The following is a 57,671-nucleotide window of genomic DNA, read 5'->3' as shown; positions in this document are numbered from 1 at the left end:
ATAGAACGTGCTTTTATGATAAATATAGGGGTTAAGGACATGCAGGGACGCGACAGGGATATGGAAAAATTCCTCTCTCCCGAATACTATCCTTTGCACACCCTGAAAGAAAACCTAAGCCTTTCCTCAACCATTTTCAGGCTTTCACTACGTCTTACCATTACCATAGCTATAGGTTTCATTATCGGCGCGCTATTTCCTCTTCAAAATGTATATTGGATATTGCTGACTATTGTGGTTATTATGCGCCCCGGCTATGGGCTTACCAAACAACGCTCGTACCAGCGTATTGCCGGCACGGTAATAGGCTGTGTTATTGCCTTTGGTTTACTGGCTGTTATACATCAGCCCGTTGCTATTGCGATTTTAGCTATAGCTTTTATGCTGCTGGGCTTTGCCTTTACGGCTATTAACTACCGTATAGGGGCTACTTTTGTTACTATTTTTGTAGTGTTTGTATATAGCATGCTCAACCCCGACATCAGTCAGGTAATACAGTACCGTATAGTAGATACCGCCATAGGTGCAGGGCTTGCCTTTATTGCCAATTACTTTTTTTGGCCCTCATGGGAGTTTATTCAACTGCCTGTATTCATTAAAAAATCAATTGAAGCGAACAGGAACTATCTCGAAGAAATATCGTTACTGTACAACAAAAAAGGTAGTGTGCCTACCTCCTACCGTGTGGCGCGTAAAAACGCTTTTATTGAAGTGGGTAACTTAACGGCATCCTACCAAAGGATGACGCAAGAGCCAAAATCGAAACAAAAGCAACAACTGCAAGTGTATAAACTGGCGGTGCTTAACCATACATTGCTTTCGTCGTTAGCATCATTAGGTACATACATACAGTCGCATCATACCACAAAAGCCTCTGATGCCTTTAATGTGGTAGTACAGGCGGTTGCCCGAAACCTGAATTATACCATAGCGCTACTGAATATGGATGAGCAGGCTAAAGAAATACAGTTGGCACAAAAAGAAGAACTGGCGGCGCGATTTACCGAACTGAAAAACATTCGCATACGTGAACTACAGGAAAGCCAATTAACGGATGAGGAAACTTTTAAACTGAAAATGCAGGAAGCCCAGCTTATTATAGAGCAACTGGTTTGGCTTAACAATCTTTCGGAAAAAATTGTAAAAGCCACTAAGCAATTAGAATTAGGGAAATAAATTTTCTTCTTATTTGAAAACGTTAATTTTTATCTGCATCTTTTTTTTTCAAACTTTTTAAATGTTCATCTACATCCTGCCCCCACCATAAGTCTTGTTTAAAAGCTAAATCACAAAACCAATATTCATGTTTCGTTAAATTCTTATTATTATTCTCGGTTTCTATTACAGGTCTGAGAATTTCTTTCCATGCTTTGGAAGCCATTAGGATGATAATTGCATTGCGAAGTGGGTCTCGCTTCTCATATTTATCTAACTTACTTGTCGATGGATACCCATAACGTTTAATTATGTTATATAAAGTAGCGGCATTAGTATTATAGACCTTCATTGTAAACTCTCCTGCCGAGGGCGGAGCCTGATTAGGCTGATAATCTAAATAAGACGATATATTTGTGGATGGTACAGGGTTTCGCGCTACTATGGAGTCATTATAATACGCATAAAACGGCATTCGTAACGTATCGCCTGCTTTTTTAATATGCCATTTTAGTTTCATGGTAGCATCATTAAGATAATCCATAAATTGTAAACGCTCTATAACCATAGCATGGTCGCGTTCTAAAAGCAAATCTTTTTGATTTTGACTAAAAGCCTGTAAGGATAATAGCAAAAAATAAATTAAGAAAAGTTTTTTCATAATTGTTTCGTTAGTTCGATTACTAAAAAATAAAAAGTAGCCTTGTCTAAGGCTACTTTTTACTTATCATCAATAGGAGTATATATCCATTTTATCATAGTCCATTCGCCATTTTCTTTAAAGAAAATGGCAGTGTAGCTTTCCAAGAAAGATGGCTGTATTACTCTATAAAAATAATTAAAATAAACTACTGCATATTTACCATCAGTTGAATATACAGGTCTTGAAATTTTAATAAAACTTTTTAAAACTTCATTTTCATCCAAACCTAAAGTTTTAGCCGTTTCATAATTATCAACTATTTTAAGTTTGTCGAGTATACTTTGGTTACTAAAATGTTTATACTCCCATTTGGCATTACGATCACTTTTAAAATCAAATTTATAATTCCTTAAATCTAAAGTATCAACCATAAAACCATTTAAATACTTATCAATATTATAATTGTCAGGTTCAGAAATCAATCCGTACTCTTTCCAATCATCGAAATGCACTAATATCAATAGTTTCTCAGCTATTTCATAATCTGATTTCACAAATTTATCTTTAGGCTTTGTGCTTGAACAAGCCATTAGCAAAGAGGATAAAAGTAAAATTAATAACTTTTTCATTTTTATATTTATTTTAATTACAAGAACCCGGTCTGTATGACGGAGTAACTCCATTGAATTCTTCGTTTATACGTTCTGCTTGTAAAGTATTCAAAATATTTGCTCTTGTACTTAAATTTACACATACATACAAAAAAGCAGCCTTAATTAAAGCTGCTCGTTATTTTAAGTTAAATAGGGTACAAATTTTAAATGTAACTTCCATTTACCACTTATTTTTTCATATACATAACCATCTCCTCCTCCGCCCCACAAAATATTATCAGAAAGCATATTAACTATTACTACTGCATATTTTCCGTCTTCTGAATATATGGGTCGGGACATTGACATATAAATTTTATTTTTTTCTCTTTCAGATGTAACAGGGATACTCTCATAATCTTTTATAACACGTAACTTCTTCTTAACTTCTGGATCATTAAAAAAACGCTTCTTCCATTTTTCTTTATTAGAGCCTTTATAATGAAACTTTTGAGGAAACTCAATCAATTCCATTGTTGCAAAACCTTCCAAATAATCATCGGTTGTAGAAGTGCTGGGTTCTTGCATCAATCGGTACTCGTCCCATTTGGTAAAATTACCCAAAGTAAGCTGTGCTATTTCATAATCGCTATCCACAACTTTACTTTCAGGTACAGTAGCACAGCTTTGAAGAATAATTATTAGCGTTAGCAGTATACAATATTTCATCTTCATGTCACAAGTTTCTTTATACTTGTTTCTATTTTAACTAATAGAAGTAAGAACACAACTAATCAAAGTCCATTCATTATTCTCCCTAAAAAAAATTAAAGTATAACCCTCTAATTGGGATGACGTTAACAAATTAAAAAAAGAACTAATATGCACGGCTGCATATTTGTTATCGTTTGAATACAAGGGTCTTGACATCTTAATAAATCTCTTAGCATCTTTATAATCATTCAAATATACAGTCTTTACCTTTGAATAATCATCAATTATTTTAAGTTTAGCGAGTATACTTGGATTACTAAAATTTTTGTATTCCCATTTGGCGTCACGATTGCTTTTAAAATCAAACTTATAATTCCTTAAATCTAAGGTGTCAATCATAAAACCATCTAAATAATTATCAACTATATAATTATCGGGTTCAGAAATTAATCTATAATTATTCCATTTATCGAAACATACTAACGTTTTTTCCGCTATTTCATAATCTGATTTAACAAATTCATCTTCAGATTTTACAGTAGCACAACTTTGGAAAATGATTATCAGTAAACTATAGGAAAATATTTTCATAATAATTTTTGTTGTTGTTTACTAAAAAATAAAAAGTAGCCTTGTCTAAGGCTACTTTTTACTTATCATCAATAGGAGTATAAATCCACTTAATCATAGTCCATTCATTATTCTCTTCAAAGAAAATTGCGGTATAACTATCCCAAAGGGATGCATTTTTTACATTATAAAAATAATTAAAATAAACTACTGCATATTTACCATCAGTTGAATATACGGGTCTTGAAATTTTAATATACTTCTGCGGATTTCCATTTTCGATTGAGTCAATTATCTCTATTTCTGAATAATCATCAATTATTTTAAGTTTGTCGAGTATACTTTGATTACTAAAATGTTTATACTCCCACTTGGCATTGTGGTCACTTTTAAAATCAAATTTATAGTCCCTTAAATCTAAAGTATCAACCATAAAACCATTTAAATACTTATCAATATTATAATTATCAGGTTCAGAAATCAATCCGTACTCTTTCCAATCATTTATATCCGCAAATGCTAATACTTTCTCGGCTATATCATAATCTGATTTAACAAATTTATCTTTAGGCTTTGTGCTTGAACAAGCCATTAGCAAAGAGGATAAAAGTAAAATTAATAACTTTTTCATGTTTATACATTTATTTTAATTACAAGAACCCGGTCTGTATGAGGGAATAACTCCATTAAATTCTTCGTTTATACGCTCCGCTTGCAATGTGTTCAAAATATTTGCTCTTGTGCCGGCATTAGGAACTAAACTTATGAAATCAGGATTTATCACTTTTTGATTATTAAGACCATTAATATGAGTTAGTCCCTGCCATGCCATTGCATAATAGAAACTATCCGGCTTCTGATAGCCTTTGCTCAGACCAAAAGCTTTTATTGACTCAGCGATATTATCTACCAAATAAGACATAAACTCATGATGTGCATTTCCACCTGATAAAAATGGTGCGTTACCCAGTTCTATTAGTTTGTTTGTATAAGCATCTATTAATTCTACATAGGTAGGATTATAAGTAAGATTACTGCTATTAATATTAGTTAGACCAATAGTCCTGAAATACAATAATATAGCATGCAAGTTTTCATGAATTACAGTAGTTGCGATAGATATATCAGTAGCAGTGTTAACATAATTATTATTCAAGTAAATAACAAAACTGTATATTTGCTGACCTGAACTGTTGGTTGTTTTGCTTAGGAGATCTGTTCGTCCAGCAACATCTGGTTCCAATATGGCAGACCTTTTATAAACAACATTATAAGTATCACTTCCCTCATATATATCCAAAAAAATAGTATTTAAACCGGAACATACACTGTAAGCATCGGTTACAATATTAGCCTGGCATTCGCCTGTTACAGCATTTATTATATTATCAGGTATATCTCCATTCTCAATATCTTCTATGGCATTTTCGGCAGCCTCTATACTCTCCTGTGAGTACTCTTCTTCATCCAAAAACTCCAATAACTGCTTGGCAAGTTCTTTATTATTTTCATTTTGCATGGCAAAGTCCAATATCCGGTGGGCAAGAGCTTCCCTGTCAGCGTTAGGGTTAAGAGGATATGTCTTGCCCAAAAGTTTCAATATACCGTCAGTTATTTCTTTATTATAAAAACGCATCAGCCATCGGTACTCCTCCGGGGTAATATCTTGTTTAAATACCACCAGCGTAAAATTAACCGCAGGCTTGGTTACCACAGGCTCTGGCACTACCCCGCCCGGCCATGAAATTACACCACCGGGGTGTATTACAGGTCCTTGGTCGCCCGGTTGTGTGGGTATGGTAATGTTTATATTAATGATACCAGTATCAATACCACTTCCATTGCCGCTACCATCTTGGCTTAATGAGAAAGAGCTAGGACATTCTACATACAGTCTATAATATATACCCTCGTCCCCTGTATATTCACCCGTGTCAGGATTACGAGATGTTAAAATATAACACCTGCCTTCCCCATCCTGATAAATGTAATTGTGAGGTTCTCCTTTGCCACTTTTTACTTTATATTTATCTTGTAAATTTATTATTTGTTTATCCTCATGCAGGTTGGTTACATCCGTCAGGTCAAAATGGTACTCAAATATATACGATGTCGATTTTTCTGTATCATCTGTATGTATCACAAGGTTTTCGTAGTAGGCTATCGAAGCATCTTCCCTAAAAATCTGAAAGGTATAAGTCGTACTTTTTAGGTAATCTATCCTTGTAACATTCGAATCGTCATAATAAAACCCGTTTATGGTGTCATTAACCAAAGCTTTGGCAGTGTTTCCCTTTACCGCTTTTTGCAAAGCGGCATAGGCGTTTGCATCGCGCTTAAACTCATCAAAAGAAATAGTGCTTACTTTAACCCCTGTAGTAACATCAGATGATTGTGTGGCAGTAGTGGCTTCATCATCTTTTTGGCAGTTGGTAAAAAGCAGTAATACGCCTGCCGAGACAGAAAAGGCTAAAAGCCTCAGTTTGTTTTTCATACTATTTAATAATTTATCGGTTGGTTATACATAGAATAAAACATACATGGCTTTATCCGTTACAATAATAAACATTAAATATTGAAAAATAGTATTTACAATTTAAATTTGTATCGTTAAGAAAATGTTAATCATCATTAGTGGGTATGAAAAGGGACTGTCTCAAAAGTGTTTAAACATGCTTTTTGTCATTCTGACGAAGGAAGAATCTCATTCTATATCAAATAATCGAGATTCTTCACTCCATTACATTCCGCTCAGAATGACACTTTTAAGACAGCCGCTTTTAATTAACAAAGTTTATATAATTTTTTTTCGTGATAAATAATCCTGCAATATAATAGTTGCCGAAATTTCATCAATCAAAGCTTTGTTTTGACGTTGCTTTTTCTTCAACCCGCTATCAATCATGGTTTGAAATGCCATTTTACTGGTAAAACGTTCATCTACCCCCTCCAAAGGCATATCAGGAAACGTACTTTTAAATTGTTCGGTAAAAGCAGCTATAAGCGGTGCGCTCTGCGAAGGCTCATTATTCATTTGCCTGGGTTCGCCTATCAAAACCTTTGTTACACGCTCTTTTGCAAAATAGGCTTTAAGCCAGTCAATAGCCGTTTCTGTCGGTATGGTAGTAAGCCCCGACGCTATCATCTGCATTTCATCAGTTACCGCTATTCCTGTACGTTTCAGTCCGTAATCTATAGCCAGAATACGCCCTTTACCATTACTCCCAAAAAAATCATTTGCCATACGTTATCTCTTTTCAAGTCTTCCCATTCGCAAAAATAGCGGAAATGTTACCTGCTTATCGCTTTTTTTCCAGCTTTCTTTTAAATCATCTTTTATAAGATTGAGCGGGTTACTGCCTTTTTGCCTGATGTAATGCTGCACGGCAGACCAGGTTTCCAAATAACCCACAAGCTGCTCAAACGTCCACAAAACAGCATTTGTAAAGGACTTATCAGTATAAATTTCATCAAAAGGGAAAGGTATTGTTTTATATTCCTCTTCTACATACTTGCGCTCAGCATCCCAATACTCTCCGATTATAGTATTGTAAAAACGATTTATTATCTTATCTGTATTTACATCCGTGCGAAAAAGCCCATATCCCATTACCGCTATAATGCCCGAAGGTTTCAGTATGCGATATACCTCTTTATAAAAAGCATCAAAATCAAACCAATGTATTGCCTGTGCCACCGTGATAAGGTCAAATTCATTTGTATTAAAACCTGTCTCTTCGGCTTTTGCCTCTTTATAAATAATATTTTCCCGCTGCACAGCGTTATCCAATTGTGTCGCACTGATATCGATACCGTAAACGGTAGTAAAAAAAGGAGCTAATGCTGCTGCAACCTGCCCGTTGCCGGTTGCAACATCCAGCGCTTTACCTTTATTGTTTATAAAAGAGAGTATATGATTAATCATATCTGGCGGGTAATGCGGACGATATATCGAATATCCTTTTGCCTGAACGGAAAAATTGTCTTTCATTATCAGTTAGTTTTTAGTAAATTTAAGCAATATTGATGTTTTCAATAAATTCTTTTAAAAGAAATATGCTGCGAACAGGCTTTTTGATAGTGATAATTTAACCAGATTACTATCTTTGCCCAAAAAGAAGTTGCGCTATGAATACCTTAAAAACCATAATAGAACAAGCTTGGAATAACAGAGAATTGCTCCAAGAGGCTTCTACTATCAATGCTATACGCGAGGTTATTGAAATGCTTGATACCGGAAAATTACGCGTTGCAGAACCTCTTGAAGGAGGCTGGCAAGTAAATGAATGGGTGAAAAAAGCGGTGGTAATGTACTTCCCGATACAAAAAATGAAAACGATGGAAGCAGGTATTTTTGAGTATCATGATAAAATGCCGCTAAAACATAATTATGCCGAAAAAGGGATACGTGTTGTACCCAATGCTGTGGCAAGGCATGGGGCATATATAGCATCGGGCGTTATTTTAATGCCAAGCTATGTAAACATTGGCGCTTATGTTGACGAAGGTACTATGGTAGATACCTGGGCTACCGTGGGCAGTTGTGCACAGATAGGTAAAAACGTTCACCTTAGCGGTGGTGTAGGTATTGGCGGAGTATTAGAACCTTTACAAGCTGCACCTGTAATTATAGAAGACGGAGCATTTATAGGTTCGAGGTGCATAGTAGTAGAAGGCGTGAGAGTAGAAACCGAAGCGGTGCTTGGCGCAAATGTGTGCCTTACTGCATCGACAAAAATTATAGATGTTACAGGTGATACTCCTATAGAAACAAAAGGGGTTGTACCGGCACGGTCTGTAGTAATACCGGGCAGTTATACTAAAAAATTTGCAGCAGGCGAGTACCAAGTACCATGTGCATTAATCATAGGTAAACGTAAACCTTCAACTGACTTAAAGACCTCGCTCAATAATGCCTTAAGGGAATATGACGTAGCGGTTTAAAAACTGATAATGAGCGGAAAACATACCAAAATATCTGCGCTCGCCATTGTATATAATGAAGAGCACAACATTAGGGAGTATCTTGACAACATGTCGTTTGCTGACGAGATTGTTATAGTAGATTCCTATAGTTCTGATAATACAACTGCCATAATAAAGGACGAATATCCTCATGTAAGGTTTTATCAGCGAAAGTTCGATGATTTTTCTTCGCAGCGTAACTATACACTCGACCTTGCCACTTACGATTGGGTTGCTTTTTTTGATGCCGATGAAAGGATAACCGAAAAAGGTATTAAAGAAATTCTGGAGGTTGTAAACAGCAATCCCGAAGAAGTAGCCCTTTGGGTAAAACGAGTATTTTACTACCAAGGCAAGCCTCTTGTAAATAATAACTTTAATGAAGACAGAACGGCAAGGGTATTTCGTAAATCCAAATGCCGCTATTCTGATAAACTGGTACACGAAAAACTTGTTATAAACGGCAAGAGCCGTGTACTTAAATATGCCATTGAACACTACTCTTTTATAAATAAAGAAGACTTTCTGCAAAAACGGCTTCACTATTCAAAACTAAAAGCCAGAGAGTTTTATAACGAGGGTATAAGCACCAATATTTTTCACTTTACCATACGGCCGGGATTCCGGTTTTTTAAATATTACATTCTGAAATTCGGGTTTATTAATGGCAGAAGAGGTTACGAAATTGCCCGAATACTCGGCTACCATGTATATATGCGCTACGTTTATCTGAAAGAGATGAATGCCGCGCGTAAAAAAATACTGGTAATACAACAAAAAATGATAGGCGATGTACTTGCCAGCAGCAGTATTTGCAACATGCTGAAAGCTGAATATCCATGCTCACGCATAGACTATCTGGTAAATACTTTTACCACTCCGGTAATAGAAAATAACCCCAATATTGATAACATCATTCCGTTTGAAGACGGGTACAGAGAAAGTAAGCTCAAGTTTTTTCAATTCCTCAAAAGAATTAGAAAAACTAACTATGATGTAGTAATTGATGCTTATGCAAAATGGGAAAGCGGTATTATAACATCATTTTCCGGAGCTAAAACTAAAATAGGCTATAAAAAATGGTACACTTCATTTTTTTACAATAAAACCGTAGCCCCTGATAAAAAAGCCTCAGGATCGGCTTTATATCACCGCATGCAGCTTGTTGAGGCAGTAACAGGAAAAAAACACCCTATTGTTTACCCAAAAATATACATTACTGAACAGGAAAGAGCACATGCGGAAAAACAAATGAGTGAAAAACTGGATATGCACCTGCCTGTAATTATGATAAGTGTGCTGGGAAGCGATAATATAAAAAGCCTGCCTGCAAAGGAAATGGCAAAAGTGATAGATAAAATAAGCGATAGCTGCAATGCGCAACTACTGTTTAACTACCTGCCATCGCAAACAGAGAAAGCAAAAGAGATTTATAATTTATGCCGTCCTGAAACACAGACTAAAATATTTTTTGACTTTTACTTTAAAGACCTCAGAGCCTTTTTGGCAATATTGGAGCAGTGCAATGCACTGATAGGTAACGAAGGAGGAGCTGTAAACATGGCAAAGGCTTTGGATGTACCTACATTTACTATTTTCTCGCCATGGATAAACAAAAATTCGTGGAATATGCTTACCGATGGTAAGCAGCACATGGCATTGCACCTGAAAGATTATTTCCCTGAAATATATGGCTCTAAACACCCAAAAGAGTTCAAACAAGAGTCTTTGGAACTATATGAGAAACTTACACTGAACCTGTTTGAAAGTGACCTTACAAGTTTTTTAAACTATATTATGAAACAGGCGGAAGACCGGGCTCTTTTACTATCCCGTAAGGAGTCCATTTAATTTTATTTTCTTTAACCTCTTTACGTATAGCCAAATTAGCAGCCAGTGATTCGGGGGTTTTATACCCCCTGCTGTGGTCAAGGTGCAGGCATATAGCCTTGTGCCTTATCTGCTTTCCTTTTACACCATAATTTTCCAAACGCTCCCCAAATTCGCGGTCAGGACCTCCATATTTCATACGTTCGTCATATCCGTTTATCGCTATCATATCTGCTTTAAACCCTGATGAGTTACAGTTATTGAAAGAAGGGGTTGTAGTGGTAACAATATCCAGTACTGTAGCCAATACAGGGCTTGACGAAAGTTTTAACTTTTGCGAAAAGCCAAGTTTATCAATACTTGTCAGCCAGTTTACATCAAAACAACGCTGGGTTTCTATATCCTCTTTGGTTATTGCCTCGCTGGTACTCATAGGGAGCTTACAATAGCCTCCTGAAAGAAATCTTCCCTTTTCGGCAAATTTTGCATGTACTGCTACAAAATCCTCGCGTGGTATGCAGTCACCGTCCGTCATTATAATATACTCATTGGCAGCCTCAACTATGGCTATATTAAGTATCTCTTGCCTACGGTAGCCTTTATCTTCATGCCACAGGTGTCGTAACGGCACCGGGTAATCGGCTGCATAACGGTCTATCAGTGCTTTAGTACTTTCTCGCGAACCATCATCAGCAATAATAACTTCAAAATCTTTATAGGTTTGGTTGCTATATCCTATAAGTACTTTTTCGAGCCATTTTTCTGCATTATAAGTACTTACTATTACCGAAATTTTCATAGGTGGTGCTTTTTTATTGAATTACCGCAAAACGGATATGCAAAGGTATTATTTTTTTAATTTTTTCGTAACCCCAGTTTTCTCTTAATGGCACGTTTACGGTGAAACCTGTTGGCAAAATACTGGGTATGTTTTATCATAGGTTGTAATACGGCATCATAACTGCATCCGTATAATTTTGCATATTCATCGCTCATTACAGTTATCAACCGTTCCTCGGGGGTAAGTTTTGCCATATTGACAACCCTTTCCTCCAAACTCATTTGAGTGTGAAATCGCATCCTGTTTAAATCAACCAAAAAAAATTCGTACTGCTCGTGCCCTGTCTTCTTTATAAGGGTATTACCGGGAGTATGGTCTAAAAAGGCAATTCCTTTTTCGTGTAGTCTAAAGGTAAATTGTGTAAACTGGCGTAATATAATTTCATGCTCGGGATAATCAGGAATTTCTATAAGCTGCCTGAAGGTAAGGTCGGCTTCCATCTGTTCACTCATATAATAACTATCCTGTAATGATAAAGCTGCTTTATTTTCAAAATAAGCAATGGGCTGTGGCGTACCGATACCTTTTTCTAATAATATGTTGGCAAACTCATAAGAACGCTGGGCTTTCGACTTACGGAAGAAACGATAAACCAACTTATTAATAACATTAGGCACTTTAAACGACTTTACATTTACCGTAATTGCCCCCAAAGGAAAAGTTTTGATTTTGTTGCGCTTACCGTTAATAAATAAAGTTCCTTTTGTAGTAAAACTTTCAATAATATCAACAATTTGTTCTTCGCGATCCTGAAAATCTGGATGGATTACTTTATTCATCAACAGCTACAATTTTAGACAAAAGTAACCATTTGCATTTTACGCTTCAAATAATTGCTTTATTTTTACCAAATAATCGATAAACCAATATATGTTCAGCCATTACCTAATTACCCGTTTTAACCTTAAAAACCCTAAGTGGGATGTTACCAAAAACAACGAAAGCCTGCTTACGGATGAATGGTTGGAACACCGACTTTGGCTGTTCGAAAATTTTTGCTTACCGTCAGTAGTAGCCCAAACCAATAAGAATTTTACATGGCTCATTTATTTTGATGTAACCACACCCAATGCTTACAGGCAAAAAATTGAAGCCCTTATTGCGGGTAACAGCAATATAAAACTGTTTTATATAGAGGGAATGCCCGCTTTTTATCCGGAAATTAAAAAGTTGATTACTGCCGAAACAAAGGGTGTTCCTTACCTGATTACATCCCGCATTGATAATGATGATTGCATTCGTAACAGCTTTATAAACGAAGTTCAAAATAAGTTTAAGAAGCAGGATTACATGGCTATAGATGTGATTAAAGGCTATTCGTTACAAATAAAACCCGTTATTATGCTGGGCAAAAAGGAGCATATTTTTAACCCTTTTATCAGCCTGATTGAGAAAAATGACAACCCAAAAACGGTATGGCTTAATGACCATAATCACTGGAAAAAGGAAACCCGTATTATGCAGATAACCGATAAACGATTATGGATGTCTATCATACACGAAAAGAATAAAGTAAACGAGTTTGATGGCTATGGCAATGTAAAATGGGACGATGTGAAGAGCGATTTTATCCTTTCGACCGCTATGGAGGCTAACATCAGTAAAAATATACTGCCACACAGCAAATGGGCTTGGACGAGCTTTAAAAACGGACTGTATGTAAACTGGGTGCTGTTTAACAAAATGCTGAAAAAAGCCTTAGGGATATACAGACTAAAAAAATAGTTTCATGACACAAAACAAAGTAATTGTAGTAATACCCATATATACTACCGCCCTAAGTGATAACGACCTTATGTCGTTACATCGCAGCATAGCTATTTTAGGCAATCACACCTTTGCTGTGGTATGCCCCCAAAGCCTGGATCTTTCTCCGTTAGATAGCGTTATAAATAAGGTAACACATACTGTTATACGTTTTAATGATGAGTTTTTTAAAGGCGTAAGCGGTTATAACAAGCTGATGCTATCCGGTATATTCTATGAAAAGTTTAGGGACTATGAATATATGCTGATATGCCAAACGGATGTATATGTTTTTAAAGACGAGCTGCTAAAATGGTGCGATAAAGGTTATGATTACATAGGCGCTCCATGGCTTGCATCCGAAAGGAATTTTATCAATAAAGGGCTTTTCGTTTTACGAAATTTCTTTAAAAAGAAAAAAAAGAGTACGGCACACTTTTTTAAAGTGGGTAACGGAGGTTTCTCGTTACGAAAAGTGGCAAAAATGTATGAAATAACGACTGAGCAAACAGAAAGCATACAACACGCGCAGGAAAACAAAAACCCACACAGCCACCATATAGAAGACATCTACTTTAGCCTTGTTGCTCCTACCCTTACCGATATGAAAATTCCGGATTATAAAGAAGCTGTAGGCTTTAGTATAGACCGTAAGCCCCATATTGGTGTAAAAATTAATGGAGGTAAACTGCCGTTTGCCTGCCATGGGTTTAACAAACCCAAAGTACGTGCCTTTTGGGAGCCGCTTATCGCGAAAGCGGAAAAAGAGGCATTATAATAAAACAGCTTTCCATCGTTCTGCTATTTTATTTACATAAAACTGTCGGGCTCGGTTTATGGCTTGTTGCCTCATTTCCGACGAATAATTTTCAGGGGTTAGTGTGTTAAGTAAAACAGTCATTTCTCCTTCAGCCACAAGATAACCATCCCACCCGTCTGTAATAATTTCTTCGGGACCTGTATGGTTTGTAGCTATAGGAATAGCGCCACAACCCATAGCCTCTATTAATACCATCCCGAAAAGCTCTTCCCACTTTTCAGTTTTATAGGAATTCAATACCACATATTGGTGCTCCCTGTAATAATCTGCCAGCCTGTTTCTGTCCTTTATATAACCTGCAAAATTAATATTACTGTATTGTTTTGCGTAGTCTTCTACAGTACCCTTTAGTTCTCCTTCACCAGCAATAGTAAATACTTTGTCCGGATGGGCTGAAAAATACGCTAACAGTTCTTCCAGTCCTTTTTGCTTTACTAATCTACCCGCATAAAAGAATTTCAGATTCTCCCCAACAGGCTTTGCCTGATGTGAGTAAAAAACAGTACTATCTAAAGAGTGATAAACATTACTCACTTTCTCCTCAGGAATAGCATAATTTGCAATAAGCTGCTTTTTGGTTTCGCCCGATACGGCAAAAATGTGTTTTATATCTTTCTCAATAAATTGCTTCCATCGCTCTATCAGCTTTGGTGTTACACGCTTTTTCTTCGGATAATAAGTCCCGTCCCAAACCGTCCATGAAGTATGGTAATATACCTGATGATTCTTTAATAAAGAACATAATTTGGTTAGCTTATAATCATAAGGTGCAATACCCAGTACCACTTTTTTGTTTTTCGAGAGCATCAAGCTCAACATAAAACCGGCGTTTACAAATTGCTTGCTCACCAAACCAAATTGTAATTTAAATAAACTCCTGAAAAACTTACCCACGACAGAAAATTCCCTGTACACAACCTTACCGTTGTTTTGCTCCATCAGTTTTTCAAGACCTATGTAATGATTATTATTTCCTGATTTGTGAAATACGTATAGGGTAGTAGGTTTTGCCATGCTTTATAATTTATATCAAGCAAAAGTATGTTATTTTTTACATGAAGGAAATTAAAAGTAAATTTGCCATATAATAAATCCATTTTATGATAAAGTTTCTCGACCTCCAAAAAATTAACCTGTTGCATCAGCAGGAAATTGAACACCGCCTGCTCAAAACTTTCAGGAGCGGTTGGTATATTTTTGGGGAAGAAGTGAAACAGTTTGAGCAAAATCTTGCCCACTATATCGGAACAAAGCATGCCATAGGTGTTGCTAACGGGCTGGATGCGCTGCGACTTATTTTTAAAGCCTATACACAGCTTGGCATAATGCAGCATGGCGACGAGGTTATTGTTCCTGCCAACACCTATATAGCCTCTGTGCTTGCCGTTACCGATAACAACCTTATTCCCGTATTAGTAGAACCTGATATTGATAATTATAATATTGACATCAGTAAAATAGAAGAAAAAATTACCGCAAAAACAAAAGCCATACTGATAGTGCACCTGTACGGGCAAGCTGTATTTTCTGAGGAGTTGAAACAACTCGCCGTGAAACATAACCTGAAAATTATTGAAGATAATGCACAGGCTATAGGAGCAATGTGGAATGGCATAAAAACAGGTAACTTGGGCGATGCTGCGGGCTTTAGCTTTTATCCCGGTAAAAATTTAGGCGCGCTGGGCGATGCCGGAGCCGTAACTACTACTGATGAAGCGTTGGCAAACACCATCAAAGCTATTGCCAACTATGGTTCGGAAGAAAAATATGTAAATAAATATCAGGGGCTTAATTCCCGATTAGACGAAATACAGGCTGCGGTACTCAATGCAAAATTGCCTTATTTGGACGAAGAAAACCAAAAACGAAGGGAAATTGCGGAGTATTATAGCCGGAACATAACCAACCCTGCTATTATACTACCTGAATTGCCTACTGATGAAAACCAACACGTTTGGCACTTATATGTCATTCGTACCAAAAACAGGGCAAAACTACAGCAGTATGTAACCGAAAGCGGAATACAAACCCTTATCCACTATCCTATACCGCCACACAAACAAGAGGCTTATAAAGAATGGAACAGTTTATCATTCCCTATAACCGAACAAATACATAATGAAGTATTGAGCTTACCCATAAGCCCGGTACTAACCGATGAGGAAATTAAAACGATTGTAGAAACCATAAACAATTTTGAAATTTAATTAGCTATGAGCGATCAAAATATAAACGACGAAGTACACAACGCTTTTGAAGTAATAAAAAACGGAGGGATTATCCTTTATCCTACCGATACCGTTTGGGGTATTGGCTGTGATGCTACGAACGCCGAAGCCGTAAAAAAAATTTATGAGCTGAAACAACGTGAGGAAAGCAAAAGCATGATTGTGCTTATGAACAGCGACCGCATGATGTATAATGTGTTTAAAGAAATACCCGAAGTGGCATGGGAAATAATAGAACTTAGCGATAAACCTACTACCTTGATACTTGATAATCCGCGTAATGTAGCTGCCAACGTTATAGCTAATGATAACACGCTTGGCGTGCGCCTGGTAAAAGAACCTTTTTGTTATAAACTTATGGAGCGTATGAAAAAACCGTTGGTATCTACGTCGGCAAATATAGGCGGAATGCCAACACCAAATTCTTTTAAAGAAATAGACCATCATATTTTGGATGGCGTGGACTATGTCGTAAATTTGCATCACGATAAAATTGCCGCCAAACCATCAACTATTATCAAACTCGGCAATGATTTACAGGTAAAAGTTATTCGCCCTTAATGAAAGAGACTATTTCATACGAACAAGCATTAAATAACAACATATTTAATATAACCTCGCAAGCTGCTGCCCAACTAAACGTGAAAAGTTACGTTATCGGCGGTTTTGTAAGAGATTTTTTATTACAACGAAATTTCAAAAAAGATATTGATATTGTTGCCGTAGGCAGCGGTATCGATTTGGCACAACAGGTAGCAAAACTGCTCCCCAATAAACCAAAAGTACAGGTATTTAAAAACTATGGCACCGCAATGTTGCACTATGAAAACGAACCTAACGATTTTATAGATGTTGAGTTTGTAGGCGCACGCAAAGAATCATACGAATGGGAGAGCCGTAAACCACTGGTAGCCACCGGCACGTTGGAAGACGACCAAAACCGTCGTGATTTTACCATAAATGCACTGGCACTTTCATTGGATAAAGAAGATTTCGGTACACTTATAGATCCTTTTAACGGTGTTGAGGATTTACATAACAAAGTTATCCGTACACCTTTAGATCCGGATATTACCTATTCGGATGACCCCTTGCGAATGATGCGTGCCATACGCTTCGCTGCCCAACTGGGCTTTACGATAGAAGAGGAATCGCTTAACGCGATAACACGAAATAAAGAGCGTATCAACATTATATCGGGTGAGCGTATAGTAGATGAGCTGAACAAGATATTAATGACCGATGTGCCCTCTATAGGTTTTAAACTGTTGCATCAAACCGGGTTATTGCACATTATACTACCCGAACTCACTGCGCTGCAAGGTGTAGAGGAAGTGGAGGGACAAACCCATAAAGATAATTTTTACCATACGCTGGAGGTAGTAGATAACATTGTACCGAATACAGATGATGTATGGCTGCGATGGGCTGCTCTGCTGCATGACATTGGAAAAGCACCGACTAAAAAGTTTCATAAAAAAATTGGGTGGACATTTCACGGGCATGAATTTATTGGCGGAAAAATGGTTAAAAAACTGTTTGAAAGACTGCACATGCCATTGAACCAAAAAATGAAGTTTGTGGCAAAAATGGTAATGCTAAGCTCTCGCCCTATAGTGTTGGCACAGGATATTGTTACCGACTCGGCAGTGCGCAGGTTGATATTTGATGCCGGCGATGATGTAGAAAACTTAATGACGCTGTGCGAAGCGGATATTACCACCAAAAACGCTGCAAAGTTTAAAAAGTACCATAAGAATTTTAAAATAGTACGTCAAAAAATTGTAGAGGTTGAGGAGCGCGACCATGTGCGTAATTTTCAACCGCCCATCAGCGGAGAGGAAATTATGGAAACTTTTAGCCTGAAACCCTGCAGGGAAATAGGTGTGCTTAAAGAAGCTATTAAAGAGGCGATACTGGAAGGTGAAATACCCAACGAATATCAGCCTGCTTACGATTTTATGATGGCAAAGGCAGAAAAAATGGGATTGAAAAACAATAATAACATTAAGTTATGAAACAGAACAAGGCTGTTATTACCTGGCTGCTTGCCGGTTGTATATTAGTGTTTATAATGGTAGTAGTGGGCGGTATTACCCGGCTTACCAATTCAGGGCTTTCTATGACCGACTGGCATTTGGTTACCGATACGTTCCCTCCTATGAGTGAGGAAAAGTGGGAGCATGCCTTTGAAGAATATAAAAAGTTTCCTGAATACCAAAAAATAAACATCCATAACGATTTTACACTGGATGATTATAAGTTTATTTATTTCTGGGAGTGGTTTCACAGGCTCATAGGTCGTGTAATAGGTATTGTATTTATACTACCATTTATATATTTTCTTATCCGCAAAAAGCTTGACAAAGCTACTATTGGTAAATGCTTTATACTACTGGGCATGGGAGCTTTACAAGGTTTTTTTGGCTGGTTTATGGTAAAGAGCGGTTTAATAGATAACCCAGATGTGAGCCACTTTAGGCTATCATTACACCTTACTTTTGCTTTCATCACTTTTGCATACACTCTTTGGGTAGCTCTTGATATTATATATCCTGAACGAAAAGCAGCGATAACTCCGCTTAAAAAAATTGCTCGTATTGCTTTAGTTATATTACTCATACAAATCATTTATGGCGGTTTTGTAGCCGGGCTTAATGCGGGGCTTATACATAACCATTGGCCACTAATGAGTGAAGGGCAGTTTATGCATGATAGTATTTTTGTAGAAAAACCTACTCTTGCCGCAGCATTAACTGAGGGACAAAGCGGTGTACAATTTGTACACCGAATAATGGCTTACATTGTAGTAGGATCAATACTATTTCTATATTTTAAAAGCAGGAAATTTATCTTGAATTCGCAACAAAAAAACGGGTTAAATGCTCTTGTGATAATTGTATTTATACAATTTATATTAGGAGTTTTCACACTGTTATTAAGAGTTCCGTTATGGTTAGGGCTGGCACACCAAGTGGTTGCCTTCTTCCTGCTGACTTCAATGGTTTATACGCTACACAGGCTAAGTAAATAAACTTTGTGATAACCTTAGCACGGCTTTGGCAGTAATTTTAGAAACCCCATACTAAATTTACAGTATTAGAAAACTTAAAAAAATAGAAGCCATGCCAAATTCACAAGAGATTAAAGGAAACTGGAACGAGTTTAAGGGAAAACTTAAACAAAAGTATGCAGAACTTACAGACGATGATTTGCTGTATGAAGAAGGTAAAGAAGATGAAATGTGGGGACGCATTGAAAAGAAAGTGGGAAAAACAAAAAAAGAGATTAAATCGCTATTCGAATAGAATAGCTTTTTGTGAACCACATTTTATTTAGGATAACTGTTTTATAAAGGGGATTTAATTTCAAATAAATGGAATTACCTGTTTATAAAGCAGTTTTCTGTTTTTCATTAACAGTCCTATTAATTACCCAGCCATTGCCTGAAATCGCTTACACGCTCGCGGCTTACAATAACCTCATCTTCGTTATAGCTGGGAAATATAACTTTTAAACGGGAGTTTGTATATACTACTATATCATTAATGGCATCTATGTTTACAATATGTTTTCGACTCACGCGATAAAATTTTTCCGGGTCAAGCTCACTTTCCAATTGTTCCAAAGTACATTCTAAAAGATAGTCCCTATTGTCTTTAGTATGTATATAAGTCCCTTTATTTTCGCTAAAAAAGCATTCAGCATCTTCTACATTTACTACTTTTAAGCGTTGTCCCATCTTTATTGTAAATCGCTTTTTGTAGCTTTTTTCAATAGGGTTTACCAGCATGCGTTTTATCTGTTCAAAATCGAGCGACAGGTTTTGCGGTTGCGGACGGTGCTCTCTGTACTTACTGATAGCCATTTCCAAATCATCCTCATCTATAGGTTTTAATAAATAGTCGATACTGTTCAGCTTAAATGCGCGCAGGGCATATTCATCATAAGCAGTAGTAAAAATAACTGCGCTGTTAATTTGTATGGCTTCAAATATTTCGAACGAAAGTCCGTCGGAAAGCTGTATATCCAGAAAAATAAGATCGGGATGCCGGTTATTGCTGAACCATGTTACAGACTCTTCTACTGAGTGCAACATCATGTTTGCCTCTACGCCCAGTTTTTGTAGTTTGCGCTGCAACAGCCTTGCTGCCGGCTTTTCATCTTCAATAATAATAACGTTCATTGCCAGTTGATGATTGTTAAGTTAAAGTTCACAGTTATTAGTATAAAACTTAATTCTTAATTCTTAATTCTTAATTCTTAATTCTTAATTCTTAATTCTTAATTCTTAATTCTATTTACTCCCATTTTTGAGATTTATCATGCTCTTGCTGCATCATTTCTTTTATTTTGCGTTCTTCCCAATTATTACCTAAAAACATATTTGCCCCGAAAACGCCTAAAGCATGAAACAGAAGCCCGAACCCCCAAAAGAAAGCAGTACTGAAATGACCAAAAGTAAAAAAGGCTTCTCCCTGCTTCAGCCCTGCCCAAATTAGCACCAGTAAAAAAGCATTTACTAATATATAAGCCGTAAGGTGCATAAAAAAACCTTTTATAGCTTTCACTCTCTTTTTTGCACGATCATATCGCATTTGTTCTTCTAACGGCCTTTCCATATTATTTATATTTTGTTCGTTTCTCATGCTCTTTTTCCATTAATGCTCTAAGTTTTCGCTCTTCCCAGCCTTTACCCATAACCAACGAAGTCCCAAATACTTTGGAGACGTGAACAATAAGCCCTATACTCCAACCCAATGCTGTACCATATGCAATATACATAAACAAGTCCTGCCCTGTTTGTAACCCTATCCAAATTACTACCAGTAAAACAATAATGACTAATATATAGGCAGTAAGGTGTCTGTAAAAATTCCTTAAAGCGCGTACTCTATTTTTGGCGCGATCATATTGTATTTGTTTGTTTAATGGTGCTGCTACATTATTTATATCTTGTTCTTTAAAATTCTCTTTTTCTATCAGTTCTCTCAGTTTTCGTTCTTCCCAGTTTCGGTTCATAAATGGTATGTAACCAAATACTACTATACCGTACAGTAACATGCCTATTCCCCATAATAGCACAGAATACCATACCCAATGAAAATGAGAATTGTAAACGAGGTTAAAATATATCAGTATCGAATTTGTAATAATGTATATGAGCAAGTTAAAGTAAAATCCTTTTATGGCTGTTACTTTTTTTTCTGCTTGTATATAAGCCTCAGGATTGTTATGATTCTTTTTCATTCCTCCCTTGTTTTTTATTCCTCTCTTCCTCCATAAATTCTCTTATTTTGCGTTCTTCCCAATTTTGGCTCATATAGGGTAAATGACCGAAAGCAGCAAGCCCGTGTATTAGCACTCCGCTACCCCAAGCAATTGTAGAATACCAAAACCAATGATATTCAGGGGTAAACCTCAGGTTTATATATATCAATACTGGTATTACTATACAATAGCAGGCGAGGTTAATATAAAATCCTTTTATTTCTTTTACCTTTTTTTGCGCTCGTTGGTAAGCTCCTTCATTATGCTTCTTTTCCATAACTACCTCCAATTATCGTTCTTTTCTTGTTCCATATACTCCTTTATTTTGCGCTCCTCCCAGTTATTACCCAAAAATGGTAAATAATTAAAAACACTCATTCCGTGTACGGCAAGCCCTATACCCCAACCCATAGCAGGATATAAGAACCACAAATGCTGTGGCGATGTAATAACGTTAAGTAGTATTAAACCTGTAGTAACCACTATATATGAGGTAAGGTGACCATAAAAGCCTTTTATATCCTCTACTCTTTTTTGTGCTTTATAATAACTGGTTTCTGTTTCGGTATATACCGGCTTTTCCATGATTGTCACTTGTTTTGTCAGTATCGGCAGCTTTACCGTAAAATACTCTTGTGTTTGCTCGATAATTACCTTCCGATTTGTAATAATATCATAACGACTTACAATGTTTTGAAGCCCTACTCCTTTTCGGCTATTAAGTACTTCTTTTTTTCTGAAATCATTTTGTACTACCAAGTAGCCCTTTTCTTCAAAAATTTTAATGCGTAAGGGCTTTTGCTGGCTTACTATGTTGTGCTTTATTGCATTTTCCAGTAATAATTGTAATGACAGTGGCACTACTTTGGCTTCAGGGTTTGTTGTCGTATCCAGCATTTCAAAAGAGATACTGTTTTCAAAACGCATCTTCAGGAGGTTCATATACGTCTTTGCAAATGCCAGTTCTTCCTGTACACTTACCAATTCTTTATCGCGCTGTTCCAGTACATAACGATATACTTTAGAGAGCGATGTAGTAAACCGTTGCGCACTATCCGGATTTTCTTCTATGAGTGAGCTTAGTACATTAAGGCTGTTAAAAAGAAAGTGCGGGTCTATCTGATTTTTAAGTGTTTCAAATTTTGCCGAAGCCGTACCGGCAATAATTTTTTGTTGCTTTACCCTGTTTTCCTGATATCTTTTATAGAAATAAAAAATATGTCCCAGCATACTCATTATAAGGGTAATAATCATGGCTACATAGTAGTTTGAGAGTTTCTCCTCTGCCCAAAACTCCTGCCACGATTCGCCTTCTACTACTATATCTTCAAATATCCTTAAAAGGAATATGACCAGCATAGATACCAAAACCGAAGCTATAAAACCTGTGAGTATGCGTATTACAAAGGCTTTTTGGTTATTAAAAACCTTTGCCATAGTAGCAAATACAAGAGTGTTAGCTCCGTACAGCATAACGGTATAAAGCATTGTAAAAAGAAACCCTGTAAACAACTGAAAGTTCCAGCCTACAGTTTCTCCTGAGGCAACGGCAATAATTACCAACACCACAAAAATGATGACACCAAGCCCCAGTGCTTTAAGAAAATCTTTAAATAATGCCTTAATCATTGCTGCTTGTTTTTATTTATTGCACTGCTCTAATTGCTGTGTTGCTCTGTCCAGTCCCCATGTTGGGTGAAAAGGTGTCTCAGGCTTAAAGGTAGCAAAAAGTTCTATGGCACGCTCTATTTCAGCGCACATAGGGGTAGTATCGCTGCCAAAATATTTAGCCGAACCTATTTCAAAATCGGCTTTAGAAAAAACCACTCTGGGGTTCTCCGGTGCTATAGCCAATGCTTTGGCATAAATGGCATTTACTTTTCCTGAAAGCTTCATACCGTTAGTCATAGGGTCGTAAACTATCCATGCTGTGTGTATCATAGCCTGCATTACCAGAAGTTCGGCATTATCAGGAGCAATCATCATCGCTTTATCCTGAGCTTCTTGTGCTTTAGCCAGCAACGCAGGTACTTTATCCTTATTATCAGGCTGGAAAGCAGCTACGGTATTAACTAATGCTACATAATAAGGCGGTAACCAGTTATCTTTCTCGGCACCTCCTATTCTTTCAAATAAAGCTGATGCTTCTGTAGGTTTGCCTTCTCCCCATAATCCTAATGCTTTTTGCATTCCTGTTTCATACTGCGATTGTGCACTTAGTGTGCTGCATACTAATAAAACGAACATTGTAATTAATCGTATCATATTTTTAAGTTTTAATGGTTGTTATAATTTAACAGTACAAAGATGCAAAGGTTTATACAAGCATGAAAAAGTGTTTATCTGAACTGTCGGTTTTTAATGATGAGTTGTTATTTGGTTTATATTTGACTAAAAATAATCAGCATGAGCCAATTTAAACAATATATACTTGAGCCTCTTAAGCCTACTGCAATAGAAGCAGATATTAGTAAGAATAATATAATCTTATTTTTCAAAAATTATGATTGGCGTTTTTTCCTTAAACAACTTGAAGAAGCTAATGAAAAAGACATTAACTGGTCGCCCACATTAGAATTTGAGAATAAAGAGAATAAACATAGCTTATCAATTTCAGCTGTTGGCTCACATAGTGATTATATATTTTACATTTTTTATAAACGCCCAAAAAAAGTAAAAAAATGGTTTGGACTTACTGAGGCTATGAATAAAAACTATGTTTCCGAATTACTAGATCAAACAGAAGAAGACACCTCAAAATATTTACAAGCATTAATTGAAGGGAATTATAATTATCTTGAAGAAAAGATAAATAAATAAATAAGTCCGCTGTATAACTACAAATTCTCTAACTGATTTGTTTTCTTGTCATTACTAATCGTCCAGAAAAAGCCTACAAAAAAGAAACGGTCAGCAGGCTGGGTAATAGCCTGTCGGGCAAACTGTCCGCTTACGTCAGGGGTATTGGCATAACTGTACCCAAATACATTATCGTTGCCTGTAACATTGGAAACTGAGAAGTACAATATTTTTTGCTGGGTTAGCAACCATGCCCAACTTATGCTGAGGTTATTATAGCTTTGGGTTTTTCCGTTTATAAAAGCGGCTTCGTTAGGATTGTCATAAGGGCGACCTGAATTAAATGTATGCGTTACCCCCAACTGCGACCTCAATGCGTTTATCCAATACTTTGTTACTACAGAGAAATTATGCGTAGCAATATATGACGGTGTTACTGAGTTTTCATAATTTCTGTAATCGCGCTCACTATCTATGTAGGAATACGAAATCCAGTATTCCAGGTTTTTAACCGTTTTATCGTCCCGCCAAAACAAGTCGAGCCCCTGTGCATAACCGCTACCGGTATTATTGAACTGTGTGTTATATTGAAGCATATTGGTATCATACTTTACCAAATCGGCATAGTCTTTATAATATGCCTCTGCCCTAAAAGTGCGTCCGTTATGGTTATACATATAATTAGCAATATAGTGCGATGTTTTTTCGTACTCAAAATTTTGGTAATACTTCAGGTAGTCCTGTCGCGGTGTTTGGTAAAAATCGCCATAGGCTACAGAGAACTGCCCTTTTTTACCCACCTTATAAGCTAATGCCACTCTGGGTTCGAAAGAAGTTTCTCCCAATACACTTGAGTTAGAAGTACGCAAACCTGCTTTTAACGCCAGGTTTTTCGAGAAAAATATATCGGTTTCGGCATACAGCGCCGCTATCGAGTTGTTATAACCGCTGTTATAGGAGAAACCCGTAGGCTCGTTATAATCTTCATTAAAATCAGTGATGAAATAATCACCGCCAAAAGTCAACTTAAACTGATTGGTAATTGTTTTTTTCAATCGTAGTTTTATATGCGAACTGTGCTCTCCGTTAGTAACGCTATTTTCATTTATACCTATATCATTATGGCTGTACCCATAGCTAAACCCGGTGTGTACAGACCACATATTGCCCAACACCCCGTTGTAAGAACTGTTAACATACAGGTTATCATTATCAATACCCGTGCGTACAGGATCGGTAAAATTGATATCCTTTTGATTAATGCTGAAATCGGCATGGTCGAAAGCTACATAAGTTTTCAACAAACCATTGGCAAATTTATAACGATATACCGCTTCGCCCGATAATGACTGATAGGGTTTATTCCAGCTCACATTTTGCGGTATCAACCACTGGTAAGGCTCTAAGTTGATGTAAGCCATATTAATACTAAGCGAGCTCTTTTCCCATTTTTGGGTATTACCAAGCCCCAGCCCTACCGTCATAAGCGATATATCGGTTTGCTCCTGTTCCGGCTCATCAATCGTATTAAGCAGCAGCACACTGGAAAGTGCCTCGCCATACTCTGCCGAGTACCCTCCTGTAGAAAACGTCATCCCCTTAAACAGAAAAGGCGAAAAACGACCGCGTGTGGGTATGTTATTAGCACTCGCACCATAAGGCTGTGCCACCCTGATGCCATCTACAAACGTTTGAGTTTCGTCTGCCTCTCCACCACGTACAAACAGCCTGCCGCTTTCGCCTACGGTTTGCGTACCGGGTAATGTTTGCAAAGCTGCTATAATATCGCCTGCACTGCCTGCGGTGGTAACAATATCTAACGGTTTTAAAACGTTAGTTTTAGTATTATCTCCCGCCTGAAATGTTCCTGCCGAGATAACCACCGCATCGAGCGTGTTTACATTTTCGCGCAGCTTATAAGTTTGTGGTTTGTATTCCTCTACTACTATCGGCTGCCTTGCTTCCTCATAACTAATAAACGATATCACAAGGGTTCGGTTTCCCGTTGCCGTAGTTTCAAAAGAGAAAGTACCATCCTCTGCAGTAACCGCGCCGTCATACGTACCATCAATATACACATTGGCAGCCGTAATCGGCTTATTATTAGCGTCAACTACTTTTCCGCTTATGGTTACCTGTGCAAAAATTGTATTACAAACACAAAGAAAAATAATTGTAAAGATTGATTTCATTATAACTGTTGTTTTTTGATGGTACAAAGTTGCACCACAACATATAACCGTCATAAAAAACAATACTGAACTGTAATATGATACTGATGAGTTGTTCAAACAAATAAAAAGCCTTTCCAAATGGAAAGGCTTTTTCGAATCTTAATTAGTTCTTTTACCCCGTATAGTTCTTGCAAAAAGGGTTTGCCATCCGAATTTATGTTCAATCCTAAAAAATTGATCTTCTGGTCTTTTTAGAAGTTCTGTTCTACTTAAAGTACTTAACTCCCTCCAATTCTCAAATAAGATGTAAATAGCATTGCCATACTGTAAGTTCTCAAAAGCAACTAAATTTTCTGCGTATTGAACCCCAAAATAATTTCTCATCCCACTTTTTCCAGATATTATATTTTGAGGATTTAGAGACATCATTACATCATACCTATCACCTAATGTATTGATATAATTTCTGTTTGCATTAGGTCTTCTATTAAGTATCCTTTGAATATCACCTTCTCTTGTACCAGGAGGAAAAAAATCCCAATCAACAACCAATGTCCTTAAATATTCCTCTCTTGTCAAATTTGTTTCATGCACATCAACTTCTCTAAAATTTTCTTGAAGCAAATTTATATTACAGAGTAAATCAATTAAAAAATTCTCATCGTTTCTATTTAAACACTCATCAACATAAACCCTAACAGTAAAATATCTTTCATTATTTAAAAGTTCATCATTTAAAATTTCCAAATTTATTGATAATTCTTTAGGAGGGATAGTAGTGGAAGGATATGCTAATTTCCTAATATATAATGAAAAAGATCCTTTTGTCCAATCTCCATAGATTGGTCTTTCTCCAGCATACCATGTTTTATATATCTTTTCTTGGTCTCTATGAGTAATTTTAAACCCATTTATATTTCTCTTACTATAAGTACCATTAGTAGCTTCTGGAATGAAATTATCTAAATAATTTAAATTATTATTTTCAATTCTAAAATTAAAATTTCGAAATCCCTGACTATCGAAATCTCGTTCAGAAATTCTTTTAACAATACTGACTTGTACATTCTCTTGTTGAAAATTGTTCAGTTTAGCTTGAATAAAATGTGGAATCCTTCTGTAATTGTTTGGCATAATTTATAGTTTTTATAAATAATATATAAATAATTTAACAAATTTTATGCCTTTTTTAAATATGTTAAATTAATGCCAAAATGTCAGTAACAAAAAAAGCCCTCCCGATTGGAAAGGCTTTATCATATAATCAAATTTTCAAAAAATCTATATTTTACATATTCCTCCTGTACTGCCCGCCTACTTCAAACAACGCAGCAGTAATTTGCCCTAACGAGCTTACTTTGGTAGCTTCCATAAGCTTTTCAAAAATATTCTCGTTTTGTATAGCAGTTTCCTGTATTACCGCAAGGGTTTCTTTAACCTTTTCGGCATGAGCGCTATGTAGGGTTCTCAACGTTTCTATCTGGAATTGTTTTTCTTCTTCCGTAGCACGGATAACCTCAAGCGGTACAACCGTTGGCGAACCTTTACTGCTCAGGAAGGTATTTACCCCAATAATCGGGAACTCGCCGGTATGTTTCAACGTTTCGTAATACAGGCTTTCTTCCTGTATTTTACTGCGCTGGTACATGGTTTCCATAGCGCCCAGTACACCGCCACGCTCTGTAATACAGTCAAACTCGGCAAGTACGGCTTCCTCTACAAGGTCAGTTAATTCTTCTATAATGAACGAGCCCTGTATCGGGTTTTCATTCTTGGCAAGCCCAAGTTCTTTATTGATGATTAGCTGTATTGCCATAGCTCGGCGTACGCTTTCCTCGGTAGGGGTAGTAATCGCCTCATCATACGCATTGGTATGCAGCGAGTTGCAGTTATCATATATTGCATATAGTGCCTGCAATGTAGTACGGATGTCGTTAAAGTCGATTTCCTGTGCGTGCAGTGAACGCCCTGATGTTTGTATGTGATACTTCAACATCTGTGCACGCTCATTTGCTCCGTACTTGTTTTTAAGTGCCTTAGCCCATACTTTTCGCGCCACACGACCTATCACGGCATACTCAGGGTCGATACCATTACTAAAGAAGAACGAAAGGTTAGGACCAAAATCGTTGATATTCATACCTCTGCTCAGGTAGTACTCTACATACGTAAACCCATTGGCAAGCGTAAAGGCAAGCTGTGTAATTGGGTTTGCTCCGGCTTCGGCAATGTGGTAACCCGATATAGAAACCGAATAAAAGTTCCTGACATTATTAGTAATAAAATACTCCTGCACATCGCCCATTAATCGGAGGGCAAACTCGGTAGAAAAAATACAGGTATTTTGTGCCTGGTCTTCTTTTAATATATCGGCTTGTACTGTACCACGCACCTGGCTCAGGGTACGTACTTTTATTTCGTTATATACATCCGAAGGCAATACCATATCTCCGGTAACGCCAAGCAGCATTAACCCAAGACCGTCGTTACCCTGTGGTAAAGCTCCGTTATAACGCGGACGCTCTACGCCTTTATCGGCATATATTTTTTTGATTTTTGCTTCAACTTCTTTTTCCAGTCCGTTTTCTTTAATGTAAAGCTCACATTGTTGGTCGATCGCAGCATTCATAAAGAAACCAAGTAACATTGGTGCAGGACCATTTATAGTCATACTTACCGATGTCATTGGGTGTGCTAAGTTGAAACCTGAATACAGTTTTTTAGCATCATCCAGACAGCAGATGGAAACTCCTGCATTACCAATTTTACCGTAAATATCAGGGCGATAATCAGGGTCGTTACCGTATAATGTAACACTGTCAAACGCTGTAGATAAACGTTTTGCCGGCATACCCAAGCTCACATAGTGAAAACGACGGTTAGTACGCTCCGGCCCTCCCTCTCCTGCAAACATACGGGTTGGGTCTTCTCCCTCACGTTTAAACGGATATAATCCTGACGTAAAAGGAAACTCTCCCGGTACGTTTTCCTGCAAGCACCAACGCAGTATATCGCCCCATGCCTGATATTTAGGCAGGGCTACTTTTGGTATTTGCGAATGCGAAAGCGATTCGGTATGCGTTTGTATATTTATTTCCTTATCCCTTACTTTAAAAGTATATACAGGATTTTTGTATTTATTTACTTTTTCGTCCCAAGTCAGGATAATTTCCCAGTTATAGGGGTCTAAATTCATTTTTACACGGTCGAACTCTGCTACCAGTAATTTAAGGAAGTCATTGCTGTTCCAATCATTATCCGCTTCAATACCAAATTTGGTAAGCACAGGCATTTTTCCTGATACCGATTCTATCGTTTTAAAGATACCATACAGCTTTTGTGCTACTTCCTGCTGTGTTTTAGCCGTTTCGTCGTAACTGCGGTTGTTCTCAGCAATTTCACTAAGGTAACGGGTACGATTTGGCGGTATCACAAATATCTTTTCACTCATTTCGCGGGTAATCTCAAATGTTGACTTTAAGTCAGCACCTGTTTTCTCTACAACAGTATCCATTATCTTTTTGTAGAGAGTATTCATGCCCGGGTCATTAAACTGCGAAGCGATTGTACCAAACACAGGCAAATCGTCAGGGTTTGCATCCCATAGGTTATGATTGCGTTGGTATTGCTTTTTTACATCCCGAAGTGCATCCAGCGAACCGCGTTTGTCAAACTTATTAATCGCTACAAGGTCGGCAAAATCAAGCATATCAATTTTTTCCAACTGTGTAGCAGCACCAAACTCAGGTGTCATTACATATAACGACACATCAGAATGCTCTAATATCTCGGTATCAGATTGCCCAATACCCGATGTTTCAAGAATTATAATATCATATTTTGCAGCTTTAAGCACTTGTATGGCTTCGGCTACATATTTAGAAAGTGCTAAGTTACTTTGGCGTGTAGCAAGCGAACGCATATATACCCTTGGGTTATTTATGGCATTCATCCTGATACGGTCGCCCAATAATGCACCACCTGTTTTACGTTTCGATGGGTCAACAGAGATAAGCCCGATAGTTTTTTCTGGGAAGTCGATAAGGAAACGACGTACCAGCTCATCTACTAATGATGATTTACCCGCACCACCTGTACCGGTTATACCCAACACGGGGATAGCCCCTCCCGCCCCCAAAGGGGAAGCCTCCGAAGAAGGCTGAAAAACTTTATGGTATTCGGCAGGATAATTTTCTGCTAATGATATAAGCCTCGCAATAGCGGGGATTTCCTTTTCATCAAGAGCTTGTTCTATTCTCTTCCCTTCGGGAAGGGTTAGGGATGGGCTTGAATAATCTGCCTGCTGTACCAAATCGTTTATCATTCCTTGCAGCCCAAGCTCGCGCCCGTCATCCGGTGAGTAAATACGGGTAATACCATATTCGTGAAGTTCTTTTATCTCTTCGGGCAGGATAACTCCGCCGCCGCCGCCAAATATTTTTATGTGCCCTGCTCCTTTTTCTTTAAGCAGGTCGTACATGTATTTAAAGTATTCGTTATGTCCGCCTTGGTAGGATGTCATGGCTATGGCGTTGGCATCTTCCTGTATAGCTGTATTTACTACTTCTTCCACACTACGGTCGTGCCCGAGGTGTATAACTTCTACACCTGTCGATTGAATGATACGACGCATAATATTTATCGCTGCATCGTGACCATCAAATAGTGAAGCTGCTGTAACTATTCTTACTTTATTTTTAGGGGTATAAGGCTGTGCTTGTTCCATTGTTAAAAGATATTCATTTTTCGAGCCGAAAGATAAGAATAATATAAAAATTTACCTATCAATTAGCTGAAAACATAAAAGTGAAACAAGACCCGAAAAAATGATCTTTTATGTTTAGTTTTATCACTTAAATAACTAAAAAATGAACCGAATTATCTTACAGTTACATTGTAATGATGCCAAAGGAATAATAGTTACCGTAACTAATTTCTTTTTGCAGGCAGGCGGTAATATTGTGTATATAGACCAGTATGTTGACAACATTAACAATATGTTCTTTATGAGGCTTGAATGTGAGCTTCCTGAAAATACTGACTCTGAAAACTTAAAGTATCAGTTTAATAAAGAGGTTGCCGAGGCTTTTAAAATTTACTGGCAATGGTATGAAAAACAACACAAATTAAGGCTGGCGCTTTTTATATCAAAATATGAGCATTGCGTGTATGATATCCTTGCCCGAACCAACATGGGAGAACTGAATGTAGAAATCCCTTTGATAATAAGCAATCATAAAGAACTTGAATACATTGCACAAAGGTTTGACATACCATTCTACCATATTCCATTTACCAAAGAAATAAAAGACAGTGCGCAAGAACAACAAATAGCAATTTTAAAAGAGCATAATATCGAATTTATAGTACTTGCACGATATATGCAGATTATCGGACCTAAACTTCTTAGCCTCTTTTCTAATCAAATAATTAATATACACCACTCGTTCCTTCCTGCTTTCCCGGGCGCAAAGCCCTACCATTCTGCCTATAACAGAGGAGTAAAAATAATTGGTGCTACCAGCCATTATGTTACCGAAGAATTGGATGAAGGTCCTATAATTGAACAGGATACTATACGTGTATCACACATCCATTCTATAAACGATTTTATTATTAAAGGACGGGACATGGAGCGCATGGTACTGAGTAGAGCTGTAAAGCTACATAGTGAACGAAAGATAATGGTGTACGGCAACAGGACAATTATATTCTCTTAAAAAACTTTGGAGCTAAGAAACGGAGAATATATAAAGTATATAGTAAATGTCTTGTTATTTTATGAACTGGTGTACAACTCCTCCGTTCATAAATAAGATACGAGTATGGTAAGAATGTGCTTTTATTGTTACAGGATACCACTCACGTCCGGTTTCGGCAATGATAAAAAGACCGTCATCATCACCCATAACGGTAAACCGGTCTGCGCGTGGCTGCCTGTGAAAAACAGGCACTCCAAGCCTTGCAGTAATCATATCGGCAAACTCAGGAACTCTGGGTGTCACCAAACCTATCTCGCTTATTGATATATAAGATTCACTGTCAAAAGCTTTATCAGACACCACATTGTTATCATAACGGGTTATAAATTCTACTATATTACCATTATTATCATAAAAATAGAAAGACCGGGCATGCCAGTTCCTAAAATCGGCAATATCGCTTCCGCCGGGTACAGGTATAATGCTAACTTTACCTTTCATGTAACGATGTCCTTCATCAAACCGATTATTAGGCACATCAATGGCAAAATGATATACAGGTTTTACATTCTCTGATTTCCTGAAAATAAGTTTTGTATATCCCACCTCATAAATAAGTACCGTTTTACCTTCCTTATGGTAGGGTTCTAATCCTAAAACTTCTTTATAAAAAGATTCCGTTTCAGGAATATTATCACTAAGCAGTTCCAGTTCAATTATTTTCATTCTAAGATAATTTGAAAGTACCAGCAAGTTAGTCAATTCTTTGTTCTGGCACTATTTTATTACGTAAAACAATAAAAAAGCCCCTGCTGTGCAGAGGCTTAATATAGTTTACAAAACAGTTATTTTATCGCATCATATTCATATCTACAGTAACAGCTAAACCTTTGGCGACTGCCATACCCAGGTTAACATCGGCTCTAAACCAATGACAAAGCTGCCTGTTAATTATTTCTTCTTTCTTAGGTCCGTTTACTCCGCTCATAGCTCCTACTATGTTGCTTATGGTATTGGCTTTGGCTTCATCGGTCATCAATCGGAAAAGATTTCCCGGTTGTGTGTAATGGTCATTCTCATTTTCTGCATTACGGTCATACCAGTCGGCAATTGTACTTTCCAACTCCCAAGCCGGTTCTTTGTAGCTCTCATCTATTGTAATGTTGTCAAAACTGTTTGGGAAATAATTGGGGTTACTGCCACCATTGCCATCAATGCGCATCGCTCCGTCTCTCTGATAGTTATTTACCGCAAAAGGGCAACGGTTTACGGGTATCTGCTCATAATTAGCTCCCAGCCTGTAACGATGTGCATCAGGGTATGATAACAACCTTCCCTGAAGCATCTTATCCGGCGAGTAACTAATACCATCTACCACGTGTGCGGGTGCAAATGCTGACTGCTCTACATCCTGAAAATAATTATCAGGATTACGGTTCAGCTCAAGTACTCCTACATCTATAAGCGGATAATCGGCATGCGGCCATACTTTAGTAAGGTCAAACGGGTTTATAGGATAGGTTTTTGCTTCTGCTTCGGGCATTACCTGTATTTTAAAGTTCCATTTGGGGTAGTTACCCTGCTGAATATTTTCGAAAAGGTCACGCTGCGCAAAATCAGGATCTTTACCCTTCATTTCTGTCGCTTCGCTATCAGTAAAGTTTTTAATTCCCTGTGCGGTTTTAATATGGAACTTTACATAAAACCGTTCATTATCTTTATTGATGAAAGAAAAAGTATGGCTGCCAAACCCATGCATGTGTCTGTATCCGTATGGCGTACCCCTGTCGCTCATTAATATTAATACCTGATGCAGGCTTTCAGGATTAAGTGACCAGAAATCCCACATCATTGTGGGTGATTTCATATTGGTTTGCGGGTCGCGTTTTTGAGTGTGTATAAAGTCGCCAAATTTTTTAGGGTCTTTTACAAAAAATACCGGAGTATTATTTCCTACCAAATCCCAGTTACCATCTTCGGTATAAAACTTGAGTGCAAATCCGCGCGGGTCGCGCTCTGTATCGGCAGAGCCTTTTTCGCCTCCTACTGTAGAAAAACGAAGTAGGGTGTCTGTCTTTTTCCCAATTTCCGAAAACAGCTTAGCTTTGGTATATTTAGTAATATCATGGGTTACCGTAAACGTACCGAATGCAGCAGAACCTTTGGCATGTACCACTCTTTCAGGAATGCGCTCCCTGTTAAAATGAGCCATTTTTTCGTGCAGTATATAATCCTGCAATAAAATTGGTCCGCGAGGTCCTACAGTTTGCGAATTTTCATTTTCTGTATAAGGTCGGCCGGAGGCTGTAGTTAGTTTATCATGCTTCATAATTAATATATTTATAGGTTATTAGCATAAAAGTATGGTTTTTAATTTGCATAATTGTAAATATAAGATTGTTTATGCCTATACCAAAATAGTGACATCCTATTGGAACAGTTTTTGTATGGCTCATATAAAATTTACAAATCATGAAAAAAACATTTTTTTCCTTACTGTTAATTGCCATCATCACTACAACTGCCAATGCGCAGTTTAAAGACGTTCTTAACAAGGCAAAAGAGAAAGTAAGCAGTGTAACAGGAAACAGTTCACTCAATAATACAGATATAGCTTCAGGACTTAAGGAAGCACTGAATAAAGGTGTTACCGACCAAGTTACCAAACTAACAGCCGAAGATGGATTTTATAAAAACGAAGCAGTAAAAATACTTTTACCGGAGGAACTGCAAAAGGTAGATAAAAAATTACGCCAAGTAGGTATGAGCGAACTTGCTGACGAGGGTATAAAAGTGCTGAACCGTGCTGCCGAAGATGCTGTAAAAGAAGCTACACCCATATTTGTAAATGCCATAACCAACATGAGTTTTAACGATGCCAAAAATATATTGATGGGTGCCGACAACTCGGCTACACAATACTTAGAAAAAACAACCACACAACCCCTATATACCAAGTTTAGCCCTGTAGTAAACGAATCGTTACAAAAAGTAGGCGCTGATACCGTTTGGGAAAAGATTATAACAAAATATAACAGCATACCGCTGGTAAGCAAAGTAAATCCTGACCTTACCGACTATGTTACCAACAAAGCGCTGGAAGGTGTTTTTACCATGATAGCAATAGAAGAAAAGGATATAAGAACAAATTTATCTTCGAGAACTTCCGATTTATTGAAAAAAGTATTTGCTTTACAGGATTAAACAAAAGCATATACCCATGAAGAAAATATTTGGAATTATCCTTGCCGCATCGTTCACGCTTTCGGGCTGTGCCGAGCTACAGCAAGTAGCATCGCAACTGCCACAATCAGGAGTAGGAGGCTTGAGTAATGCCGACATCGCATCAGGACTTAAAGAAGCTTTAGATAAAGGTATTGATAAACAAGTAGCCAAGCTTACCAAAACGGATGGTTTTTATAAAAATCAATTGGTAAAAATACTTTTACCGGCAGAACTGCAAAAAGTAGATAATACCCTGAGAAAAATTGGTATGGGAAGCCTTGCTGACGAGGGACTGAAAATGATGAACCGCGCTGCGGAAGATGCCGTAAAAGAAGCTACACCAATATTTGTAGATGCTGTTAAGAACATGACTTTTAACGATGCTAAAAACATATTGATGGGAGCTGATAACTCAGCTACAAACTACCTGCAAACCACTACCTCATCAAAATTATATACCAAATTCAACCCTGTTATAAAATCGTCTTTTGATAAAGTGGGGGCTGACAAGGTATGGAGCAGTATAATTACTAAATATAACGCTGTGCCCTTTGTAGAAAAAGTAAACCCGGATCTTACCGATTATGTTACCAACAAAGCCTTAGAGGGTGTTTTTACTATGATAGCGGTAGAAGAAAAAGAGATACGCACCAACATTAACGAGAGGACATCCGTATTACTTAAAAAAGTATTTGCGCTGCAAGATTAAACTATTTACCAAATTCATTATCAATAACATATAAATAACATACGCTTAACAAATATGCGAATATTAATTATTTATTTTGCACTCAAATAAATGAGTTTTCTCACATTTGGTTAGGGTTAGTTAGAAAAATGCCGATATTGTATTATATCGGCATTTTTATTATTTGTAAATCAGGATGGTAGCTTATGTCGATTATAGTGGTATAAGTGATACTTCGGAGCCTGATTTTTTAAATTTTTACTATTATTTTTTGAACTTTCCTTCTAAAATACGATGTACATAATCGGGGACTAAAAAAGATTATTGCCCAATGTTTTTAACCAAAAGCATCTCATGAGTATGTATTTTTTATACTTTTACTGAAAATTTAAGACTTTGAAAGGGTATTTAGCAGCAATATGTTTAATGGTAAACACAGTAAGTTTTTGCCAGGAGTGGCATACTGATTTTGACGCTGCCAAAAATAAAGCTGCTGCGGAAAAGAAAAACATCCTCTTGCTGTTTACAGGGTCTGACTGGTGCGAACGCTGTACAGAACTGGAAAGAAAAGTATGGCAAAGCCCGGAATTTAAAGCCGAAGCCGAAAAAAGCTGGATTTTGCTGCGTGCTGAATTTCCTGAGAAAAAAGGCATACCAGACCCGGTAGATGTAAATAAAATGAACATGATACTCACGGAGCGTTACAACCGTAACGGCTTTTTTCCGTATATCGTAATACTAAACAAGTATGGTCGCGTTATAGGAAGGACGGGTTATGAAGAATTTGATACCGCAAAAGAATACCTTACTTTATTTAAAAATATAAAATAGTTAGCCTATTCTTTCCTGTAACTGCTTGAAATACGGAAAGGCTTTTACCATTCGGCTGCCATACCACGAAAACATCTCGCCATCTACAAAAACCGTTTTGGCATGGTGGGTAAACCGCCCTATTTCAAAAGCGTCTTCTTCTTTAAAAGGATAAGGTTCAGAGGAAAGCAATACTACATCAGGATCGCCCTGAATACGCATTTTTTGGATTATAATTTCAGGATACCTGCCCCTGTCTTCATAAATATTGGTAAACTTATTCAGTTTCAGCATTTCGTTGATAAAAGTATCTCCACCTGCTGCCATATAAGGGTTTTTCCAAATAAGATAGGCTGCTTTTTGAACCTCCCTGCCCTGCATAAAGTTGTTAAAATCAGCTACAGCATGATTTATTTTATCAATCCATTGTTGTGCTTGGGTACGCACGGCAAATAGTTGCCCAAGTGCAGCAATCATATCAAGACTATCCTGCACTGTAATAATATTGCTTACCCATACAGGAGCTACTTCGCGCAAGGCTGTTACTATTTCTTCTGTATTCTCCTCCTTATTGGCAATAATAATATCAGGCTGCAAAAGTTTAATTTTTTCGATATGCACTTTTTTAGTCCCTCCTATTATCTTTTTAGTCGATTTAAGATGATACGGGTGTACGCAAAACTTAGTAATACCCACAATCCTGTCCTCTAAACCCAAATCAAAAAGCAACTCTGTTTGCGAAGGCACTAACGATACAATGCGTTGCGGTACAGCTTCCAGTGTTACAGTATTACCCATTTGGTCAATATAAGTTTTCATACTATAATTACCGGATTATGAAAGCAACTTTGCCATTTCCTGTTGTATTTTCAGAGCTTCTTCTCGCGCTTTTTCGGCAAAATCTTCTCCGTTGGAAGCATAAATAATTCCTCGTGATGAGTTAACCAAAAGCCCTACTTTATCGTTCATCCCATATTGGCATACCTCTTGCAGGCTGCCCCCTTGTGCGCCCACACCAGGTACAAGCAAAAAATTATCGGGTACTATTTTGCGTATTTCGGCAAAATGCTCTGCTTTGGTGGCACCCACTACATACATCAGGTTTTCGCGGTTCTCCCATGTTTGCGATGTTTTTAATACTACTTTGTATAACTCTTCATCGCCTATAGTTTGTGTCTGGAAATCAAACGCACCTTCATTCGAGGTTAAGGCAAGCAATATGGTAAACTTGTTTTTCACGGCAAGAAACGGCGAAACACTGTCTTTACCCATATAGGGCGCCACCGTTACCGAATCGAAATTCATATCCTGCAAAAATGCCTTAGCATACATTGCCGACGTATTACCAATGTCGCCACGCTTGGCATCGGCTATGGTAAAAACTTCAGGATGTTTGATGTTTAGGTAATTTATAGTTTTTTCCAGCGACTGCCAGCCTTTGAGTCCGTGCGCCTCATAGAAAGCTGTATTGGATTTGTATGCTACTGCCAAATCATGCGTTGCATCAATAATCGCTTTATTGAATTCAAACATTGGGTCTTCTGCTGCCAGCAGGTGCTGCGGTATACGCTCCATATCGGTATCCAACCCTATACACAGAAAAGATTGTTTTTGTAGTATTTGGTTGTATAGTTGTTGTGTTGTCATGCGAATATTATGATTATTTCCGTTTTTACAAAAGTAAACAATGTATGCTGTATAAAGAAACATAATAAACAAGGTGGTTACTATTTTTATAGCTTCCCAACCTTTTTATAAAAATTATACTCTATAGATATAAAAGGAAATAATATCTATGAAAAATAAAATTTAAGCGACACGAACATCATATTAAAAAAACGTTAAAAGATAATTTTCAATTCTATTTTTAATAATTAATCGTATTTTTCGATATCTAATTTAAATTACTAATACATGAAACAAAACCTTCAAAAAGTAGCTGTTGTTATTACGGCTATGCTATTTACGTTATTTACAAGCTGTGAAAAAGATGACAGCATTACCAGTGATAACGCCATTAATCAGGACGAAACAGGTGCATCTAAGATACTTAAGGGTAAAGATGCTGCAAGCGCAATCGCTATGTATTATGACCAAATTGCTAAGTCAAAACTGAGTAGCAATGGTATGATGCTTAAAGCTGACGACACTTTTGTACTTGATGAAACCGAAGTACTTATGGTAAAAACACAGGAGTAATGGAAAAACAAACTACACCTACCGGGTAAGACATTCTCGTGACTCTGAAACTACCTTTTTTAACGTGGTTATTACCGAATGGGGAGGTCTTAGAAAAACAATGTTGCTTGAATATGAGATGACAACCGATTTTGCGAGCAGATATAACAACGGTGACGTAGATTTTGTAGATTTTGACGGATATTTATATGTAAATATCTTAAATGCGGACTCCGGCTTTCCGTGTAACGATTCGCCGGGCGGTGGTTCAGGAATCCCTATATCAGGGGGAGCTGGCGACAGTTCCGGCGGGAGCGGAAGCGGTGGAAGTTCCGGAGGTGGTGGTGGAGGCGGCTCTAACGGAAATGGCAACCCCCATAATGAATTCTTTTTAATGCACCTATACGCTCAACTTGAAATGAGCCTATCTTACAGTGCTGAAAATGCCGAAAATAATGGGGGAGGGAATGATGGCGGAGGCGACGATGATGAAGAATGGATAGAAGTTAGTCGTTCACCCCGCTACTTTAGTGTACCTCCTGATGATGATACAACCAACCCGTGTGGCGAAGGTGAAGAAATTGGGATTTTTAATCCCGTACAAATTATAAACGATGCGCAATTATGTAACGACCTTAAAGCAAAATCGCAAGACCCTAACTTTACGGCTTTAATGAACGGGCTAAAAACCAAAGCAGGAACGCAAAATTTTGAATCGGCTTATACTATGTATCAAACACCGGGACAAGGTTTAAACTTTTCATCAGAGTTTACAGGAAGTGCCAATGTTGCTAATGGTGGTGAAGTATCTTTACAAATACAACAATCGTCAACGCAAACGCCTATTAATTCCATAGGTTTTATACATTGCCATTTAGATAATGGGGTTACTTATAAGGTGTTTTCTTTACAAGATATTATTGCACTTGCACAAATAGCGCAAACATCTACACGCCCAACTTCCGAACTCGCTCTATATGTAACAACAGCAAGTGGTACATTTGCTTTAAAAATAACTAACAAAGCAGCATTAGTAAATATGTTGCCTCAACTAACAGATAACTACACGCATAATTTGAATGTACGAGAATTTGATAGGTATGTTAAGAAAGGTAAACCTGTAAATGAACAAGTGAAAGGGTTGTTAGAACTTATGAATCATCGATTTCCTAATATGATGAACCTATATCAACAGGATGCCAATGGTGACTGGAAAAAATTAGAACTCAATCAATTCGGAACAGGAATAAATTCAACTAACTGCTAAAAAATTAAAACTTATGAAAACATATATAACATTATTCACATTATTACTATTTAATTTTGTATCTGCACAGCAACTCCCGGTACTAAGCACCACTCAGCTTTCAAATGCAGATAATGATATGAATTATGGGGCTAATGGCAACTATGCCATGGATACAGCAAACGAACGCGACCAGTATGTAGGCACATGGGAATACAACCAAAACGGCACATTATTTCAGGTTAAAATTGAGAAAAAGGATATGGATATGAATCAGATTACGGGGAGTGGAGTACCCGGTGTTGACTTTTATAATTATACTGATGTGGTTACTTTTAAATATAAATTGGTAAAGAATGGTGTAACTATTTATAATAATCTGAATACTACCTATACCGAAAACTCCACCTATTTTCCAGCAATACAAAGCGGAGGTGATAATTACTTGTATGGACGATTTTTAGATTATACAAGAAATGTGGCAGGCATAGTCACAGTTACTAAACTGAATACCACTAATCCTGAAAAAATTATTTTTAACATTAGCCTAACTGGGAATTACAAACGTAACCCTGACACCTATTATGATGATGGACAACCCTTGTTTACTGTACCAACAGGAGAAATTGAAATGGTAAAGATTAATTAGTTTAAAAAATAAAAATCCTGCCAGTTGGCGGGATTTTATTTTAATTCCAACTTTCATGGTAAAAATAACCTCTATGTAATAAGGAGAATGATAACTAAAATTTTTAAAATCATGAAAACATATATTAATTTACTACTATTATTTCTTATAACAACTGTTTCGTGTCATTATCCGGTTAAAGAAAAACCTGTCATTCCTGAAAATCAACCTATAGTGAGTTATATTAACTCATATACTGAAAATAATGCACCTATATTAGTTTTTGAAGGTAGTAGTAATAATGCTTCACATGTTATAAGAACGTTATGGCACGGACGTTTATCTGATTCTGTATATAGAAAAGATGACCTTAAATTTATTGAATCTGATTATTATGATAAAGATGCTTGGGAAACATTTTCGGAAAAGTATAGTAAAAGTGATACTGATGAACCTTTGAAAAAGTGGAATGAGAACGACTTTACATTTGCATACAATATAATTACCCTTGAAAGCATAGAAGAATTATTAGATAATCCAAATCTTCGTAAGAAGAAAGGAAAACTTTATTCATTTTCTGATGTTTTCTACTACAATAAAAAATATGCAATATTTATGCTACATGTATATTCAGATATTATACTTTCAAAAGAAATAGATGAAGCTGTTATCATTATGAAAAAAGAAAATGGAACATGGAAACTGGCTGATAAAGTGAGGATTGATCCCTTTATAATATTCCTTTAAATAAAAAATCCCGCCAATTGGCGGGATTTGTATTTCTTAGAAAACTTCGCTTTCTTTAAGTTTTTCGGTATTGTTTACGAGTTGCAATTCCTCAACAATTTTTTGGATATTACCATTCATTACTCCGTCAAGGTCATATAATGTTAATCCTATTCTGTGTTCTGTAACGCGCCCCTGCGGGTAGTTGTATGTACGGATTTTAGCCGAACGGTCGCCACTGCTTACTTGCGAGCTTCGCTTAGCAGCATCTTCCTCCTGCTTTTTGGCAAGTTCCATTTCGTACAAACGAGAACGTAGTACCTGTAATGCTTTATCTTTATTTTTATGCTGCGATTTCTGGTCTTGGCATTGTGCTACCAACCCTGTGGGGATGTGCGTTAATCGTACAGCCGATTTGGTTGTATTTACCGATTGCCCGCCCGGTCCTGACGAACAGAAAAAATCGACACGAACATCATTCATATCTACCTGTACATCAAACTCTTCGGCTTCGGGCAGCACCATAACTGTAGCTGCCGACGTGTGTACACGTCCCTGTGTTTCGGTTTGCGGTACACGCTGCACACGGTGCACACCTGCTTCAAACTTTAGCGTGCCATATACATCCTCTCCTGTAACTTCAAAAATAACCTCTTTAAAACCACCCGATGTACCCTCGTTCATATCTACCACACTGGTTCTCCAGCCTCTGCCCTCGCAGTACTTTGTGTACATCCTGAATAGGTCGCCTGCAAATATACTGGCTTCGTCGCCACCGGCTCCGGCGCGTATCTCTACCATCACATTTTTAGCATCTTCAGGGTCTTTAGGCACTAACATAAACTTGATTTCTTCTTCAAGTTTCGGCAGTCTTTCTTTGGCTTCTTCCAACTGCATTTTTGCCATCTCGGTCATCTCGGCATCGCTGCCATCGGCTATAATTTCGTTTGCCTCTTTTATATTGTCAGTAAGCGTTACATACTCGTCACGCTTTTCTACCAATGCTTTTAGGTCTTTATACTCTTTATTCAACTGCACATAACGCTTTTGGTCGGATATAATATCCGGCTGGATTATAAGGTCGGACACCTCATCAAAACGCTGCTTTATATATTGTAACCTGTCTAACATATTGTTTTCCTACTATTTTTTAGCCGTGCAAAATTACGTAAAAAATCGATACCAAAATACTGTTCCTTTTTTAGTTGCAATTATTGCAATATCCCGTAACCCATCCTGTGGTATTACCTTGTATATATCCTTCCGGCAAATTTACGATAACGGGTTGTGGCAGGCATTCTACCTTTTGGCACTCAAGGCATCGAAAATGGAAATGCTCGTGGTTGTGTTTATCTTCTTCACAACCTGAGCAAAGTGCAAAGTAATATTTACCCTCATCAGATAATATACGGTGCGTGATACCGTCTTCACAAAAACTATTGAGTACACGGTATATAGTAACCCTGTCCATTTTTTCAGTGATTTGTGCTTCTATCATTTCCTGACTCAGTGCTGTTCCTGATGATTTTAATAATTCAATTACAGCTTTTTTTGCGGGCGTCGATCTTCTTTTCATTTTACTAATGCAATTATATTGCAATAATACTAATTTTATTTATATTTGCCAAACTATTCAGTGTCTAATCTATTACAAATTAAACTATAAGATTATGAAAAATCAGTATGAAGTAATAATAATTGGTGGCAGCTATGCCGGGTTATCAGCAGCAATGGCATTGGGCAGGGCATCACGAAAGGTATTAGTTATAGACAGCGGTAAACCGTGCAACAGGCAAACGCCGCATTCTCACAATTTTTTAACCCGCGACGGTGAAACTCCGGCAGCACTGGCAAGTATTGCAAAAGAGCAGGTACTGAATTATCCTTCTGTTACTTTTATTACTGATAAAGCTACAGATGCCAAGAAAACGGATGTGGGTTTTGAAATAAAAACGGAAAGCGAAGAACTATTTATATGCGAAAAACTACTTTTAGCTGCCGGTATTAAAGATATTATGCCCGATATAGATGGCTTTGCCGATTGCTGGGGAATCTCAGTAATACACTGCCCCTACTGCCATGGCTATGAGGTAAAAGGACAAAAAACAGCAATATTTGCCAATGGCGATGCTGCATACCATTACAGTATGTTATTACAACAATGGACGAAAGAGCTTACTATTTTTACTAATGGTAAAGCCAACTTTACCGAAGAGCAAATGACCAAATTTGAAAAACACAATATCAGTGTTGTAGAAAATCCTATTGCAAAACTGGAACACAAACAAGGGCAACTGGAATGTATTGTACTTGAAAACGGAGAAAGATATGATTTCTCTGTGATGTATGCCAAGCCTGAATTTAAACAACATTGCGATATTACCGAAAAAATGAATTTACTTAACGATAATGGTTATGTTAAGGTAGATGAAATGCAACGTACTATTGCAGAAGGTATTTATGCCGTCGGCGATTGTACTACTCCTATGCGGGCAGTAGCGGCAGCAGTGGCATCGGGCACAATGGCAGGAGCTGTAATTAATAATGATATGGCAGCAGCATCTTTTTAAATATCTGTGTAAATAGTAATGGTGGGCTTTATTATTTTAACTACTTTGGCAGTATAAATTTATACAACCAAAGTAGTATGAAAACTAAACTTATCATAGTAGCAGCCATAGGGTGCAGCCTAATTTCCTGTAAGGAAAATAATGATTATAAAGAACTTGAAAAAATGAATTGGCTTATTGGAACGTGGAATAACAGTATGCCTGAGAAAAAATATACAGAAGTTTGGAAAAAAGAAAATGATTCTACCTTTACAGGATATTCTCATATAATTCAGGATAGAGACACTGTTTTTTCTGAATCGATAATTATAAATCAAAGACGCGATTCTTTATATTATATTGTGAATGTTGACGACCAAAATGCCGGAGAGTCTGTATCTTTTACCTTAACAAGTTCTGCTGATGATACATATATTTTTGAAAACCCCAACCACGACTTCCCTACCAAAATTGTTTATAATAAGATAAATAACGACTCCATATTTGCAGAGGTTTCAGGAGAAATGGGCGGGCAAAACAGAACGGTAGATTTCCCGATGAAAAGACAGGAATAATTTTAACAAATATGATATTAGTTGGCAACGATACTTTTCCTATAATTGAAAAAACTCCATCATGTTGATGGAGTTTTTTTATATAATTTGAGATGCTTTCTTCGTCAGCATGACAAATAGTAACTGTATAAACTATTTTTTAGGAATATTCTCCAGTATTTCCAGTACAAATTTCCAGTATTTTTGTGCTGATGATATACTGGCTCTTTCGTCAGGGCTGTGCGCTCCTTTTATAGTAGGTCCGAAAGAAATCATATCCATGTCAGGGTAATGCGTGCCCAATATACCGCACTCAAGCCCTGCATGGCAAGCCACAACAGCAGGGGCTGTACCATTTTGTTTTATATAAATAGTTTTAAGCACTTCCAGTATCGGAGAATCTACGTTGGGTGTCCACCCCGGGTAAGTTCCTGAAAATGTAACCTCGCAACCAATAAGCTCAAATGCGGAACGCAAAGCATTGGCAAGGTCAAATTTAGAGCTTTCAAAAGAGGAACGGGTAAGACAACCTATGTGTATTTTACCTTCTTTAACAATAACACGGGCAATGTTATTGGATGTTTCTACCAAGTCTTCCATATCGGCACTCATGCGGTACACACCGTTATGAGCGGTATATAGCGCACGCACAAGTCCTTCCTGAACACCAAGCTCCATAACTTTGGCAGGAAGTTCAGCCTTTTCTATCAGTATTTCAAGATTAGGTTCGGTCGTTTTAAACTCGGTTTTAATATCGTTCACTATCTGCAACATATCAAAAACAAAAGCTTCATCAAATATCTCTGAAATGATAACTTTTGCAAAACTCTCACGAGGGATAGCATTACGAAGGCTACCGCCGTTAATCTCTGCTATCTGTAACCCAAAGTTCTCAAAACCGTCAAATAATAAACGGTTCATTATCTTATTAGCATTACCCAGCCCTTTATCAATATCCATCCCGGAGTGTCCTCCGTTAAGCCCTTTTACGGTAATGGTATATCCTACCGAGTTTTCGGGTACTTCTTCTTCATTATACTCACGTGCTGCGGTTACATCTACCCCACCGGCACAGCCTATATCAATTTCATCATCTTCCTCTGTATCAAGGTTTAAAAGTATTTCACCATCAAGCAATCCGCCTTTAAGCCCCATTGCACCTGTCATTCCCGTTTCTTCATCTATGGTAAATAATGCCTCGATAGCGGGATGCGGAATATTACTACTCTCTAATATTGCCATTATGGTAGCAACGCCCAATCCGTTATCTGCACCAAGCGTAGTGCCTTTTGCACGCACCCAGTCGCCATCTACATACATTTCGATACCCTGAGTATCAAAATCAAAATTAGTATCAGCATTTTTCTGGTGCACCATGTCAAGGTGGCTTTGCATTACTATGGTTTTCCTGTCTTCCATTCCCGGGGTAGCAGGTTTTTTAATAATAACATTACCTACTTCATCTATTACTACAGGCAGGTTTAGCTTTTCGCCAAAATCTTTCATAAAGGCTATTACACGCTCTTCTTTTTTAGAGGGACGCGGTACTGCATTAAGGTCGGCAAATTTATTCCAAAGTGCTTTTGGCTCAAGGTTTCTAATCGCTTCGTTCATGTATAGTGTTTTATTGTTTGTAGTTTTAAACCCTTTGTAATAACAATCGGTTTATTACGATACAAAAATACTACTTATATTTACAATCACTATTGATTTGACAACTCTGATGAAGAAAAAGAAAATATTAACCTTGTTTCTCGTGCTACAGGTTATAATTGTAAACATACTCTCGCTATTTCCTGATTTTGTAGAAGAATATTACAGTAACGGGCTTTACCCCTACATTGCAGCAACATCCAGAACGGTTTTTGGTGTTTTCAGTTTTTCTATAGGCGATATTATTTATGGCATTGTTATTATTTTAATAATCCGATGGCTTTGGCGAAAACGAAAAACATGGCGCAGGGAATGGAAAGCTAACCTGCTTACCATAGGCAGTGCCTTATCAGTATTTTACTTTTTATTCTATTTTTTATGGGCTGTGAATTACCACAGAGTACCCCTGAATGAGAAAATGGGTATTGATAAAAAATATACTCCTGAAGAATTAGTGGTTTTTACCAAAAAACTAATTGATAAGACCAATGCACTTCAACTGCAAATAACCCATAGCGACAGCCTGAAAGTTGTTAATCCCTATACTGCTGATGAAATTTATGCGCTTTCTGCTAACGGGTATGATGAACTGTCCAAACAATTTCCCTATTTCGATTTTAAAAGGGAGAGCCTTAAATCATCGTTGCTAAGTACACCACTGTCTTATATGGGTTTTGGCGGTTACCTCAACCCTTTTACTAATGAAGCACAGGTAAACTGTAACCTGCCCTTATATAACCTGCCTACTACATCCTGCCACGAAATGTCGCATCAGTTGGGTTATGCCTCGGAGAGCGAAGCAAATTTTATGGGTTTTATGGCATCGATATACAATAAGGATGTTTACTTTCAGTATTCCGGTTATTCGTTTGCCTTAAAGTACTGTCTGCGCAGCATTAAAAAAATAGATGAAAAACAGATGGAAAGCCTGTTACCGCTTATCAATAAAGGCGTAATACTTAATTTTGAAGAAACTGAACAGTTTAGCGAAAAATATCAATCTTTTATCGAAACCTTCTTTAAATATTTTTATGATAATTACCTCAAGCTAAACCACCAGAAAGATGGTATGGAAACCTACAGTAAGTTTGTGGGACTATTGGTAAATTATTACCACGATAAAAATTTATAAAAAACGGTTGTAACATTTTACAACTTTAGCACACTTATGCGGTATGGATTCAGTAATGGAGAAATCTTTTGTGCAGCTACTTCAGGAAAATCAAAACCTGATACACAAGATATGCAGGCTCTACACTAACAGTGAAGATGCTCACAAAGATCTTTTTCAGGAAATTACCATACAACTCTGGAAAGCCTATCCAAAATTCAGAGGCGAATCTAAATTTACCACTTGGGCCTACCGTGTGGGGCTTAATACCGCCATTACACTATACCGAAAGAAAAGCCGAACGGTAAACACAATAGAGTTTGACAACACACTGCACAAAATAAACCAGGAGGAGTATGATTATGAAGAGGAGGAACATTTAAAGTTATTGTACCAAGCCGTGCATCAGCTTAACGACATAGACAAGGCACTGGTATTTATGTATCTGGAGGATAAAGACTATGGCGAAATAGCCGAAACTCTGGGTATAAGCGAGGTAAACGCTAGAGTAAAAATGAACAGAATAAAAGGGAAACTGAAAAAAATATTAAATCCGTAAAAGGAACTATGGAACCATTAGATAAACTAAAAAACGACTGGAAGAAAAACGGAGGTAATTACCCCAAGTTCTCCGAACAGGAAATTTATGCTATGCTGCATAAACGCTCCTCTTCTATTGTAAAATGGATACTGGTTATCAGTATGCTCGAATTTGTATTCTGGCTTGTGCTTTCGTTCGTATTACGGGATAGTTCTCAAATGCAAAAAGTAAGTAATCTTCATGTAAGCTATATAACCTTACCTTTAGAAATTGCCAACTATGTAATTATATTATTCTTTGTAACTATATTTTACAGGAATTATAAAAAGATAAAAGTAACGGATAATGCACGAAAATTAATGCAGAATATACTCCGTACAAAAAAGGCGGTAACCCATTATATATTTGCAATCATTACCTATAATTTTATTGGAATGATGGTTGTTTTCATACTCTTCTTTATGTATGACCCAGAACTTATAAAAATGGTTCATGAATTTGAAGAAAAAGGTAATGTAGGATGGTTTTACCTTTTGTATATAGGTCTGGCATTAATAGCCACTGCCATTATATTACTGGTATATTGGTTTTTTTACAGACTCATTTACGGTCTGTTACTTAAACGCCTGAAAAGAAACTATGACGAATTGAAAAAACTTGATTTTTAATATATACCATCATGATCAAAAAAGCACTTACAGCCTTAGTGTTGTTTATAACAACGTTGGGCTTTTCGCAAAAAACAGAAAACAGCCTACTATGGAAGCTATCCGGTAACGGGCTTAGCAAACCCTCGTACCTGTATGGCACAATACACATAACCTGCGATGCTACATTAGATAAAAATGTACTTGCAGCACTTGATGCCACACAACAACTATATCTTGAGCTTGATATGAACGACCCTGCATTACAAGCAGAAATGATGGGTGGCATGATGATGAAAGACGGTAAAAAAATGAGCCAATTGGTAAACGAAGAAGATTTTGAGGCTGTAAACAAACTTTTAATGACAAACATAGGAGTTTCAGCAAAAATGCTTGATAATATTAAGCCCTCAATGGTTAGTATGATGCTGTTACCAAAAATGATTGACTGCCCCATGCAATCTGTAGAAGCTGAATTAATGAAAGTTACTGCGGAGCAGGGTGAAGAGGTATATGGGCTGGAAACAGTAGCTGCACAAATGGATGTGTTTGATGCTATACCTTATGAAGAACAAATGGAAGAGCTGGTAAAAACAGCTAAAGACAATATGGAAGCGGATAGAGAAAAGTATAAAAGGATGATAGCCCTATACAACAGTAAAGACCTGAACGCTATAATGGAATTTATGAAAGAAGAGGAAAACAAAATGTATGACGACCATAGCGATGTAATGCTTGACAACCGGAATAAAAACTGGATTGCCAAAATAGAGGAGGCTGCCAAAACAACGCCCACCTTTTTTGGTGTAGGTGCGGCACACCTACCGGGCGAAAATGGGGTTATAAACCTGTTGCGAAAACAAGGCTATAAAGTAGAAGCTGTAAAATAATTCTTATATTTATAGCTGTCCACAAAAATGCAGAAATAAATCTAAATAACATATTATTAATACTATTTAGCCCTAAAAATATTATAATGAAATTCTATTTTTCCGTTCTTTTATTAATCAGTTCGCTTACTCTATTTGCTCAGAATGAAACGACTAAAGATACTATTCAAGAAATGGAAACCGAACTGGATGTATTAGTACTGGAAAAAAAGAAAAAAGCTGTAGAACGTAAAGCTGACAGGACTATCTTCGATTTTTCTGAACAGGCATATTTAAACTCAGGGTCTTTACTTGAAGGACTTAAAAAGCTGCCCGGTCTTATCGTTTCTGATGTAGCAGGAATGTTATACCAAGGGAAACAATTACAGGTATATATGGACGGACGTCCGCTAAACATTTACTCTAATGAGCTAAATGCCTATTTAGAGGGTATGCCTGCCAACGCTATTGAAAAAGTAGAAGTCATTACGCATCCCGGCGCGGAGTTTCCTGCCACCTCTGGCGGAGCTATCATTAATATAATAACTTCTAAAAAGGCACAGAAATACTTAAGTGCTACCTACTCCAACGGGTATAGTTTTACAGATTATGACAAGTCGAGGCATAGATTTAACAACAGCCTTATGCTTAGTGCAGCCAACAAATGGTTTAGCTGGCAAATACAGGGTGGGCAAAGCTATACCGAAAGTTATAGTAAAAGCAATTTTTATGATAATGACATTGTACTTTCAGAAAATTATTCTGATAAAGTTAATCGGTTTTATTATGTAAAAAGCGGATTAAAATTTGATTTTAAAAAAGACCGCCTCCTGATTAATTATGATATTAATACAAATAACAACAGCTCGTATATTGAAGCCGGCGGTTTAGGCTTTGTTGCTGATGATAAGAGTAAATCGAAGTATTTTTACCACGATGTTACGCTTACGTATCAAAAACGTTTTGAAGATCCTTTTACAAAATTAGATTTCCGTTTTAATTTTAATGATAATAACAGTGACTTCGACTTAAATTCGAGAATTACCGACAATGCCATTTTAAATAATAACAGTAATCAAAATTTTTATCAGTTTACAACTGATTATTCGCAAGAAATAAACTTTTTAGAAAAAACCAAAATAAGCGCGGGGGCAATGGCTGACCTTCTTGATTTTGAAACCATCAGTTTTGACACAAAAAATTTAGATTATACCCGAAGTTCGCTGTCTGCCTATACCGAAGCGCAGGCAACCTACAAAAAATTTGAATTTATCGTGGGCGGACGATTGGAATCTTACGACATTAGCGGAGAAACCGATACTTCGGATTTAATCCCGTTTCGCCAAACCCGTTTTTTTCCCAACGGAACAGTGCAGTACAATATAATGCCGCAGGTTAATATAAATGCGAATTATAACAAGAAGATACGATTGCCCGATACCGGATCGTTAAACCCCAACAATACAAGTTATCAAAATCCTAATGTTGGCTTTTTTGGGAATCCGAATCTTGAACCTACCATCTACAATAATTATGAAGTCCAGTTCAATGCATTTGAGTATTTTTTCATAGGATATTCTGTTACCGATGCCAATAACCAAATCATCAACCGCATTATAAGCACTCCTGATGGGGCGGCGAGTATATCTGAAAATCTGGATGAAGTTACTATCCATAATTTCAACTTTGGGATACCTGTGCCTTATATGCTTTTTACAAAAGGCTTATCAGAAACTTTGAAGCTTGACTTTAATCCGGACGAGATTAATTTCCTGTACATTTATGCCGGAAATCAAAAACATGTAATCTCCGGAGTTGACACAAAAAGCGTTTGGAATATTAACTTGATGTCGCAACTTATTTTGCCTAAAAAAATAAAGTTTATAGCCAATTATAACACATCGAATACAGGAGGTAATTACTATTACTATATGGTAAAGCGACCGCTTTATCAGCAGCTTGACTTAACATTTTCGAGAAAATTTTTATCCGATAATTTATCTGTTTCCCTGTATGTAAATGACATCCTTAATACCAATAAACAAGAATTTGGTATTGTGGATACTGATTTACTTTACAATAATAAATATGATTCCCGTAGAGTGGGTTTCTCATTAAGTTATAAAATACCCTCTAAAAACAAATTGGTAAAAGAAGAAGCCAACATCTTAAGCAGGGATAAACAGCAGGAAGAAAATAAAATTGGTAATTAAAAAAGCGAGGCATGTGCCTCACTTTTTGTTTATTCTTTTTTACTTTACCAATAAGCCTTCATTAATAATCCCACTGTCGTTGTTTGTTCAGCTCTTCCTGTGCTTCAAGCACTTCGGCAGGAATCACTTTCAGGAAAGACGGGTGTTGCTCTATGGCATATTCTATTTTCTCGATAATGGCATCTATACTTTCATTATCATAATCTATTTCAAGCGGTTCTTTTATGATAAACGATTGTAGGATTCCTTTCTTTTTCATCCTAAGCCCTTTTTTATCAAAAGAACGGCGAAAACCGTCTATAACAATAGGCACTACTATAGGCTTATGTTGCTTAATAATATGTGCCGTTCCTTTCCTGATAGGCTTAAAAGGTTTGGTAGTCCCTTGCGGAAAAGTTATCACCCAGCCGTCTTCAAGGGCTATTCTTATATTCTCGGTATCATTGGGGTTTACCTCACGTTGTACCTCTTTACCTTTGGCACGCCAGGTACGCTCTACAGTAATAGCTCCGGCATAGGCAAGTATTCTGGGCAGGAGTCCGGATTTCATGGTTTCCTTAGCTGCCACATAATATATATTCAGCTTGGGTTGCCATATATAGCCAATATTTTTAATGTTGTCTTCACGCCCTTTAAGGCTGGCATTAAACACATGAAACATAGCGACTACATCGGCAAAATAGGTTTGATGATTGGATATAAATAATACGTTTGTATCCGGTAACGACCGTATAATTTCTGATCCCTCGATATTCAATTCATTAAACCCTCTGTATCGCCTGTGGGTAATAACGCCAAAAGAGCGTATCAGCCATTTTTTAAGGAAAAGTATATGTCCGAAAGGATTTCTTTTAAATAATCCCATTTTTAGTATTAAATCTGTACGCAAATTTACAAAAATCGTGCCTTTACAGCACGTTTTTTATAGTTTCTTTAAGTTCGCTCATTATCATAGCGGTAGCTCCCCACACAAAGTGCTGTTGTACTTTAAAACCGGGTACTTCAATATCCGAAGCATACGAGGTTTGCATTACAGTATTCATAACAATCGAATCGTCCAGAAATACCGTTAAAGGCAAGGCTATAATTTCGGCAACTTCTGTAGCATCAGGTTTAAAATTGGGAGTACTTGCTGCCAGTCCTAAAAATGGATATACTAAAAAGTTACTGGGCGGTATATAAATTTCGGAAAACGGCATAACAATTTCAATTTCAGAAGCAGTAACACCTATTTCCTCACAAGTTTCTCGTAACGCTGTAGCTTCAAGAGTCTCATCTTCAGGTTCTGCCTTTCCGCCGGGAAAAGAAATTTGTGCCGAATGGATGCCCGGATAAGTATTACGCTTTATTAATGCAAGATGCGTAAGATTGTTTTGAGGATAGAACAGCATCATTACGGCAGATTTTCTTGGATTTTTAGCAGTATAATATTCTTCCGATTGGGTAATAACCCTGCTGGGAGGAGCCATTTTGGTATGGGCTGCAACAGCCGGCAACTGTTCTTTTTGTATTTTTGGTATATATTTTATAAAATCAGAAAAATGCATCAGTAATAAATTACTGATAAAGATACTTTAAAAATTGCATAATAAAAACAACCTATGTTTAGCAAAGCAGAAGCACAACAGATAAAAAAAGAATTTTGGACAACATTTGCCGATACATATCCACGAAAGTGGCTTTTGTATGACACTCAAATAAAAGACGTGTCTTTTAAGTTTTATGTAGATAATAAAAAGGCAATGGTACTATTGGATATTGAGCCGAAGGAAGATGATAAACGTAAAATTTATTTTGAGAAAATAGAGTCGTTAAAGAATATATTGCTCGACGATTTTTTGCCTGATGCAATTTTAGAGCGTGATTATTATCTTGAAAACGGTAAAGCAATAAGTCGTATATGGGTACAAAAAACAGGGATTAGTCTATATAACAGAGCTTCATGGGATGATGTTTTTGATTTCTTTTACGAAAAAATGGATGCCTTTGAACGTTTCTTTTATGAATATGAAGATTATATAAGGGATCTTGAAATTAATACATAACAAAAAACCTCCCTTACATTACTTACAGAAAGGGAGGTTTTTATTTAAACACAATTAATATATAGGTCGTGCATTATCGAACCATAGAAAAATGCCCTTTGTATTCCCTGCCATCCTCGCGTGTTACTACAAACCAATAATCTGTAGAAGGTAAATTTGCTCCTTGCAGCGTACCGTCCCAACCATCGCTGGTAGCGTTTAAACCGGCTATAAGCTTACCGTAACGGTCATAAATGGCAACTTTAAAATTAGGTTCTACAAAAGCATATTTTATATACCATTTTTCGTTTACCCCATCTCCATTTGGCGTAAAGAATTTAGGGTAGTACATCAATACAACTTCTTTACTGTCTTCGCCGCATCCATAAATGTCTCTTACCATTACATTATAAATTCCTGTTTCTAAATTTTCAAAAACATTACTCTCCTGAAAATTCATTCCGTCAACAGAGTACTCATAATTACCATCTCCTTCAATATAAACAGTAATGGTATTTTCATCTTGAGTCCAGTCTGTTGTTTCTACCCTGACAATTTCAGGCTTTTCAGATACTCCTATTTCTATTTCGGTAAAGCCGTCGCACACTTCTGTTCCATAAGACTTTTCTACAATAACAGAGTAGATACCCGGTTCATCTACATAAATAGTTCTTGTAGTTTCTCCGGTAGACCATAAATAGCTGCTGTATCCTGAATTTGCTGTTAGTGCCAAGTCAATACCATCACATACGGTACCTGTGGTGGTAATTGCAGGCTCTTGATACTCTCCCGTAAACAATCGGAATGATGTTGTACTGTGACAAATATCTATTTCATTATGCACTAGCCTTACATATATTGTTTGTCCATTACTTATGTTAGTATAATATTCCGGTAAGGAGTTACTACCACTATCAGCATCCTGTTGGGTTAAATGATAAGTGATAGTGTACATAGCACTAAATAAAGGTCCCAATATCTGCTCATCCTGATCGGTCAGATGAAATTCATGATTTGTTATCATACCCGGCTCTGCACATACCAGCATATCATCAGGCTGATTGGCAGCGGCAATAGATGGCAGTTCTTGAAAATTAAACCACTGAGTTACTATATTGCCACAACCGTCCTCTACACTAAAAACATATACTGCAGGCTCTAAATCTTTAAATATATTACTCGTTCCGTTATCTATAAAAACAGGTATGCCATCTTTTTCAATAATTGTAAACGATACAGGATATCCCGTAGCTTCAAGATACACATCATTTGGCTCGCCCACACATGCCATAGTATAGGCACTACCTATAGAGAGCCCGTCATCATAACTAAACTGTCCCAGCTCGCCTATACAGATTGTGTTTTGAGCAGTACCGCTGCTAAACGTTTCAAACTTTTTAAGTATTCTGAATGTGCCTGTGTAGCCCAAATTATTTTTAATAGTACTATTAACAAGCTTTATACCTGTATCGCTGTCAGGCAAATTACCTTCAGTATAAGCAACACCCGTTTGCGGATGTATCCAGTTTCCTGTTTCGGTATCAAGTTTTTGCAACCAGTAGCTCCCTCCCTCATTACCATTGCTCTCATCGGTTACTTTTACAGAAAAAGAACCACAGTTAGGTATAAACTCAAAACTTTCCTCCAAAACAAGGTTATAACCTGCTATATAAACCTCCATATCATGCGTTATATCACAAACATCTGTGGTTTTAAATATGTAAAGACCTTGCGGAAGATTGCCCATATAAAACTTACCTGCTTCTATATTAAAACTTACATCATACGGAAGCGATTGTCCTAAACCTATAGGAGCGCTGGTTATAATTACTTCTGACAAATATCCGTTTCCGCTTCTTAAACGTACAGAGCCATAACCTGTGTCACACGAGGGTAAAGTAGCTTTATTAAAATCTTGTTCAACAAATGGCGGAACTTCTATTATCTCTTCCCTAAAGAAACCGCAATCATCAGTAAACTGAATGGTATAAAAGCCTACAGGCATGTTACTCAAAGCCAAAATACCTTGATTATTGATATTACCGGTCACGTTATGTGGCAATGGGTTATTATAATCAGAAGGAGCAGCTATTACAGTAGCCGTAGTAAGTTCAGAATCAATTACATTAATCCGTATCCTTCCAAATTCAGAAAAGCAACCATTATTCCTTGCTATAATATTAGGTTCCGGAATTTGTAATTCTATCATAATAGATTCAAACATAGTACGACCGCACTCATCCGTTACGCTCACTACATAATTACCAAACGGAATAGAATTTAAAGAATCACCAAACTCAACATGCCCATCTGTATAAGAACTATTAACAACAGGATTGAAACCATCAGGAAAACTCAAAAACTCAATAGTAAACGAATTATAAAATTTCGAGACATCAACTACCAAATATTTTTCCGCACAACTGGCATCACCCGTACTTAAAGATACATCAATATCGGGATTAACCACATTTTCAAGCTTTTCATAAACAGCATTACAATTATCCGTAACAGTCAGCTCATAACTATAAGAATTATTCGGATAACGGGGTACTACAGCAGATACTTCCAAAAAATCAGAAGGACCGCTGGCAAAAGTTTGATTAATAATTGTAGGATTACCCCCAATATCCATTGTATTCAAAGTATGACGAACCGTTACAGGATAGCCAATAACACCTGAAGTAGCAGAAATAATATTATTAACAGTGATAGAATCACATACTATTACAACCTCGTCCGGATAAGTAGTATCCGAAATAGCAAGCTCAGAGGCAGTAACTACTAAAGTATAAGTTCGAACTTTACCAATACCACAATCATTAAAGGCTCTAATATTATATGTACCGGAAGGCAAACCCGAAAAAACATTAGAGGTTTGCAAAGGACGAATTACCGGACCCGATATAATCTCATAAGCAGATGATATGCCCGAAGAAACGTTAACAATGATATCAGCACCGCCGGCGCAATTTTGGTATGCTGAGGAAACCGTAAAATTAAACGGAATAATATTTTCATTAATAGTAATCTGTTGCTGCTGAGAATTAGAAAGGTCTTCCAGAACCTGTATAGCCTCTACCCTATATGTCCCGGCAGATAAACCAGCTAAGTAAGTATCAACAGAAATAGAAACAGGATTTACAAGGTCGGGCAGTAAATATACCTTATAAATCATTTGCGACCCCGGAGTCAAATTAGTAGTAACAAAACTCAAAGTACCGTTACCCAAGCAAGTTTCATTAGTTTTAGTAACTTGCAAATCAAAATCAGCCAATTGCTGTGTCTGAGCTGATATAGTAAAACAAGATACTATGATCAGCAAAAATTTAAATAACTTCATATTCGTACATCCATTTTTAATTTTAATACCCTCCATCAAAAAATCTAAGTAAAGACTAATAAAAAGAGCTAAAAATCAACAACAAATATTAGAAACAAAAAAAGATAAAGCACTGAAAAACAAACATTTAACACTTACGCTTTATCGATGTTTTTTACATTATTCAAAAAATAAATACAGTTATAAAATTTTAATCATTGAAAATCAAATAATTAAGAAATATTTAACTAAAACAATCATTTAATGATTTAATAAAAAAATCTAATATTTATATATTAATTACATAAATTTAATAAAAAAAATGAATATAATTTAATAAAAATTAATTTAATTTAAATATACACAAATATAAAATTTGTTAAAAATTTACTGTAGTAAGAAAAGCTATTATAAAAAAAGTTAATATTTGTTAAAAATCACGTAAATCAAATCTCAAAAAAGTTTTAAAATACAGCTCAAAAAGTAAGAAGCCATATATTGTAAAAACAAAAAAATCCCCAGTTTATAAAATTCATTTAAAAAAAGGTTTAGTATTTGTTATAAACGAAAAAACCCTATCCTTATTGGATAGGGTTTTTAAAAGAAAGGCGACGACATACTCTCCCACAAAATGCA

57 protein-coding genes (1 of these 57 running past the window's edge) are annotated in these 57,671 nt (G+C 36.9%); 27 read left to right on the top strand and 30 right to left on the bottom strand.

Going from position 1 to position 57,671, the window contains the following annotated elements:
• Window positions 1-1,176: the 3' portion of an FUSC family protein gene (locus E0W68_RS11665; RefSeq protein ID WP_135219614.1), read on the top strand. It extends 1,044 nt beyond the left edge of the window; the window shows 1,176 of its 2,220 coding nt (coding positions 1,045-2,220); its start codon lies off the left edge, out of view; the stop codon is at window positions 1,174-1,176.
• A 22-nt stretch (window positions 1,177-1,198) separates the two neighbouring features.
• Here E0W68_RS11665 and E0W68_RS11660 read toward each other — a convergent pair whose 3' ends face one another.
• From E0W68_RS11660 to E0W68_RS11625, 8 genes are all read right to left on the bottom strand, one after another.
• On the bottom strand, window positions 1,199-1,816 hold the full coding sequence (locus E0W68_RS11660; RefSeq protein ID WP_135219613.1) for a hypothetical protein: 618 nt from the start codon (window positions 1,814-1,816) through the stop codon (window positions 1,199-1,201).
• A gap of 59 nt (window positions 1,817-1,875) precedes the next feature.
• Window positions 1,876-2,427 carry a hypothetical protein gene (locus E0W68_RS11655; protein ID WP_135219612.1) on the bottom strand — a complete coding sequence of 184 codons (552 nt, stop codon included), beginning with the start codon at window positions 2,425-2,427 and terminating at the stop codon, window positions 1,876-1,878.
• Between the two features lie 165 nt (window positions 2,428-2,592).
• Window positions 2,593-3,120: a hypothetical protein gene (locus tag E0W68_RS11650; protein WP_135219611.1), complete on the bottom strand. Its 528-nt coding sequence runs from the start codon at window positions 3,118-3,120 to the stop codon at window positions 2,593-2,595.
• Between the two features lie 36 nt (window positions 3,121-3,156).
• Window positions 3,157-3,696, bottom strand: coding sequence for a hypothetical protein (locus E0W68_RS11645; protein WP_135219610.1), 540 nt, complete (start codon window positions 3,694-3,696; stop codon window positions 3,157-3,159).
• A gap of 58 nt (window positions 3,697-3,754) precedes the next feature.
• Entirely contained in the window at window positions 3,755-4,306 is a 552-nt protein-coding gene (locus E0W68_RS11640; RefSeq protein ID WP_135219609.1) for a hypothetical protein, read from the bottom strand.
• A gap of 15 nt (window positions 4,307-4,321) precedes the next feature.
• Window positions 4,322-6,169, bottom strand: a complete 1,848-nt coding sequence (locus tag E0W68_RS11635) for a hypothetical protein (RefSeq protein WP_135219608.1) — start codon at window positions 6,167-6,169, stop codon at window positions 4,322-4,324.
• Between the two features lie 300 nt (window positions 6,170-6,469).
• A complete protein-coding gene (gene ruvX / locus E0W68_RS11630; RefSeq protein ID WP_135219607.1) occupies window positions 6,470-6,919 on the bottom strand; it encodes a Holliday junction resolvase RuvX in 450 nt (149 codons plus the stop codon).
• A gap of 3 nt (window positions 6,920-6,922) precedes the next feature.
• Window positions 6,923-7,666, bottom strand: a complete 744-nt coding sequence (locus E0W68_RS11625; protein ID WP_135219606.1) for a class I SAM-dependent methyltransferase — start codon at window positions 7,664-7,666, stop codon at window positions 6,923-6,925.
• A 137-nt stretch (window positions 7,667-7,803) separates the two neighbouring features.
• Between E0W68_RS11625 and E0W68_RS11620 the strand changes: the two genes are divergently transcribed.
• Window positions 7,804-8,619 (top strand): 2,3,4,5-tetrahydropyridine-2,6-dicarboxylate N-succinyltransferase, encoded by an 816-nt coding sequence (locus E0W68_RS11620; RefSeq protein ID WP_135219605.1) that lies wholly within the window; start codon window positions 7,804-7,806, stop codon window positions 8,617-8,619.
• A 9-nt stretch (window positions 8,620-8,628) separates the two neighbouring features.
• Complete coding sequence (locus tag E0W68_RS11615) at window positions 8,629-10,491, top strand: glycosyltransferase (RefSeq protein WP_135219604.1); 1,863 nt, start codon at window positions 8,629-8,631, stop codon at window positions 10,489-10,491.
• On the opposite strand, the gene E0W68_RS11610 is transcribed toward E0W68_RS11615, so the two are convergent.
• On the bottom strand, window positions 10,436-11,269 hold the full coding sequence (locus E0W68_RS11610) for a glycosyltransferase family 2 protein (protein ID WP_135219603.1): 834 nt from the start codon (window positions 11,267-11,269) through the stop codon (window positions 10,436-10,438). The two genes, E0W68_RS11615 and E0W68_RS11610, sit on opposite strands and share 56 nt — an antisense overlap.
• A 56-nt stretch (window positions 11,270-11,325) precedes the next feature.
• Window positions 11,326-12,090: a lipopolysaccharide kinase InaA family protein gene (locus E0W68_RS11605; RefSeq protein ID WP_135219602.1), complete on the bottom strand. Its 765-nt coding sequence runs from the start codon at window positions 12,088-12,090 to the stop codon at window positions 11,326-11,328.
• Between the two features lie 91 nt (window positions 12,091-12,181).
• On the opposite strand from E0W68_RS11605, the gene E0W68_RS11600 reads away from it, so the two are divergent.
• Window positions 12,182-13,036 (top strand): glycosyltransferase, encoded by an 855-nt coding sequence (locus E0W68_RS11600; protein WP_135219601.1) that lies wholly within the window; start codon window positions 12,182-12,184, stop codon window positions 13,034-13,036.
• 4 nt (window positions 13,037-13,040) lie between these two features.
• Window positions 13,041-13,835 carry a DUF5672 family protein gene (locus E0W68_RS11595; protein ID WP_135219600.1) on the top strand — a complete coding sequence of 265 codons (795 nt, stop codon included), beginning with the start codon at window positions 13,041-13,043 and terminating at the stop codon, window positions 13,833-13,835.
• On the opposite strand, the gene E0W68_RS11590 is transcribed toward E0W68_RS11595, so the two are convergent.
• On the bottom strand, window positions 13,830-14,891 hold the full coding sequence (locus tag E0W68_RS11590; protein WP_135219599.1) for a glycosyltransferase family 4 protein: 1,062 nt from the start codon (window positions 14,889-14,891) through the stop codon (window positions 13,830-13,832). The genes E0W68_RS11595 and E0W68_RS11590 overlap by 6 nt on opposite strands.
• Before the next feature lie 86 nt (window positions 14,892-14,977).
• Between E0W68_RS11590 and E0W68_RS11585 the strand changes: the two genes are divergently transcribed.
• From E0W68_RS11585 to E0W68_RS11565, 5 genes are all read left to right on the top strand, one after another.
• Window positions 14,978-16,084, top strand: coding sequence for a DegT/DnrJ/EryC1/StrS family aminotransferase (locus tag E0W68_RS11585; protein WP_135219598.1), 1,107 nt, complete (start codon window positions 14,978-14,980; stop codon window positions 16,082-16,084).
• Between the two features lie 6 nt (window positions 16,085-16,090).
• The gene (locus E0W68_RS11580; RefSeq protein WP_135219597.1) at window positions 16,091-16,666 is read left to right on the top strand and encodes an L-threonylcarbamoyladenylate synthase; all 576 of its coding nucleotides are present in this window, start codon (window positions 16,091-16,093) and stop codon (window positions 16,664-16,666) included.
• Complete coding sequence (locus tag E0W68_RS11575; protein WP_162845835.1) at window positions 16,666-18,123, top strand: CCA tRNA nucleotidyltransferase; 1,458 nt, start codon at window positions 16,666-16,668, stop codon at window positions 18,121-18,123. Before E0W68_RS11580 ends, E0W68_RS11575 begins: the two co-directional genes overlap by 1 nt.
• Window positions 18,120-19,139, top strand: a complete 1,020-nt coding sequence (locus tag E0W68_RS11570; protein ID WP_135219596.1) for a COX15/CtaA family protein — start codon at window positions 18,120-18,122, stop codon at window positions 19,137-19,139. Before E0W68_RS11575 ends, E0W68_RS11570 begins: the two co-directional genes overlap by 4 nt.
• Window positions 19,140-19,230: 91 nt before the next feature.
• Entirely contained in the window at window positions 19,231-19,413 is a 183-nt protein-coding gene (locus E0W68_RS11565; RefSeq protein ID WP_135219595.1) for a CsbD family protein, read from the top strand.
• Between the two features lie 119 nt (window positions 19,414-19,532).
• Here E0W68_RS11565 and E0W68_RS11560 read toward each other — a convergent pair whose 3' ends face one another.
• The 6 genes from E0W68_RS11560 to E0W68_RS11535 form a co-directional block, all read right to left on the bottom strand.
• Complete coding sequence (locus E0W68_RS11560; protein WP_135219594.1) at window positions 19,533-20,291, bottom strand: LytR/AlgR family response regulator transcription factor; 759 nt, start codon at window positions 20,289-20,291, stop codon at window positions 19,533-19,535.
• Window positions 20,292-20,406: 115 nt separating this feature from the next.
• Window positions 20,407-20,727, bottom strand: a complete 321-nt coding sequence (locus E0W68_RS11555; protein WP_135219593.1) for a 2TM domain-containing protein — start codon at window positions 20,725-20,727, stop codon at window positions 20,407-20,409.
• 1 nt (window position 20,728) lies between these two features.
• Window positions 20,729-21,355, bottom strand: a complete 627-nt coding sequence (locus E0W68_RS13865; protein ID WP_162845834.1) for a 2TM domain-containing protein — start codon at window positions 21,353-21,355, stop codon at window positions 20,729-20,731.
• Window positions 21,339-21,653, bottom strand: coding sequence for a 2TM domain-containing protein (locus E0W68_RS11545; RefSeq protein WP_135219592.1), 315 nt, complete (start codon window positions 21,651-21,653; stop codon window positions 21,339-21,341). The genes E0W68_RS13865 and E0W68_RS11545 overlap by 17 nt, the downstream gene beginning before the upstream one ends.
• Before the next feature lie 2 nt (window positions 21,654-21,655).
• Window positions 21,656-23,005, bottom strand: coding sequence for a 2TM domain-containing protein (locus E0W68_RS11540; RefSeq protein WP_135219591.1), 1,350 nt, complete (start codon window positions 23,003-23,005; stop codon window positions 21,656-21,658).
• A gap of 12 nt (window positions 23,006-23,017) precedes the next feature.
• Window positions 23,018-23,641: a tetratricopeptide repeat protein gene (locus E0W68_RS11535; RefSeq protein WP_135219590.1), complete on the bottom strand. Its 624-nt coding sequence runs from the start codon at window positions 23,639-23,641 to the stop codon at window positions 23,018-23,020.
• A 141-nt stretch (window positions 23,642-23,782) separates the two neighbouring features.
• Between E0W68_RS11535 and E0W68_RS11530 the strand changes: the two genes are divergently transcribed.
• Window positions 23,783-24,196, top strand: a complete 414-nt coding sequence (locus E0W68_RS11530) for a hypothetical protein (protein WP_135219589.1) — start codon at window positions 23,783-23,785, stop codon at window positions 24,194-24,196.
• A 17-nt stretch (window positions 24,197-24,213) separates the two neighbouring features.
• On the opposite strand, the gene E0W68_RS11525 is transcribed toward E0W68_RS11530, so the two are convergent.
• From E0W68_RS11525 to E0W68_RS11515, 3 genes are all read right to left on the bottom strand, one after another.
• Complete coding sequence (locus E0W68_RS11525) at window positions 24,214-26,367, bottom strand: TonB-dependent receptor (RefSeq protein WP_135219588.1); 2,154 nt, start codon at window positions 26,365-26,367, stop codon at window positions 24,214-24,216.
• Between the two features lie 141 nt (window positions 26,368-26,508).
• On the bottom strand, window positions 26,509-27,483 hold the full coding sequence (locus E0W68_RS11520) for a hypothetical protein (protein ID WP_135219587.1): 975 nt from the start codon (window positions 27,481-27,483) through the stop codon (window positions 26,509-26,511).
• A 154-nt stretch (window positions 27,484-27,637) separates the two neighbouring features.
• Window positions 27,638-31,075 (bottom strand): methylmalonyl-CoA mutase family protein, encoded by a 3,438-nt coding sequence (locus E0W68_RS11515; protein ID WP_135219586.1) that lies wholly within the window; start codon window positions 31,073-31,075, stop codon window positions 27,638-27,640.
• Window positions 31,076-31,217: 142 nt separating this feature from the next.
• On the opposite strand from E0W68_RS11515, the gene purU reads away from it, so the two are divergent.
• A complete protein-coding gene (gene purU / locus E0W68_RS11510; protein ID WP_135219585.1) occupies window positions 31,218-32,069 on the top strand; it encodes a formyltetrahydrofolate deformylase in 852 nt (283 codons plus the stop codon).
• 54 nt (window positions 32,070-32,123) lie between these two features.
• Here purU and E0W68_RS11505 read toward each other — a convergent pair whose 3' ends face one another.
• Window positions 32,124-32,777 carry a VOC family protein gene (locus tag E0W68_RS11505; protein WP_135219584.1) on the bottom strand — a complete coding sequence of 218 codons (654 nt, stop codon included), beginning with the start codon at window positions 32,775-32,777 and terminating at the stop codon, window positions 32,124-32,126.
• Window positions 32,778-32,901: 124 nt separating this feature from the next.
• A complete protein-coding gene (locus tag E0W68_RS11500) occupies window positions 32,902-34,380 on the bottom strand; it encodes a catalase (protein WP_135219583.1) in 1,479 nt (492 codons plus the stop codon).
• Between the two features lie 143 nt (window positions 34,381-34,523).
• Between E0W68_RS11500 and E0W68_RS11495 the strand changes: the two genes are divergently transcribed.
• The 3 genes from E0W68_RS11495 to E0W68_RS11485 all read left to right on the top strand — a co-directional run bounded on the left by E0W68_RS11495 (window position 34,524) and on the right by E0W68_RS11485 (window position 36,795).
• Window positions 34,524-35,255 (top strand): DUF4197 domain-containing protein, encoded by a 732-nt coding sequence (locus E0W68_RS11495; RefSeq protein WP_135219582.1) that lies wholly within the window; start codon window positions 34,524-34,526, stop codon window positions 35,253-35,255.
• 16 nt (window positions 35,256-35,271) lie between these two features.
• The gene (locus E0W68_RS11490) at window positions 35,272-35,985 is read left to right on the top strand and encodes a DUF4197 domain-containing protein (protein ID WP_135219581.1); all 714 of its coding nucleotides are present in this window, start codon (window positions 35,272-35,274) and stop codon (window positions 35,983-35,985) included.
• Between the two features lie 405 nt (window positions 35,986-36,390).
• Window positions 36,391-36,795, top strand: a complete 405-nt coding sequence (locus E0W68_RS11485; protein ID WP_135219580.1) for a thioredoxin family protein — start codon at window positions 36,391-36,393, stop codon at window positions 36,793-36,795.
• Here the strand turns inward: E0W68_RS11485 and E0W68_RS11480 are convergent, their stop codons facing one another.
• Both E0W68_RS11480 and pyrF read right to left on the bottom strand, forming a co-directional pair.
• A complete protein-coding gene (locus E0W68_RS11480; protein ID WP_135219579.1) occupies window positions 36,796-37,593 on the bottom strand; it encodes an ABC transporter substrate-binding protein in 798 nt (265 codons plus the stop codon).
• A 15-nt stretch (window positions 37,594-37,608) separates the two neighbouring features.
• Window positions 37,609-38,421: an orotidine-5'-phosphate decarboxylase gene (gene pyrF, locus E0W68_RS11475; protein ID WP_135219578.1), complete on the bottom strand. Its 813-nt coding sequence runs from the start codon at window positions 38,419-38,421 to the stop codon at window positions 37,609-37,611.
• Between the two features lie 267 nt (window positions 38,422-38,688).
• On the opposite strand from pyrF, the gene E0W68_RS11470 reads away from it, so the two are divergent.
• The 4 genes from E0W68_RS11470 (at window position 38,689) to E0W68_RS11450 (ending at window position 41,573) form a co-directional block, all read left to right on the top strand.
• Window positions 38,689-38,973, top strand: a complete 285-nt coding sequence (locus tag E0W68_RS11470; RefSeq protein WP_135219577.1) for a hypothetical protein — start codon at window positions 38,689-38,691, stop codon at window positions 38,971-38,973.
• Between the two features lie 64 nt (window positions 38,974-39,037).
• Window positions 39,038-40,219 (top strand): hypothetical protein, encoded by a 1,182-nt coding sequence (locus E0W68_RS11460; protein ID WP_162845833.1) that lies wholly within the window; start codon window positions 39,038-39,040, stop codon window positions 40,217-40,219.
• Between the two features lie 13 nt (window positions 40,220-40,232).
• Window positions 40,233-40,847 (top strand): DUF6705 family protein, encoded by a 615-nt coding sequence (locus tag E0W68_RS11455; RefSeq protein WP_135219574.1) that lies wholly within the window; start codon window positions 40,233-40,235, stop codon window positions 40,845-40,847.
• Between the two features lie 111 nt (window positions 40,848-40,958).
• Complete coding sequence (locus E0W68_RS11450; protein WP_135219573.1) at window positions 40,959-41,573, top strand: hypothetical protein; 615 nt, start codon at window positions 40,959-40,961, stop codon at window positions 41,571-41,573.
• A gap of 36 nt (window positions 41,574-41,609) precedes the next feature.
• Here the strand turns inward: E0W68_RS11450 and prfA are convergent, their stop codons facing one another.
• Both prfA and E0W68_RS11440 read right to left on the bottom strand, forming a co-directional pair.
• Window positions 41,610-42,683, bottom strand: a complete 1,074-nt coding sequence (gene prfA, locus E0W68_RS11445; protein ID WP_135219572.1) for a peptide chain release factor 1 — start codon at window positions 42,681-42,683, stop codon at window positions 41,610-41,612.
• A 70-nt stretch (window positions 42,684-42,753) separates the two neighbouring features.
• Window positions 42,754-43,128, bottom strand: coding sequence for a Fur family transcriptional regulator (locus E0W68_RS11440; protein ID WP_135219571.1), 375 nt, complete (start codon window positions 43,126-43,128; stop codon window positions 42,754-42,756).
• A 94-nt stretch (window positions 43,129-43,222) separates the two neighbouring features.
• On the opposite strand from E0W68_RS11440, the gene E0W68_RS11435 reads away from it, so the two are divergent.
• Window positions 43,223-44,122 carry an NAD(P)/FAD-dependent oxidoreductase gene (locus tag E0W68_RS11435; protein WP_135219570.1) on the top strand — a complete coding sequence of 300 codons (900 nt, stop codon included), beginning with the start codon at window positions 43,223-43,225 and terminating at the stop codon, window positions 44,120-44,122.
• 77 nt (window positions 44,123-44,199) lie between these two features.
• The gene (locus E0W68_RS11430; RefSeq protein ID WP_135219569.1) at window positions 44,200-44,676 is read left to right on the top strand and encodes a DUF6265 family protein; all 477 of its coding nucleotides are present in this window, start codon (window positions 44,200-44,202) and stop codon (window positions 44,674-44,676) included.
• Between the two features lie 132 nt (window positions 44,677-44,808).
• Here the strand turns inward: E0W68_RS11430 and E0W68_RS11425 are convergent, their stop codons facing one another.
• Window positions 44,809-46,269, bottom strand: a complete 1,461-nt coding sequence (locus tag E0W68_RS11425; RefSeq protein WP_135219568.1) for an aminoacyl-histidine dipeptidase — start codon at window positions 46,267-46,269, stop codon at window positions 44,809-44,811.
• A gap of 109 nt (window positions 46,270-46,378) precedes the next feature.
• Here E0W68_RS11425 and E0W68_RS11420 point away from each other — a divergent pair, with 109 nt between their 5' ends.
• The 5 genes from E0W68_RS11420 (at window position 46,379) to E0W68_RS11400 (ending at window position 51,689) form a co-directional block, all read left to right on the top strand.
• The gene (locus E0W68_RS11420) at window positions 46,379-47,440 is read left to right on the top strand and encodes a DUF3810 domain-containing protein (RefSeq protein ID WP_135219567.1); all 1,062 of its coding nucleotides are present in this window, start codon (window positions 46,379-46,381) and stop codon (window positions 47,438-47,440) included.
• Window positions 47,441-47,483: 43 nt separating this feature from the next.
• Window positions 47,484-47,978, top strand: coding sequence for an RNA polymerase sigma factor (locus E0W68_RS11415; RefSeq protein WP_135219566.1), 495 nt, complete (start codon window positions 47,484-47,486; stop codon window positions 47,976-47,978).
• Window positions 47,979-47,986: 8 nt separating this feature from the next.
• Window positions 47,987-48,628: a hypothetical protein gene (locus E0W68_RS11410; RefSeq protein ID WP_135219565.1), complete on the top strand. Its 642-nt coding sequence runs from the start codon at window positions 47,987-47,989 to the stop codon at window positions 48,626-48,628.
• Between the two features lie 11 nt (window positions 48,629-48,639).
• Window positions 48,640-49,497 carry a TraB/GumN family protein gene (locus tag E0W68_RS11405; protein ID WP_135219564.1) on the top strand — a complete coding sequence of 286 codons (858 nt, stop codon included), beginning with the start codon at window positions 48,640-48,642 and terminating at the stop codon, window positions 49,495-49,497.
• Between the two features lie 86 nt (window positions 49,498-49,583).
• Window positions 49,584-51,689: an outer membrane beta-barrel family protein gene (locus E0W68_RS11400; RefSeq protein WP_135219563.1), complete on the top strand. Its 2,106-nt coding sequence runs from the start codon at window positions 49,584-49,586 to the stop codon at window positions 51,687-51,689.
• Window positions 51,690-51,750: 61 nt separating this feature from the next.
• On the opposite strand, the gene E0W68_RS11395 is transcribed toward E0W68_RS11400, so the two are convergent.
• Complete coding sequence (locus E0W68_RS11395) at window positions 51,751-52,554, bottom strand: lysophospholipid acyltransferase family protein (protein ID WP_135219562.1); 804 nt, start codon at window positions 52,552-52,554, stop codon at window positions 51,751-51,753.
• Between the two features lie 43 nt (window positions 52,555-52,597).
• Window positions 52,598-53,236, bottom strand: a complete 639-nt coding sequence (locus E0W68_RS11390; protein WP_135219561.1) for an NUDIX hydrolase — start codon at window positions 53,234-53,236, stop codon at window positions 52,598-52,600.
• A gap of 54 nt (window positions 53,237-53,290) precedes the next feature.
• Between E0W68_RS11390 and E0W68_RS11385 the strand changes: the two genes are divergently transcribed.
• Window positions 53,291-53,734 carry a DUF4268 domain-containing protein gene (locus E0W68_RS11385; RefSeq protein ID WP_135219560.1) on the top strand — a complete coding sequence of 148 codons (444 nt, stop codon included), beginning with the start codon at window positions 53,291-53,293 and terminating at the stop codon, window positions 53,732-53,734.
• 73 nt (window positions 53,735-53,807) lie between these two features.
• On the opposite strand, the gene E0W68_RS11380 is transcribed toward E0W68_RS11385, so the two are convergent.
• Complete coding sequence (locus E0W68_RS11380; protein ID WP_162845832.1) at window positions 53,808-57,056, bottom strand: T9SS type B sorting domain-containing protein; 3,249 nt, start codon at window positions 57,054-57,056, stop codon at window positions 53,808-53,810.
• Window positions 57,057-57,671 lie beyond the last annotated feature (615 nt).

Origin of the sequence: Flavobacterium salilacus subsp. salilacus (assembly GCF_004634195.1) — a bacterium.
Classification (GTDB): Bacteria; Bacteroidota; Bacteroidia; order Flavobacteriales; family Flavobacteriaceae; genus Flavobacterium; species Flavobacterium salilacus.
Note: the sequence above shows the minus strand (reverse complement) of the source record. Positions and strands in the feature narration are given on the sequence as shown.

Excerpts from the sequence above, each read along its gene's own strand:
- E0W68_RS11560 (WP_135219594.1), bottom strand. The coding sequence starts at position 20,291 with ATGAACGTTATTATTATTGAAGATGAAAAGCCGGCAGCAAGGCTGTTG.
- E0W68_RS11395 (WP_135219562.1), bottom strand. The coding sequence starts at position 52,554 with ATGGGATTATTTAAAAGAAATCCTTTCGGACATATACTTTTCCTTAAA.
- E0W68_RS11540 (WP_135219591.1), bottom strand. The coding sequence starts at position 23,005 with ATGATTAAGGCATTATTTAAAGATTTTCTTAAAGCACTGGGGCTTGGT.
- E0W68_RS11450 (WP_135219573.1), top strand. The coding sequence starts at position 40,959 with ATGAAAACATATATTAATTTACTACTATTATTTCTTATAACAACTGTT.
- E0W68_RS11420 (WP_135219567.1), top strand. The coding sequence starts at position 46,379 with ATGAAGAAAAAGAAAATATTAACCTTGTTTCTCGTGCTACAGGTTATA.
- E0W68_RS11505 (WP_135219584.1), bottom strand. The coding sequence starts at position 32,777 with ATGAAAATAATTGAACTGGAACTGCTTAGTGATAATATTCCTGAAACG.
- E0W68_RS11430 (WP_135219569.1), top strand. The coding sequence starts at position 44,200 with ATGAAAACTAAACTTATCATAGTAGCAGCCATAGGGTGCAGCCTAATT.
- E0W68_RS11635 (WP_135219608.1), bottom strand. The coding sequence starts at position 6,169 with ATGAAAAACAAACTGAGGCTTTTAGCCTTTTCTGTCTCGGCAGGCGTA.
- E0W68_RS11595 (WP_135219600.1), top strand. The coding sequence starts at position 13,041 with ATGACACAAAACAAAGTAATTGTAGTAATACCCATATATACTACCGCC.
- ruvX (WP_135219607.1), bottom strand. The coding sequence starts at position 6,919 with ATGGCAAATGATTTTTTTGGGAGTAATGGTAAAGGGCGTATTCTGGCT.
- E0W68_RS11610 (WP_135219603.1), bottom strand. The coding sequence starts at position 11,269 with ATGAAAATTTCGGTAATAGTAAGTACTTATAATGCAGAAAAATGGCTC.
- E0W68_RS11455 (WP_135219574.1), top strand. The coding sequence starts at position 40,233 with ATGAAAACATATATAACATTATTCACATTATTACTATTTAATTTTGTA.
- E0W68_RS11380 (WP_162845832.1), bottom strand. The coding sequence starts at position 57,056 with ATGAAGTTATTTAAATTTTTGCTGATCATAGTATCTTGTTTTACTATA.
- E0W68_RS11660 (WP_135219613.1), bottom strand. The coding sequence starts at position 1,816 with ATGAAAAAACTTTTCTTAATTTATTTTTTGCTATTATCCTTACAGGCT.
- E0W68_RS11585 (WP_135219598.1), top strand. The coding sequence starts at position 14,978 with ATGATAAAGTTTCTCGACCTCCAAAAAATTAACCTGTTGCATCAGCAG.
- E0W68_RS11435 (WP_135219570.1), top strand. The coding sequence starts at position 43,223 with ATGAAAAATCAGTATGAAGTAATAATAATTGGTGGCAGCTATGCCGGG.
- E0W68_RS11440 (WP_135219571.1), bottom strand. The coding sequence starts at position 43,128 with ATGAAAAGAAGATCGACGCCCGCAAAAAAAGCTGTAATTGAATTATTA.
- pyrF (WP_135219578.1), bottom strand. The coding sequence starts at position 38,421 with ATGACAACACAACAACTATACAACCAAATACTACAAAAACAATCTTTT.
- E0W68_RS11640 (WP_135219609.1), bottom strand. The coding sequence starts at position 4,306 with ATGAAAAAGTTATTAATTTTACTTTTATCCTCTTTGCTAATGGCTTGT.
- E0W68_RS11495 (WP_135219582.1), top strand. The coding sequence starts at position 34,524 with ATGAAAAAAACATTTTTTTCCTTACTGTTAATTGCCATCATCACTACA.
- E0W68_RS11590 (WP_135219599.1), bottom strand. The coding sequence starts at position 14,891 with ATGGCAAAACCTACTACCCTATACGTATTTCACAAATCAGGAAATAAT.
- E0W68_RS11400 (WP_135219563.1), top strand. The coding sequence starts at position 49,584 with ATGAAATTCTATTTTTCCGTTCTTTTATTAATCAGTTCGCTTACTCTA.
- E0W68_RS11620 (WP_135219605.1), top strand. The coding sequence starts at position 7,804 with ATGAATACCTTAAAAACCATAATAGAACAAGCTTGGAATAACAGAGAA.
- E0W68_RS11410 (WP_135219565.1), top strand. The coding sequence starts at position 47,987 with ATGGAACCATTAGATAAACTAAAAAACGACTGGAAGAAAAACGGAGGT.
- E0W68_RS13865 (WP_162845834.1), bottom strand. The coding sequence starts at position 21,355 with ATGAAAAAGAATCATAACAATCCTGAGGCTTATATACAAGCAGAAAAA.
- E0W68_RS11500 (WP_135219583.1), bottom strand. The coding sequence starts at position 34,380 with ATGAAGCATGATAAACTAACTACAGCCTCCGGCCGACCTTATACAGAA.
- E0W68_RS11565 (WP_135219595.1), top strand. The coding sequence starts at position 19,231 with ATGCCAAATTCACAAGAGATTAAAGGAAACTGGAACGAGTTTAAGGGA.
- E0W68_RS11600 (WP_135219601.1), top strand. The coding sequence starts at position 12,182 with ATGTTCAGCCATTACCTAATTACCCGTTTTAACCTTAAAAACCCTAAG.
- E0W68_RS11625 (WP_135219606.1), bottom strand. The coding sequence starts at position 7,666 with ATGAAAGACAATTTTTCCGTTCAGGCAAAAGGATATTCGATATATCGT.
- E0W68_RS11515 (WP_135219586.1), bottom strand. The coding sequence starts at position 31,075 with ATGGAACAAGCACAGCCTTATACCCCTAAAAATAAAGTAAGAATAGTT.
- E0W68_RS11525 (WP_135219588.1), bottom strand. The coding sequence starts at position 26,367 with ATGAAATCAATCTTTACAATTATTTTTCTTTGTGTTTGTAATACAATT.
- E0W68_RS11575 (WP_162845835.1), top strand. The coding sequence starts at position 16,666 with ATGAAAGAGACTATTTCATACGAACAAGCATTAAATAACAACATATTT.
- prfA (WP_135219572.1), bottom strand. The coding sequence starts at position 42,683 with ATGTTAGACAGGTTACAATATATAAAGCAGCGTTTTGATGAGGTGTCC.
- E0W68_RS11520 (WP_135219587.1), bottom strand. The coding sequence starts at position 27,483 with ATGCCAAACAATTACAGAAGGATTCCACATTTTATTCAAGCTAAACTG.
- E0W68_RS11650 (WP_135219611.1), bottom strand. The coding sequence starts at position 3,120 with ATGAAATATTGTATACTGCTAACGCTAATAATTATTCTTCAAAGCTGT.
- E0W68_RS11605 (WP_135219602.1), bottom strand. The coding sequence starts at position 12,090 with ATGAATAAAGTAATCCATCCAGATTTTCAGGATCGCGAAGAACAAATT.
- E0W68_RS11545 (WP_135219592.1), bottom strand. The coding sequence starts at position 21,653 with ATGGAAAAGAAGCATAATGAAGGAGCTTACCAACGAGCGCAAAAAAAG.
- E0W68_RS11555 (WP_135219593.1), bottom strand. The coding sequence starts at position 20,727 with ATGGAAAGGCCGTTAGAAGAACAAATGCGATATGATCGTGCAAAAAAG.
- E0W68_RS11645 (WP_135219610.1), bottom strand. The coding sequence starts at position 3,696 with ATGAAAATATTTTCCTATAGTTTACTGATAATCATTTTCCAAAGTTGT.
- E0W68_RS11405 (WP_135219564.1), top strand. The coding sequence starts at position 48,640 with ATGATCAAAAAAGCACTTACAGCCTTAGTGTTGTTTATAACAACGTTG.
- purU (WP_135219585.1), top strand. The coding sequence starts at position 31,218 with ATGAACCGAATTATCTTACAGTTACATTGTAATGATGCCAAAGGAATA.
- E0W68_RS11535 (WP_135219590.1), bottom strand. The coding sequence starts at position 23,641 with ATGATACGATTAATTACAATGTTCGTTTTATTAGTATGCAGCACACTA.
- E0W68_RS11385 (WP_135219560.1), top strand. The coding sequence starts at position 53,291 with ATGTTTAGCAAAGCAGAAGCACAACAGATAAAAAAAGAATTTTGGACA.
- E0W68_RS11415 (WP_135219566.1), top strand. The coding sequence starts at position 47,484 with ATGGATTCAGTAATGGAGAAATCTTTTGTGCAGCTACTTCAGGAAAAT.
- E0W68_RS11490 (WP_135219581.1), top strand. The coding sequence starts at position 35,272 with ATGAAGAAAATATTTGGAATTATCCTTGCCGCATCGTTCACGCTTTCG.
- E0W68_RS11425 (WP_135219568.1), bottom strand. The coding sequence starts at position 46,269 with ATGAACGAAGCGATTAGAAACCTTGAGCCAAAAGCACTTTGGAATAAA.
- E0W68_RS11470 (WP_135219577.1), top strand. The coding sequence starts at position 38,689 with ATGAAACAAAACCTTCAAAAAGTAGCTGTTGTTATTACGGCTATGCTA.
- E0W68_RS11530 (WP_135219589.1), top strand. The coding sequence starts at position 23,783 with ATGAGCCAATTTAAACAATATATACTTGAGCCTCTTAAGCCTACTGCA.
- E0W68_RS11485 (WP_135219580.1), top strand. The coding sequence starts at position 36,391 with ATGGTAAACACAGTAAGTTTTTGCCAGGAGTGGCATACTGATTTTGAC.
- E0W68_RS11615 (WP_135219604.1), top strand. The coding sequence starts at position 8,629 with ATGAGCGGAAAACATACCAAAATATCTGCGCTCGCCATTGTATATAAT.
- E0W68_RS11570 (WP_135219596.1), top strand. The coding sequence starts at position 18,120 with ATGAAACAGAACAAGGCTGTTATTACCTGGCTGCTTGCCGGTTGTATA.
- E0W68_RS11390 (WP_135219561.1), bottom strand. The coding sequence starts at position 53,236 with ATGCATTTTTCTGATTTTATAAAATATATACCAAAAATACAAAAAGAA.
- E0W68_RS11480 (WP_135219579.1), bottom strand. The coding sequence starts at position 37,593 with ATGAAAACTTATATTGACCAAATGGGTAATACTGTAACACTGGAAGCT.
- E0W68_RS11655 (WP_135219612.1), bottom strand. The coding sequence starts at position 2,427 with ATGAAAAAGTTATTAATTTTACTTTTATCCTCTTTGCTAATGGCTTGT.
- E0W68_RS11580 (WP_135219597.1), top strand. The coding sequence starts at position 16,091 with ATGAGCGATCAAAATATAAACGACGAAGTACACAACGCTTTTGAAGTA.